Source organism: Methanobrevibacter sp. (assembly GCF_045220775.1).
Classification (GTDB): domain Archaea; phylum Methanobacteriota; class Methanobacteria; order Methanobacteriales; family Methanobacteriaceae; genus Methanocatella.
The window spans coordinates 1-41,231 of the sequence record NZ_JBGUWC010000012.1; the positions used below are offsets into that span (position 1 = coordinate 1).

The window sequence follows — 41,231 nt, forward strand, 5'->3', positions numbered from 1 at the left end:
CAACCTAATAGTCCAAACAACAGTATCATTAACGAAATGAACTTCCTTATCAACAGATTTAACAACAGCTAAATCCACACCTTGCACCTCAATAGTACAATTAACAGTAGCATTATGACCATCAGGATAAATAATAGTCTCATTATTCACTTGAGTACCAAACTCAGTAGCACGAGCCCTAACAATAATAACAGCAGTAGCACCTTTAGGAATATTAGTAATCACCCAAGTAATAGTCTTATTATTATTACTTAAAGTAGCATTTTGAACCATATCAGCATTGACATGACCAACAGTATCAATATACTCCACACCAGAAGGCAAACTATCAATAACAGTCAAATTCTGATCAAAGACATCTTCCCCAATATTAGTAACAGTTAAATTATAGAGAACTTCCTCATAACGGAACGGTTTAGTCTCATTAACCACCTTAAATGGAGGTGGGAGCAATGAAATAGTCACAGTAGCATTATCATAGTTGTTATCATAATCCCATTCAGGCTCATCACAAGTAACATTAGCCTCATTAGTGAAATTACCAGTAGCTGTTGCACGAGTAACAATAGTTAAAGTTTCCTCATCACCAACATCCATGGATTCAATAGTCCAAACAAAAGTATTAGAATCAAAAGTACCTTTAGTAACATTAGAACTTAAATAAGTAAACTCAGCAGGTAAAGTATCATTCAATCTAATATTAGTAGCAGTAGTACCATTACGGGCATTTGACACTTTAATTGTCCAAACAACAGTGTCATTAACGAAATGAACATATCTATCAACAGATTTATTAACAGATAAATCAACACCTTGTACTTCAATAGTACAATTTACGGTCTGATTATGACCATCAGGATAAAGAATAGTTTCATTGTTAACTTGAGTACCGAAAGCATTTGCGCGGGCTCTAACCATTATAACAGCAATTGAATTAGCTGGAATATCAGTAATCACCCATGTAATAGTCTTATTATTATTGCTTAAAGTAGCATTTGCAACCACTTTAGCATTTATTACTTCAATAGTTTCAAGATAATCTACACCATCAGGTAAATCATCAATAACTGTAAGATCCTTAGTAAAATTACGGTCCACATTATTAATAACAGTTAAATTATAAGTAACGTTCTCATAACGGAACGGCCTAGTATTATTAACTAATTTTTCAGGAGGCGGAAGTTGCACAACGACAACTGTTGCGTTATCCTCTACAACAGTATCATTTTCATTACATGTAGCATTTGCAACATTGGTCCAAGTACCAACCTCTAAAGCAACAGCAGTGATAGTGAATGCGTAAGAATCGCCAACATTCAACTGATCAATGACTAAAATACCAGAGTCCCTATTGTAAGCGGTATCATTAGAATCAGTTACTCTGAATTGAGAAGGAACAATATCCTTAATTATTACATCAGTAGCATTGAAAGGACCATTATTGGTTACATTAATAGTAAATACAACAGTATCATTGACATAAACAGGGCTTTGATCAACAGTTTTATTAATTGTTAGATTTAATCCTTCAACACCAAATAGTGCAGTGAAGTTATATGCTGCAGTATAATATGGAGTTTCAAGATAAGTTCCGATAACTTCATAGAATCCAACAGCCAATCCTGTTAAGTTAAGCTTAATTGTACCGTCAATGTCAGTTCTTATAAAACTTTCATTAAGAATTTCGCCTGTGAGAGTATTTCTAACAGTGTAATAAATTACTTGGTTGTTTTCCTTATCATCTTCATATAAGTCTTCCCCGTCGTTACTGTTTTCCCATCCGTAAACAGGAACCACATCATGATCATCAGGGGTTGTCTTAATATATTCTGTACCATTATGATAGAACAGATAGGAAATATTATTTACTGTAATATTACTGCTTCGTGCATGGTCATGAATAGCATTAGCAATATTGTCTCCTCCAATATGACTGATGGTAATGATCATTTCATCACCAGGCTCAAATTTGGTTTTATCCGGAGGATAAATATCTAACATATGAGTTGCAGCCTGATTGTCAAAGAAATCTGAATCTTCAATATGCAAGGATGAATTTTCTACATAAATAGCAGAACCGTTGATAGCTGTGTTATTTACGAAATAACCTTGAATATTCGCATTTTGAGAGTCGGATATATGGAAAGCTCCCCCTTCACCTATATTGTCCTCAAGACTATCACCAGTAGCATGGTTATTAGTGAAAGTAGAGTTTTGAACAATTAAATTGTTAGCTCCTAAGAGTTGAGCAAATCCACCGTTTAAAGCATTGTTATTGTCAGCGTATATGTCATCGAAATATGTATTTGTACCATCGACATATAAAGCTCCACCATTATCCTTAGCAAAGTTGTTTGAAATATTATTGCTGGTGAAATTTGTTCTGTCACCGGAAATATATATTGCACCACCTGAATTGTCAGTATCTCTTACCTCATTAGGAACAGCTGTGTTGTTTATGATAGTGTTATTGAAGAATTTTGCATCACTTCCATCAATGGACATAGCACCACCCACTGGAGCGGTATTGTATGCAAATAAACTGTCTTCAACAAGAGTGCGTTCACCAACAACATATATTGAACCACCCTCTGAATCAGCAGTGTTATTTTTTGAAGTAATATTACTAAATACAGCATTATCACCAATAATATGGAATCCGGCACCTAAACCTGAATGTTCAGGATCACCATTACATACTGCAGTGTTATAGCTAGCTTCTGAATCAGTAATCTGAGTATTTGCACCTTCTACATAAGCACCTGCACCATTTTCAGCAGTGTTATTGAAAAAGTTTGAATTGGTAATTTTTGTATTTGAACCTTCGATGTATACTGTACCATTGACTGCAGAGTTACCAGTTAAGGTTGAATTTTCAACAATAGTGCCTGAACCATGAATGTAAATAGCAGCACCATTATTTGCAGCAGTATTGTTCTCAAAGACTGTATTTATGATTTTGGTATTATTACCATACACAAAAACAGCACCTGCATTACCTGTAGGTTCAGAAGGGTCAGGGCCAGCATCGGTATAAGTACCTGTTTGACCATCAATTCTTGCATGATTATTTGTAAAGGTACAATTTTCAATGGTCATATTATTCCCTTCAATATTATAACCCCAGAAAGCATCATGCTTATACAAGATTCCACCAACCATAATAGCGGCACCTTCTCCACCGGTGTTGTTGGTGAATTCACAGTTTCTTATAATTACATCGTTGTGGCTTATTCCAAGTGCACCACCATATTCGCCTGATGATGTACAATTAATAAACTTACAGTTATCAAGCACTTGAGATTCTGTAATATAAGAATCCCCTTGGTGACTGCTTTCACCGGTGTAATTTCCATGTATATAAACTGCGAACCATCGAGAAGTAACATTGATAAAATTACAATCAGTTAAACTACTTGCAACGCGTCCGCCACCACCTTGATATTCGTCTGAAATACAGAAAGCACCACCGTGATTAGCAGAGCTTGTATTAATAAAGTTACATCCAACAAGTTTAGCACCGAAGAGTACACCTAACTGACCGGAACCGTCTCCCATTTGATGATTACCGCCACCGGTATAAGTTTGTTTACAGTTGGTAAAATTACAGTTAGTTAGAACTACTGGATTACCATGGTCATCAGAATTGCTCTCGTGACATCCATATATGAAAAAAAGGTGCTCACGGGACTCAAGATTATTAAAAACAACATTTGTCAAAGACCCACTGTTGAAACTAAACATTCTCCCATTAGGAGCCCTTAAGTTTTCAAAAGTAACGTCCACAAAATTATAACCAGAACTAATAGTATAATGTCCATCCTGGGTTTGAGTACCAGTGAAGGTCATTGAACCAACTGAAGCCATTTGAGGATCACCATCATAGCTTCCTCCAACAATCCTAATATTCTGAATAGTCAGATTTTGATTTCGACCGGCAGTTATAGTACCTGAACCACTATAGGTGTGACCGCCAAGATAGAGTACATCTCCAGGGCGAGCATTTTGGATTGCATTCATTACATCTTGCGTACTATGACCATACTGATTCCACACGTCTATATTAGCGCCCAGCACAGGCTCATCATTACTAGCACCAAGAACTTCTAAACCGTTCTCAGCACCAAGAAGTATTAAACCATTATCATCTATTTTTAAATCATTACTTGCACCAAGAACTTCTAAGTCTTCCCCAGCGTCAAGTACTTTATCATCATCAATTTCTACATTATTACTAGAACGCAATAATTTATTTTCATTATTATTACTATCATCAATTTCAATTTCATCTTCACTGGCCGTACCCAATGAATTGTCGCTTGCTTCATCTATAGAATCCACAGCCAAAGTGTTTGAAGTTCCCTCGATTGGACTTACATCAGACATCGATAGAGTATTAAGTTCGCCAGTGTTTTGATCGTATGTTACATTTTCACTTGCCGCCACAAATGAAATCGAAAATATCGTTAAAAATAGCATTAAAGTTAAAAAAATACATCGCTTAAAACGCATAGCATTCTCCTTTTTTAAACAATTAATACTGTTTAACTTTAATCTAATGAAAACTTTTTGCCGTTTAATAATAAGTAAATATAGAAAAAATTTGCGAAATTAAATACAATAAATACTAAAATTAGCACCATTGTTTTAATTATAAAACTAATGAAAACTCTTTGCCTTTTTATAACATCAAATACAATAGAAAAAATTTACGGAAACGATACTAAAAAATACTTAAATGAGTACTCTAAAGCATCAATAAATATGTTGATTTTCGACATATATAAATCTTTATATTACGTCCTGAAAGCTTTATATTACTATGGAAAATTTATTTTACATCTAAAAACAGATAAAAAAATTTTAGAAGTTGATTAAAAAAAGTAGAATAATAAATAAGCATTAAATAACTATCATCAACCATGTAGAAACCAAATGAATTGATTAAAAATAACTGATCTGACTATAAAAGCCAGTACTATACCGAAATATAGCAAATAGTTATTTAATAATATTTATTATGATTGAACCTTGTTAGGTTAAATCAGATTATTGTTCCTATTTAATTATACTTGGACCTGAATTAAATAGAAAGCATGGTTGATCTTTTTTAACAAGGTATATTTCCTTGAACTGAACCATTACAATGAATGGTTAAGGCATTGGTTGTAAGCCTTTTCGATAGTTAACTAATTTTGTTAGAAATCTATCTAATTCCGTTTTTTTTTCAAATATTTAATACTATTTTTTAACAAATTTTTCATTAACATACATGCTCTAATTATATCTGCTATAATCCAAACATATATGCAAATAAATATAATATTTTCATATAATATAAAGTTTATTATTTGTTTGTTAAGTTAATTTTACCTTATTTGTTCTATACTAAACAAACAATTATATAATTGAACAAACAAACATGTTTATCGTTATGAGTACCCTGGAAAAGATGAAAATCTTAACGGATTCGGCACAGTATGACCTATGTGATTATGTTAGCCACAACAAAAGTTCCCAAGTGAACCTGCCTGGCATTTATGAAGCAATAGGCCATAATGGGTGTAAGGTCCCTCTTTTCAAAACATTATTGACAAACAAGTGCAAAAACGATTGCAAATACTGCATCAACCAATCAAAAAGAGATTTCACAAGATTAGAACTGTCACCTGAAGATCTTGCAAAGGCATTTCTTGGATACTACAACAGAGGTTTGGTCAACGGACTATTTTTGAGTTCAGGCATTTCAGGCGATGTGGATTCTACAATGGAAAAGCAGATAGAAACAGTGCATCTGCTGAGAAACAAGTACGGTTATGATGACTACATCCATCTAAAAGTCGTGCCTGGAGCGAGCAAAGACTCCATTAAAAGGGCAATGGCACTAGCCAATAGGGTTAGCATCAATATTGAGGCTGCAACACCGTCCGGGCTTGCTGAACTGACATCTACAAAGGATTACAACAAGGACATATTGAAAAGGCTCTCTTGGATTAACAGTCTACAGAATAAAAGTACAACATATCCAAATTCTACCCATACAACACAATTAATTGTCGGTGCAAATGATGAAAGCGACAAGGAAATACTAAGTAGAATGGAAAAAATCTACAAAAAATCAGATTTGAAAAGGACATATTTCTCAGCATTCACCCCAATCGAAGAAACAGAATTTTCAAATAAGGAAGCTTGTTCAACAGATAGGACATCAAAATTGTATAATGCCGACAGTCTGCTCAATGATTATCATTTTAGCGTTAAGGAATTGGTATTCGATGAAAACGATAAGTTGTCACTAACTCAAGATCCGAAGATTTTGGCTGCGAAAAACATGGATATATTTCCTGTGGAAATAAACAGCGCACCATTTGTAGAACTTATAAGAGTACCTGGAATTGGTGTGAAATCCGCTCGTAAAATAATTTCTATTAGGAAAAAAATGCCATTCTCCAATAAGGAACAACTCAAAAAATTAGGGGTTGTAGTCGATAGAGCCGAACCATATATCAAAATAAGTGGCGAATATCAAACCACTTTTGATTTTTAGATTTTTTTGACAAATTATTTGCTAAATAAATGAATTATATTTAATTAAAATTGAGTTAAAAACAAGCATAATAATAGAAAATTTTTGTATACAATATATTATTTGTTAAATATACTGTCTACAATTTCAAGTGTAAATATATTAAAAAAATTTAGTAATCATCAAACAATGCCCATATTTCAGGGTATTTTTTAGCAACCGCTTCTTCAATTAAAAGAGATGCTTCCTTTGAAATACTAAATTCAGGTTCGGTTTTTCTTAAATATCTAAACACCGCTGAAGAACGTGACGACCATAACGTGATTCTTGGATTTTTGTCAACGATTTCTTTGACTTCAGCTATATGCGCTTCCTGGATTTTGATTTCTGGTAATGTTTGTAACCCTTCTCCAGTACCTTCATCGCTATGTAAGTCTTCGGATTCGCCCTTATCCACTTGTACTTCTTCACTGTCTGAACTGGTGTTAAGATTAGTTTCTTGATCATTTTCTTCCTCTAATTTTTCAAATATATTTTCTTGTTCAATTTGTTCATCATCACTAGATTCTTCAACATTATTAAGAGTATCTTCTTTTTCATTTAATAAATCTTCGAGAGATTGAGTGGAATTACTATCAAAATCTTCATTATAAAAATCAGGAATTAACGAATCCAATCCTTTTCCAAGACCTTTTCTAGCCATTATTTACCCCCATACTCCTTCTAAATTTCTTTTAACCATTTTAAATTGGCTTTTACCCTTTTTATCAATGTTATTTTTAGCAGCATTCAATTGAACATTTTCATCTCTTTGAATAATTTCTTTAGCTAACTTTAAATAAGCTTTTGTACCAGTACTATCCGGATCATAAATCAAACATGGTTTTCCAAAACTAGGAGCTTCGGCCAACCTAATGTTTCTTGGAATTACTGTTTTAAATAATAAATTGGTTTCACCAAAATAAGTTTTAAGTTCTCTGTGAACATCCCTACTAAGTCTAGTCCTTTTATCAAATAGAGTAAGGAGAATTCCTTTTATTGGAGTGGGACTTCTAAGTCTTTTTTCAACTAATTTTATTGTATTAATTAAATCAGCTACTCCTTCCAGGGCATAATACTCAGCTTGGATAGGTATCAATACGCTATCGGAAGCTACTAATGCATTGACTGTTATGACCCCTAATGAAGGAGGTAAATCGATGAATATGTAATCAAATAATGGTACAACATCTTTTAGAGTTTCCTTAAGGATAATATGATAATTTTCACGTCTGGAAAGCTCCATACCTGCACCACTTAGGGATATATTACTTGGGATAATAAATAAATTTTTAATAAACGTAGGAATTGTTGCTTTTTTAACATTAATATCCCCTATGATAGCATCATAGATTGTATTTTCTATCTTGGTTTTATCAATCCCGAAACTAGTTGTGGCATTAGCTTGGGGATCCATGTCAACGACCAAAACAGATTTTCCCATTACTGCTAGGGATGTTGCAGTATTGACAACGGTAGTTGTCTTTCCACAGCCCCCTTTTTGATTCATCACGGCAATTACTTCACTCATTTAAAGAATTCTCCTTTATCTGATAAGTTTTAAGTTATCAGTTATGAATTATAACTTAAAATTTAAAGGTTTTAAAGAATAACTTTTAAGTTATCCAGTATAAGTTAAAAGGATTAAGTTAAATCTTTTAAATTAAAACTTAAAGGAAATAACTTATCAGTTTTAACTTCTAAGGGATAGGAATTAAGTTTTAAGTTAAAACGTCTAAGTTATAAAAAATAAGTTTTAAGAAATAACTTATCATAACTAACTTTTAACAAATAAGTTATATTTTATAACTTCTCTCTTATAAAGTATTTGTTTTCACAAATAAGTTAATAGTTATAAGTTATAAGAAATAATGAAAAAATAATAAGTTATAAGTTATAAGTGACAAAAAATTAAAAAAATAAAAGAAGGAAATTATTTAGCATTTTGCATGGTTCCTGCAAAATAGCTAGCATATCCTTTCAAATCCAACATTCCATGTCCAGAGAAGTTCATGACAATTGTTTTTTCCTCTCCGGTTTCTTTGCATTTCAAGGCCTCATCTATTGTGGCCCTGATGGCGTGAGTGGTTTCAGGAGCCGGCAAGACGCCTTGACAACGGGCAAAGGTAATTCCAGCCTCGAAACAGTCCCTTTGGTGAACCGCCTTAGGTTCGATGTAGCCTTCTTTAGTTAAAAGGGAAACGATAGGGGACATTCCATGGTATCTCAAACCGCCTGCATGTACGGACGGTGCCACAAAGTCATGGCCAAGGGTGAACATCTTGAGCATCGGTGTAAATCCGTTGGAATCGCCAAAGTCATAGTCATAGCTTCCTTCGGTAAGTGTTGGACATGCTGTAGGCTCGACTGCAATGAATTGGGTTTCAGAGTTTCCATCGATCTTATCTTTAATGAAAGGGAATAAGGATCCTGCGAGGTTGCTTCCACCGCCGGCACATGCAATCATCACGTCCGGAGTCTCTTCAGCAATTTCCAATTGGGTTTTCAATTCCTGACCTATGACTGTCTGATGCAACATTACATGGTTTAAAACGCTTCCTAAGGAATATTTAACTTCATCGTTTTCCAATGCCTCTTCCATGGCTTCTGAAATGGCTACACCTAAGGAACCCGGGTGGTCAGGGTTATCAGCCAAGACCTCACGGCCGACCTTGGTGTTTTCGCTAGGGGAAGCATAAACGTTACCGTTGTAAATGTTCATGATGTTTTTCCTGTCAGGCTTTTGGTTAAATGAAACCTTTACCATGTAAACGGTACATTCCAAGTCAAGCATGTTACATGCAAGAGACAGTGCGGTACCCCATTGGCCTGCACCTGTTTCGGTAGTCAATCTTTCGACGCCTTCTTTTTTAGCAAAATATGCTTGAGGAATAGCGGAATTCAACTTATGGGAACCGGTTGGAGAGGTATCCTCCCTTTTGAAGTAGATTTTTGCGGGAGTATTAAGATACTCTTCAAGCTTGTTGGCCCTGACAAGAGGGGTTGGCCTGCCGATTTCCATATATAAGTCTCTAACCTCATCAGGAATTTTTATATAGCGGTCACTGGCAAATTCCTGTTCTAAAGCAGATTTTGTAAACGCGAGTTGTAATGCTGAGATTTGGTCCTTTCCTTCACTGTTCTTAGGAGCCGGAAGCTCTGAAGGCAAATCCGCTAGCATATTGTACCATTGCTTTGGCACTTCATCTGATGATAATTCAATTTTATAAGTCATAATAATAGGTAGTATAATGTACTATTTAAAGCTTTGTAGTACAAAAATGTACACTTTAATTATTAATATCATAAAAAACAATTTAAAATCATGAGAATATTAGCGATTGACGTGGGAACAGGAACCCAGGATATAATGATTTACGATACTGAAAAGGAACTGGAAAACTCAATCAAATTGGTTTTGCCGTCTCCGCACCTATACATCTCCCAGCAAATGAGGGAAATCGAAAATGACATCTACTTCAAAGGAGAAATAATGGGCGGAGGAAAGATCAAAAGAAGCATCCTTGAACATATGGAAAAGGGATACAAAGTCGTGATGGAGCCCCTTTGTGCAAAAACAATACGTGACGATATAGAACAGGTAAAGGCAATTGGAATCGAAATAGCTGACGAGTCCAAAGATTATAAAGATTACACAAAAATAACAATGGGCGACATCAACATCACAAAACTGTCCGAATTTCTGTTGGGATATGATTTGGAGTTCGACATCGACAAGATTGCCGTTGCGGTTCAGGACCACGGCTATAACGAAAACATGGGCGACAGGGACTTCAGGTTTGAAAAGATCAGGGAAAAGGTATCCGAACCGATTTCCCCATTGGAATTCGGCTTCAAAGGGGAAGTTCCCGAATACTTCACTAGGATGCAGGCCGTAAGAAGGCAAGTCAAGGGCGAAGGTATTGAAGAGCCGCCGCTGGTAATGGATACAAAATTCGCTTCAATAGCCGGAATGTGCTATGATGAAGTGGCAATGAAACTGGACAGCTTTGTCGTTATTGACATCGGAAACGGCCATACCACCGCAGCATCAATAGAAGACGGAAAGATTCAGGGCGTGTTTGAACATCACACCTCAAGCTTGACCGGCGAATCCCTTGAAAGATACATCAAAAGGCTTGCATCAGGCGAAATAACACACGAAGAGGTCCATGAAGACTTCGGACATGGCGCTCATGTATTGAATCCTATCTCAAAGATAGAAAAGGTAATCGTCAGCGGACCTAAAAGGGAACTGATAGAAAAGACAAATCTTGACTGGCATCATGCAGCTCCGGGAGGGGACGTTATGATGACCGGCACAATCGGCCTGATTAAAACAATATTGGGATAGATTACAATGCTTAAGATGGATTCTCACATTCACAGCGAATATTCTCCAGACTCAAATTCAAGAATCGATGATATTCTAAAGACTGCACAAAAAAGAGATCTCGACATAATTGCAATCAGCGACCACAATACGGTAGACGGAACCGGCGAAGTATTGCAAAAAACAAGAAACACAGATATATTGGCAATTCCATCCATAGAGATTTCTTCCACGCAAGGCCATATTCTTGGTTTTGGGTGTGAGGAAAACATACCTCGTGACCTATCGCCTCAGGATACGATTGACAGAATTCATGATTTGGGAGGGCTTGCAATCATACCACATCCGTACTGCTTTTACAGGCATGGCCTCTTATGCAAAAGCGACTATAAGGATTTGAAAATCGATGCAATCGAAACAAAAAATGCCAGATTCATAGTAGGATACTGCAACCACAAAGCAAAAAAGCTATCGGAAAAGGAAAATCTGCCTGGACTGGGTGCAAGCGATGCCCACTACTGGAAATTTGTCGGCGATTGCTACAGCATGATTGACTGCGAAAAAGATATCGACAGCGTATTGAAGGCAATAAAAAAAGGCAATGTGAAAGCCCAAGGAAAAGGAACTAATAATATTCTGCTTTCAAAATACTTGTTTGAGAAAAATTTTTTGAAAAAATTTGATTAAAAAGAGTTTAAGCACTCTTTTCAATTAAAATTTCTATAATAGATACATTTGTTTTTTCGTTGTTATAGTTTTCAATTTCTTCAGTAGAAATTTGAATGTCTGTAACATCGGAATCAGGAACAAACCTATTTCTTACGATTTCGGCAGCATCTACCGCACGGCTAATAGCTTTTCCTCTTGCACGAAGAACAACACTATCAGAACCTTCATTAAACTGGGTAACTACTGCTAAAACATAATTCATTACAGGTTTACTTCCAACAAAAATTGTATTATTCTCCATATTTAATTCACCATATAAATATTTGTGATTGATGTATATAAAATTTTACATTATGAAATCAATAATATTAAACAATAAATAGAAATTAATGAATATTATACAAATTGTATATAAATAAAAAAATAATTTTTTGAACAAAAGCCCTATATAAGCAAAATTAATAAAAAAATTATAAAAAAAATGAAAAAAATTAAAAAATTAATTAAATTGACCTTTTGATTATTAATAATTTGTTGATGGAATCTAAAACGGCCAATATACTTGCCATCACAATGTCCTGATTGATTGATCTTCCTGTGGATTTGTTGCCTTCAGGGTCTGAACAGATTACGAATACGTCAGCCAAAGCGTCAGTACCTCCGTTGATAGCTTCCAGATTATATTCCTCAAGCTCAATGTTAAGGGTGTCCTGAATCAAGGTGCCGATAGCCTTCAATGCAGCATCGACAGGTCCGACACCAGTGCTTGCAGTCTCCTTTTCAACACCGTCGATTGCCAGCTTTACAGTAGCGGTAGGTGAAACGTTAGCTCCCATGGAAATGCTCATTCCCTTAATCTCAATAGGAGTTTCACGGGCAGAGGCAAGCTCGGTAATCGCAATAGCTACCAAATCATCATCAGTGACACACTTGCCGCTGTCACCCAATGACTTGATTTCATCGAAAACCTTGCAGAATTGTTCATCATTCAAATCAATGTGATAATCCTTAAGTTTGGATTTCAAGGCGTTGGCTCCTGTGTGCTTTCCTAAAACTATGCGTCTGGAATGTCCTACCATTTCAGGAGACATCGGCTCATAGGTTGAAGCGTTGTTCAATATTCCATGAACATGAATACCTGATTCGTGAGCAAATGCATTATCACCGACAATCGGCTTATTTACAGGCATCTTTACCCCTGTCAGACGTCCAACCAGGTTTGAAAGACTGTATAGCCTTGTAGTATCAAGGCCCAAATCAACACCATAAGCAGTTTTAAGAGTCATGACAAGCTCTTCAAGGGAACAGTTACCTGTCCTTTCACCCAAACCGTTGACAGTGACATGAGCCTGATTTGCCCCGCATTCAATAGCTGTCAATGTGTTTGCAGTAGCCAGCCCGAAATCGTTGTGGAAATGAACGCTTATAGGGATTTTGAAATTGTTCTTAATGTCAGTGATTAATTCACGAGTCATTATTGGCGTCAATATGCCGACAGTGTCCGGAACATCCAAAAAGTCGGCTCCGGCACCGGCAACCTCATTGAATATTTCAAAGAGATACTCCCTTTCGGTTCTTGTTGCATCCTCTGCTGAAAACTCAACTGTCAGGCCATGGTCTTTGGCATACTCTACTGACTCAACAGCGCTTAGTATGATTTCCTCTTTAGACTTTTTAAGCTTATAATCGCGATGCAATGGGGAAGTTCCTATAAAGGTATGAATATATTCTAAATCAGCATCAAGAACTGCATCAATGTCCCTTTTTAATGAACGGGCCAAACCTACAAGTGTAGAATCCAAATCTCTATCTTTAATTTTTTTTGCAGATTCTATTTCACCTTTTGATGAAGCGGGAAAACCTACTTCAATCTTATCGACACCCAAATTGTTAAGCTTTTGAGCAATCTGAATTTTTTCATCTACTGTCAGAGCAACACCTGGAGTCTGTTCGCCGTCCCTTAATGTTGTGTCGAAAATATAAATTTTTTCAGCAAGATTCATATTTTCACTTTTTAAAATGTCAATGTCTGTAGTCATCGCAATACTCCCAATAATAATTAAAATATAAAGTTATAAGTATAATAAATTTATTGAAAAAAATAAGAAAAGTAGAAATTATTTTCTACCTTTCAGTTTTCTTACAGCAAAAATAGCCAGAATAACAACAACTATTAGAATAGCCAAGGAGTAGAAAAATTGAATTGGAGTAGGACCTTCATTCTTTTCTATATTCAAGGAATAAACTTGACCTGAATCATCTCCAAACAATAAGCTGTTTCCATTTATTGCAGGTGAAGATGTAATAGCTGAGTTAAACAATATTGTGCCCGGATTATAGACAAACTCTTCCAAACCTGTGTACTTATTCAGGACATATAAATTGCCGTTGTTGGATCCGAAAACAACGAGATTGTCTTTTAAGGCTGCAGTGGACTGAATCTTATCTCCTGTAGGATGGCTCCATTTGACGGTGCCGTCACGAACATCCAGACAGGTCATGTTTCCCTCATCTGAGCCAATATAAACGCTGTTGTCATGCTTATCAAGGGTCGGTGATGAAATTACCTTATCGTTCAAATCAACTTTCCATTTCAAATCGCCGTTTGACTTGTCAAGGCAGTATACATTGCCGTCAGTTGAACCTACAATAACACTTTTGTTGACATATGTCGGTGAGGATAATATTTCATCCCCTGTTGTAAATTCCCAATTTTTCTCCTTGTCTGTGCCTATAGAATAGATTTTGGAATTGGTTGAACCAATATAGATTGTATCATCCACTACAATAGGTGATGATTTGAGCTCGCCGTCCAGCTTTTTGTTGAAAGTGACCTTTCCATCATCATCAAGGCCATATAAATGTCCGTCATCGCTTCCAAAGTAAACAATATCGTCGTAGAAGAATGGAGTTGAAGCTACATTATTGCAGTCATAGTCCCATACAAGGTCATGGTTGTTGATATTGATTGCCTTAAGGCCATCTTCACATCCAATATACAGCCTGTTCTTATGAATTATCGGTGATGAATTTGTTGGTGACTTCAAATCAAAATCCCATTCTTCCTCACCTGTTTCCATGTCAATAGCTTTTAAAATTCCATCCTGTGAAACTACATAAACATGATCCTTGTAAATGGCTGGAGATGAGTGAACGGGAGACCCCATATTAAATGTCCATAAATTAGTTACAAAATCCGAACTTTCATCCCTATAAGCATTATGATTAACATCCCCTGCAAATGAATTCCAATTTTCAGCTGCAATCGGAGACAAACACAAAATAAAAATAATTAACCCTATCAATAATTTTTTATACATATTCATAACCTCCTACACATCCCTATTAAATCGTTTTACACCAATGATAAAGAACAATACAGTAAATCCTAATAAAATAACTAAATCAAACCATACATCTCCTAAAGTTTGACCTTTAAGCATTACTCCCCTCATAGCATCATTCAAATAAGTAAGCGGGAAAATGTAAGCTAATTTTTGTAAGATCCAAGGCATTGTTTCAATTGGATAAAATACTCCTGAAACAAACATCATAGGCATTGAAAACGGAAGTGATATTTGAGCATAATCCTCTTGAGTCTGTGTTCTTGCCGAAAGCATGATTCCAAAACCGACAAAGCACAATGCACCAATGACTAAAACTATGAATGTCTGTAGGAATCCACCTTTAATACTGACATTGAATAATAGAACCGCCATGAAAATCAGTATCAACGCTCTGACCAATTCGATTAGAAGTTTGGCTGCAATCTTACCGCCAATGACCGTTGAAACAGATGTAGGTGTCATGAATAATCTTGCAAGCTCACCGGTTTCCCTTTCTCCTGCAATAGTAGCGCCCATACCCATCATACAGCTCATCATGATGGTCATTCCTAAAATAGCCGGGACCAAAAAGTCAATGTATTTAATATTTCCATAAATTCTGTTTATATGCAAGCTTATGTCATCCTTAAAATTGCTTAAGGAATGTGAAATGCTTGGTTCAATATCAGCATCTTTTGTAGACACACTTGTCTGTGCCGCAACCATATTGGACAGCCTATAAAATATTCCTTGAGTTGAAGATTCAAGAATTTGTGCCGCCATTTGATCGGAAGAATCAAGGTAAAGGGTCACTCCCTTCTGATGAGAGGAATCGTCATCATAATCCGATGGGAGAATTATGGCTGCCTTAACTTCAGCATTGTCAACACGCTCTTTTCCCTCATCCAAATCATCAATGACTTCAACGACATGATAGGTTTCTGTTGATTTAATTGTATCAAGTGTTAAATCAGTCAAGTCACCATGAGACTGAGAAACAACGACAATCGGCAAATCTGTCATTTCACCACCCATACCATAACCGAAAAGTAAAATCATGATTATTGGAAATGCAAGAATGGAAACCAATCTTGCAGGGTGCCTTTTAAGGGAAATCAATTCCTTCTTAATCATCCACAAAAATTTTTTAGGCTCTATCATCTTCACTCACCTTTGAAGTTGATTTTATAAATACATCTTCCAGAGAAGGCTCTTCTGTATAAATTGATTTGATGATTCCTCCGGAAGAAATAATTTTATTCAAAACATTTTGAACAGCCATATCATCAAAACCATCAATTCTCAAATTAATACGACCATTGCGGGCAATTTCAATACTTTTAACATCACTAGACCTTTTTATGGAATCAATAATAGCTTCATCCTGATCTTTCAAAAGAATTGACATCTTTTTTAAACTTAGATTGCTAAAATCGTCATTAACCTGCATGGAATCTTCATTTTCATTTGAAATTGTACTTAAAGCCTCGCTAAATTCCTGTTTATTGCTTTCCAAGAGAGCATCCTTAAGGCCTTGAGGAGTATCATATGCAACCAAATTACCGGTATTAATGATTCCAACATTATCACAAAGCATATCCACTTCATGCATATCATGAGAACATAAAATGATAGTATGGCCATCATCATTCAGCTCCCTAATCAAATCCCACAGAGTGCGCTTTGTAGTTGGATCAAGACCTATGGTAGGCTCATCCAAAAACAAGATATCTGGCTTATGAACTAGGCTGGCTACAAGAGACGCCTTTTGCTTTTGACCGCCGGAAAGTTGCCCCACCCTTTTATCCTTAGCATATTTGATGTCAACAAGCTCCATCAAATCTTCAATTCTGGAATCTCTCTCTTCAACAGGAACACCGTAGTAGTCTGCACACAATTGTGAGTTTTCCATGACTGTCAAATCCTTATACAGGCTTACTTGCTGAGGAACCATTCCTAAAAGCTTTCGAACCTCATCGGGATTTTTTTGAACATCATATCCTCCAACGACAGCTTGACCAGAAGTAGGCTGTATCAAACAAGTGAGCATCTTAATGGTGGTTGTTTTGCCCGCTCCATTTGGGCCCAACATTCCAAAAATTGTTTTGCTTGGAATCTCCAAGTTAAGAGAATTGACGGCAGTAAAATTATTATTGTAAATTTTAGTCAGATTTTTCGTTTCTATCGCGTTTTTCATTGTTAATTTCAACTCCTGCCATGTCTTTGTAAAACATCAACCAAGAAGGATTATTCACTATATAATTCATCACACCACGAATATTATCCAATATTAACAATCCCTCATCCGTTATGGTATAATATTTCACCCTTTTGTTGTTTTCATTAATTTGCCATTCTCCAATGATTAACCCTTTATCTTCCATTTTTCTCAAAATCGGATAAACTTTGCTGGATGTGTTTTTTATTTCACAGTTAACATTATCAAAATCAAAAAACTCATCTAATTTTTTCATGATTCCATAACCATGAATTTTTTCTTTTGAAATAATCCATAGAATCAGATTTCGAGTTAAACCATTGAAAAAATGCTTTAAAATCTTTTTTTCATCTCCATCAAAAGTCATTTCATCAGTCATATTTCACCATATGTCAAAATTTGATATATATAAACATTTATTATATTAAGCATCCTAATATATAAACATGAAATTAGGTTTTACAACACTGGCTTTATTCATGCAACCCAACAATGACATCATCAATTTAGCTAAAAAACACGGATTTGAAATAATAGAGATTCTTGGTGAAGGCCCGTTCTTTGAAAAAGACAATATGGAATTCAAGGACTGCGGACTTGATATGAGAATTCATGCAGCAACAGTGGACATTAACATCGCAAGTTTAAACAAAGGAATAAGGGCTGAAAGTGTAAAACAGATGATTCAATGCGGTCAATATGCAGAAACAATAAATGCAAATACAATTACTGTGCATCCAGGAATCATTGGCCGAAATGAACCTCACCTTAGAAAATGGGCACTTGAAATAGCTGTTGAAAGCATTGGGGAAATAATTGACAATACCAATGTTGAAATTTCAGTTGAAAATATGCCTGTCAGGGGAAAATTTTTAGGAAATACAGTTGAAGAGATTGAAATGATTCAGGAGGCAACAGGCTGCAGCTTGACTATTGATACCGGCCATGGGAACACTTGCGGCAATTTAGAAGAAATGTTAAGCTTAAAAAACATCAGTTATTGTCATCTAAATGATAATGATGGTGTTAAAGATCAGCACATTACCTTAGGTGAAGGTACACTTGATTTAAACCTGTTAAAGAAGATTGATACAGCAATCATTGAATTAAACAACTTCGACAACATTCTAAAGAGTAAAGAGGTTATTGATAACTTATAATTTATTATTTTTTTATAAGTTATTAATTATAAGTTATAAGTTATAAGTTAAAACTTCAAAAAAAATAATTTAGAAGTCAATTTCAGTGACTTCAAAAATGTCTTCAATGATGTAATCTGTCTTATCCATCATTTTAGGAGATACCTCTTCCTGCTGTTCAATTGTCAGAACACTGATATCGGCTTTTTTGAATGCTAATATGTCATTTAATCCATCTCCAACCATCATGACCTTATAGCCGCCTTCCTTTAAAATGGAAACAACTTCGCATTTTCCTCTTGTAGAAACGGTTCCATAAGCATTGTCTTCAGGAACATCAAGCATATTGGCCAATCTATTGATTGCACCTTTCCTATCGCCTGATGCTATAAAAATTTCAATTCCTCGTGATTTTAATATTTCAACAGTTTCAAATACTTTAGGGAAGAATTTACCTGCTGATGTAATTGTGTATGCAACTACACCCAAATCCATATCCACAATTAAAGCAGATCCGTTGCACAATTCCATATGGGGAATCTTTTCCCTTAAAATATCAAATCCGTCAGTAATATCTGAAACTTTTGTATGTTTTTCAGAATTGAGAATATCCTTAACTTCAGCTTTTGAGACCTGTTTGGTTGAAAAGCTTATGTCAAAATCAATGTTATACTCTTTAATAACGTCTGAAATTAAAGTGTTTGGATCTAATTCCTGAAGTTTATTTGTATTGAATTGCAGAACTACCAAAGCAAGGGAATCAGCTGCTTCAATCAAATCCAGGGAGTTGATGTCTGTGAATATATTGCCATTAATAACATCTTTTATGACCCTAAATCTTTCTATTAATGTTCCAGAGTTATCAAATACAACAGCTTTTTTCATGATTAATTATTAGTAAAAAAATTATATTTAAAAGTATTTAAAAAAAACAACTTTATAAACCTTAAAAAATAGAATATTAATATTATAATTTACGAATAGAATTAGAAATATCTCATACTTACTCTCTCTAGAATTTTTATCTGTTGCTTATGGTATAAAAAACTTTTTTTTCAAAATATTTCTAACTTCAAAGATACATTTATTACTTATTTTATATAAAAAATATAATAAATAATATAATAAAATATTTGGAAATGATTGTTATGGGAATTACTGATTACATCAAAACAAGATTATTGAATAATCGTGTGGAGCAGTACAACACCAAGCGCAGCTATTGGGGTGAGGATGAAAGACAGCCTAGAACTGATGGAATAAACACTGGCCTTGATCTTGTCGATGCACTTCCGCCGGTAATCAACAAAACAATAGCCAATGCACGATATGCTGTAAAGCTTGATGGTTATACTTCAGGAATTTTGAAAAACAGAATTGATAAGGCAAATGTTAATATCGTTCTTGTGGATAAGGAAAACAAGCTGTCTCAGGAGCAAAAATTAACATTAATTCTTTGGGCCAGAAAAATTGACATCCGTCAGGTGGCTAAGGAAATCCTGCAGGGTGGAATGGTTGATGGTGAAGGACTAATCAAACCGGTGCAGCGCTGGGATAAATCCATAGGCAAATATATTAAACCTATCTTTTTAGAAATAGGTGCACACGGTTACGGATTGAAAAAGGAATTCAATGATGATAATGAAGTGCAGCTGTACCTTCATGAAATGCCGAAAGATATCGTTAACGGATCTCCCGAAGACTTTAACAACTATGTCAGTGTTGAGGAAGGAACATTAACGGTCAAGTATGAGGCTAATGAGGTCATTAACTTCATGTACAATGAAATCTACTCGGAAGCCCAAAGCATTATCCTAAATTGTCTTGATGACATTTACCACAAATGCAACCTGGAGAGAAATCAGGTTGAACGTATCAACAAGGACAACATCATTGAAGTCAAGCCTTCACTTGATTCTAACGGCCAGCCTATAATAACTGAGCTGTCATCAACCGCTAAAGAGAATCTTTATGCAGATTATGGCACAACTGCTAACAGTAATGTAGCTATTGTTCCTCCGGGAATAGAATCAAAAATATTGGGTGGTAACAACTACCAGTCAGACTATACAAGACAAACTGAAATCTTCAGGAACAATATTTTGAGAACTTTCGTTACTCCTCAGTCTCAGGCAGGTAACGAAAGGTCAAACCAGAACGTTGCAGAATACATTAACGACTCAGCCATTACCGGTTTTATCGTCAATGTGGCAAATGATCAGAAATGGGTGTTAAAGTATTGCAATCAGCTATTGAATATGCAATTGGAACTGATGGGTATTGACGAAACATTGAATATTTATTTCAGCTATTCAAGGGATGATGTGCTCCGATACATTATGGAACTGTCCTCTGAGGGTGATGAAATCTATAAGAACTACTTGTCTAACTTTGAGGAGGAACAGCCGGTAGGTGAGAGAATTTCATCTGAAAGCGGAAACGAAATATAATAAAAGTTTATATAAAATAAATAATAAAATATATAATAAATAATATAATAAAGTGATAATCATGAAACATGAACTTTTTGAAGTCGGATCATATGACTACTCCGATTTGGATAAACGTCTGACCAAACCTGTTGAATGGACAGCTGAAGATCTAAAGCAAATAGCTGAAAACTACCGTGGAGGAATCCCTTTAACCTCCGAGCACGATAGGGTTTATATCGGAATTGGAAACAACATCGTATTCGAAGAGGATAAGGGAAAGCTATTCATAGACCTTCCGGATGAACTTGACATGAAAGGAAAAGGACTGTCACCAAAAGTTGATGTTTTACTGAAAGACAATGGAGATTCATTTGGAATTGATACTATGAGCTTAATAGATGTAGGTGTAACCAAAAACCCGAGAAAGATAACTTTGTTGAATTCTGAAATAACTGGCGAGACTGGCAAGACCGGTGAAACAGGTGTGACCGGTGAAACTGGAAATCCTAAACCTGCTCCACAGCCTCCAGAACCACAAAACCAGGACGCTAATGTAGCTACTAATTTGCTTTTGGAAAAACTTCAGGGAAAAGATGCTGAAATCGGAAAACTTCAGGATGAAATAAACAACCTGAAAAAGGAATCCAAAAAGTATGATAAGATTAAAAAATCCATAGAGGAAAACAAGGAATTCATAGACAATAAGGAAGATATCCTAAAGGAATTGTCTGAACTTAGAAAACATGAAAACGAAAGGAAAATAAAAGAGTACGAAGCCAAGTACAACTTCAACTACAATGAAAACCCACAGGATAAGGAAATAATCGATAAGCTACTCACAGGTGATGTTGATATGGAGCTAATGGAAAAACTGGCTGAAAGAAGAATTAAAATTGAAGCTACAAATGACATTTCAGCTCCTGGAGGTCGCAACCCTCAAAACTCAGGTGAAGTCGGTGAAACAGAATCTGCCGGAAGCACTGGAGATGAAAATGCTCCGTCATTTACAACCCGTGAGGAATATAACAAGATTCTAAAGGACATGGGATTCAACCGAACCAGAATATAGCTATGATGGTGTTTTTTCTAACTTTTCCGCCGGAGCTATACTTTCATTGAATCGCTCGTTATTTATATTCGGGAAAGTGTTTTCACTTTCCCTATTAAATTTACAAAACTTAACCCCGAACCGACCGGTAAACGGTCGGTTCTTAAATCTGATAAGATTAATTATTTCTTCATATAGCTATTGCGACTCATTTCATTCGTCGCAACAGTCTATCACAGATGGACAGCTTATTTTTTATTAATGGCCTTCAGTGAAAATATCAAAAACAAATAAGTAATATTATTAAACAGTAATGTAATAAGTTATATCGAGGAATGAATAAAATGTTTTGTAAATGGTATTATCATGGCTGTTGTATACTATTTGCGTGTCCCTGTGATTTGACTGGGTCATGCGGACTCAAAGAATGAATCGAACTTAATATTAACTTTCAAGAATTATTTTTTACATTGATGCCTGCAGGCATTGATGATTAGTTTCTAGCTGGAAAAGAAATATTGTATACTATGCGGCTTTTGTAAAATTTTAGTATTGTTAATTAAGGATATGTTTTTGCACATAGTTACAGTTGGCAAGTATTTATTGAAATCGGACAATACTAAGATTCAGTTGGAAGGTCATACAATGGAATGTTTATATCAGTGAAAGTACTGCTTGACGAGACGGCTATGATATAAGTTCACATATGTCTTTGGAATTTTTGGAAGAGAATATGTTAATGGGACTTTAACAGTAATATTGCTCTATCAGAAACACAATCATTAAAGGACAATGCATATGATGGATTTGGCACCGTTTCCAAGAAATTGCACCAGAAAGAATGCTGAAAAATTCATAGCCGAAGCTGAAAAAACTGTTTTTAAAAAATAAGAAAATGTAAAATAGCAATTAAGCTATTTTACGACAATTTTACTTGTAGTGCTTTTTGCAGTGTAGAAATTGTCACCTGCAAACTTGGTTGTAGCCTTGAAAGTTCCTTTTTTAGTCAGTTTAACTTTAAAGGTTGCAACACCTTTGCTGTTTGTTTTTGCAGTATAGGTCTTGCCATTAACCTTCAATGTTACTTTTTTATTTTTAAGAACTTTACCTTTATTGTCTTTAAGTACTGCAGTAACCTTTTTGGTTGCTGACTTTTTAAAGGTCTTTTTAGCAACGGTCAGTTTGGTTGCCTGTTTTACAATATTGATTGTAGAAACGGCTACGCTTCCCTTATATGCTGAGTCTCCTGTAAATGCCATTGTAACAGCATACTTTCCTGCTGTGGCAGTAGGTATGCTGAAACTTACAATTCCATTGTTATCACTAGTGCCGGTATAGACTTTACCGTTAAATGCAATGCTAACACTTTTACCTTCAACTGCCTTTCCAGTGGAATCCTTGAGTGTGAAAGTGTATTTTGCACTTTTTGCATTAATTGCATTTACACTTAAATCAGATACCTGGATACTGGTTTGTGTCTGTGCATCGCCCATCTGCAGGTCACTTCCAAGTGTTGTTCTGTAGTACTTATCAGAACCTGCATAGGTTAAATCCAAATCGATGATTCCTTCAAGGTCGTTGATGTAGATGTGGCCGTAGACATCTGTAACGGCACTTTGGGTATTGCCGTGGTTTACAGTGTATGAAATCTTTTCACCAACGATTGCCTGTCCGCTCATGTCATTGAGCTCGACAACAACACGGCCGGATTTGGCATAAACGATAGACATGTAGGTTGATGATTTTGCCTTTGGAATGGTAATGTCGCCTGTTGTGTCGTTTACCTTAATGCTTTCAAACTCAAGTTTCAGTTTGTTTATTTTTGGAACGTCTGTGAAGTTGTTGTTTTTAAGCACGATATCGCCGGTCGGATCAATTGCAAGGCTTGTAACGATTTTCAAGTGGTAAAATATCACTGACTCGTCATTGACTGTATTGTCTGCCTTTTTGACAGTGTTGTCGGTAATGTTAATGTCTCCGATTACAGACGGGAACCCATGGGCAGTGTTTTCAGCTTCTGAATAGATTATTCTAGTGTTGTCCTTAACTGTAAATTCGTTTCCTATGATTTCAATGTAGCTTGATGCTTTCTGCAAGCCTATAATCGGCAGGTCTTCTATGTCAATGGTTGCATTTCCTGCATATGTTTTTCCTCCGACAGTGTAACTGTATGAGTAGGTTTCATTTATTATTCCGCAGGTAATGAAACGGTTGTTTTTGATTTTGTTTCCTTCAGTTGAAGCTCCTCCGTAGAAAATTGCGAAGGTGTTGTTTATGAAGGTGTTGTTTTCGATGTTGACATAACCTGAAGTTGCAGCAATGCTTAAGGAGTCATAAATCTGGCCATCGAAAGTATTGTTGGCTATATTGATATGTTCTGATCCCATAAGTTGGATTGCCTTTGTTCCGGAACCTGCCATTTGGCTGACGCTTGTGGTGGCTCCGTTGAACCAGCAGTTCTCGACAGTTGACTGGCTTGTGGTGTACATTTCAACGCCGTAGGCATAGTTTACGAACCTGCAGTTTTTGATTAATATGTTGCTTGATGACTGGGTGTAGATTGCCTTTCCCGAGAAGGAATTATTGCCGAATTTAGGCAGTTCAACCGGATTTATGAAGGTTATCCCTGTGACTTCAACGTTGCTTGTTCCCCTTATCTGAAATGCTCCGTTGGCGCTTCCTGCGGTAATGTTTACGTTTTCACCTTTTATGGTGATTTTCTTGTTGATTTCAATTGTAGTGTTCTGTATGTCGTATGCCTTATTTGTTCCAAGGTTTATTGTATCTCCGTCTTTGGCGTTATTGATTGCATCCTGGATATTGTCATTTACTTTGATTTCACTTGTTAAAGTGTTTGTATCATCAATTTGCAGTGTGTCTGTTGTGTTTGCAGCGGACACGCTGGTAATTGTCAGCACAATCAATACTGCCAATAGTATTGTTATTTTTTTGATTTTCACTTTTTAATCTCCAAAACAGTTTTATTTTTTTTGGAGAGCTTATTAATATAAATATTAGATAAAAAAACATTTTTCAAGAAAAAAGTGTTTATTGCCTTTTTCTTATATTAATTTTATAATGGCATTGTATTAATAAAATTTGTCATGATTTCATTTGATGAAATTGCATATGGATTGATAAAATAATCTTTTTGTTTGGGGGCATCATGCCTTTTTTTACTGTAATCTGGTGGGATATTCATTTATATTCTGTTATTCTGGTGTTTTGCTGGTATTTCAGTTTTTACACTTGAAATTTTACCTCATAAGTGGATTTTTTATGTTTGACAGATTTTGAACTGTGCTGTTTGGTCTCTTCAAGAGTTCATTAAAATGAATGTGAAAACTAATCATATGCTTTTAAATGTAGTATCTTTGGGTATATTAAACTGTCTTTAAATCACAGCATTATTTTTCACAATTGGATAATGCAACATATAAATTTTCTTCGTTTATTTTAAGTTTAAAGCATTATAGAAAGAGTTATATAAGGTTGGAGAGAAATTATTTAATAACGACAAAAAACAATGGCTCTCCAATTATTATTTTTGTAGAGTCATCATATATTAATATTTTGTTTTTTTGTAAGTAACATAATATGGGATTTGATTGTTTATGGTGGCTTGTGTTATTGGTATGCAACGTAGTGTGCAGACTAAATTTACTTTAGAGCGTCCAGGCGACAATCTGGACGACAATCATATGGCTAAGATTATTGTTTGGAGTGTTCAGGCTTTTAAGAAGAAATATCCTCTTCTTTTTGATCGTGAATACAGTGTTCGTGGACCTAAAGTCAAATATGAATGGGATGAACTGCTGGCCTATGACTATTATTGCGTTTATCACAATAAGAGATCTTGCCGCAAAAAGGCTGATTGGCTAGGAAATAATGATGAATCATGCAATTATATACTTAATAACAAGCGTCCGGGCAAATCCACTATTTCCGATTTTAAGCTGAAAAATCCGTTGCTCTTTTTGGAATTTTTCCAGTTCACTGTTGATTTGGGATTGGATTTTGGATTGGTTGGCGGCGAAGTAGTTACTTTAGACAGCACCAATGTTAAGGCATATGCCAACAGGTTCAGAACCCTATCCATTATTCAATTGGATTATCTGTTGGATTTAATTCATGATTTGTCTTTTGATACTTCTAAAAACTCTGAATGGTGTAAATTAAGAAAATATTTCTTTAAAGACAAATTGCCTGATGATCTGGTGGAATTGGTGGAGGAAATCCATAAGAACTTGAATGTCCATGGGATAAATCTTTTAAGGACTGCATTGCAATCATGCGAAAATCGTGATTGGGCCATTGACTTACTGGATGAGCTGGTTGATAATTATGACGGTTCCTGCCGTGTCAATTTAACTGATATCGACTCCAGAAGAATGAAAATGAAAGACGGCACATCAAAATATGCTTATACAGTACAGACAGTGCGTGACATTAAAACAGGTTTTGTTATATCTCAGGAAGTTTCACAGGAAAAGAACGATAAGCATGCCATGGTTCCTGCAATTGACAATGTTGTGTCTGCTTTGGGCAAATCACCCAGATTGATTTTGGCCGACCATGGTTACTGGACTTTTGAAGCATTGGAATATAGTTATATGCGCAACATCATTCCCCTGATTCCCGACAGGAATGACAGTATGAGGCGAAATGGTACAAATGCTGATGACCAGTATGATAAATGCAATATGCATTTTGATTGCGTGGAAGAGTGTTATATCTGCCCATATGGTGAGAAACTTCAAAAAGGCGAGATTAAAAATATTAAAAGCACCTTAAAGTTTCGTTTTAGAAGTGAAGCATGTCCTGATTGTCCATTTCATGATGAGTGTACTCCACGCAAGTATAGGGATTTGTATGAACCAATACATCCATTGGTTTTGGAGTCTAAGAAGAATTTCCTATCTGATGCCGGTCAATTCTATTATAAATTCAGGGGAATTTATAGTGAAGGGGGATTTGGAACAATGAAGGATGGACGTGACTATCCTGGCCTTCGAAGAAGGGGCAAACAAAAAGCAGATGTTGACTTGAAAATTGAAGCAACTGTGGATAACTTGATAAAAATAAGGGATCATCTAAAAGCAACGTTGATAATCTAGCGATATGCTTTTTATCATTTCGAAGAAATCTCTTGTTTCAATACCTGTTAATTTTTATTTGTTTAGTCATTATGCCATTTATATGTTCTAAATTCCTTTGTCCCCCCCCCCCCATAAGCCTTATTATAATTTCACTAATTTTAATCCCTCAAATCGCAAAATAAACCGAATAATATATATATTCACCTCGACAAAAATTAATATTGATGTGTATAAATCTACATATCTATGGAGATTATTTATACATATTAGATTTAAAAAACATTTTTAAAAAGAGTTTGTGAAAAATGTTTTTTTTACAGGCTTTAAATTAGAAATAAATTTATGAGGAATGTTTTCCATGAATTTAAAACAAATGATTCTAATATTTATGTTATGTGTAGTATTGTTATGTGGTGTTAGTGCTATTAGCGCTGCTCATGATAGTGCTATAGATAACAATTTGTCTGAAATGGATTCGGGATCGGATCTTGTTTCAGTAAGTAATGACGAAAAAGCGGCCGGTGTGGATGATGACTCTGCATTGAACGCTCAAGAAAATGAAATTATTGGACAGTCCCATATTACTTATTCTCAAAATAACTGTATTGATTTGGATTATACTGAATTAATTGCTGAAAACAGTGAAAATAATAAATTAATGATAGATTCAAATAGTAATATCTTGGATTCATCTGACAATTTGATTCAAAATCCTAATTTTGATGATGGTTTAGATGGTTGGAATGTTAGTGATTCTACTCAAGTGGTGATTAAAAATGATGCTGAACATGGAAATTATGTAGCATTATCTACTCCTGCAAAGACACCTGTATCATTAAGTCAATATATTGATTTGACAAATATAGACTCAATAACATATTATATTAGTGATAATGGTGCTTCAACTAAATATTGTGTTAATATTGATAATGATTTAGGAAATCTATATACTACTGGAAGCATAACCTTAAAAAAAGGTACTGGTTGGACAGAACATACTATTAATACGCAAGAATACAAAGGTTATGCAAATTTGTCTTTTTTAATAACTATTAAAGGCACATATTATATAGATTCCATTAGTTACGCTATTAAAAATAGTGCTGATTTTTATATTAATACTTATATTAACACTCCAATTAACTTCAACTATACAACAACAGAAAATATAACTAAATGGTATTGGAATTTTGGGGATGGGACATATAGTAACATCTCAAATCCAACACATTGTTATCCAGAAATTGGCACTAATGAGGTAATATTAACTATATCGAATGTAACAGATTCAAAAAATATTACTTATTCAGTTGATGTTATTGAAAAAGTCATTGCTAATTTTAATTTAATCAGAACCTCAAATAATTTTATTTATTTAAATGATACTTCTTCTGGAACACCTTACAGTTGGTTTTGGGACTGGGGAGATGGAAAAAATAATACCTATGTTGAATCCCTACCAACTAACGTATATCATAGTTATCCTAATTCATTTGGTAAGTATGATGTTACTTTAACTGTTACAGATAAGTTTGGAAATACAAGTTCCATTACTAAAAAAGAAATGGTTAAATATTATAATTCAGTGGCTTATCCTATTAATGTTGATACTTTTGAAAATAGTACTAATGGATGGAGCAATGCAACACTACACTATGGTCCATATCTTGGTCATAATAATAATACTGTTAATGCGGGTTATTATGTAACTGGTGAAATCGAAAAAGTTATTAATTTCGATGATGTTGATGTAATCTCTGCGCTTGTAGGAGGTAATGACGCAGCAGGATATCATCCTGGTGAATTTTACATTGATAATGTATTAGTTTATCGTAACGATGTTGTTGCCCAAGGTTTTAACGCTATGGGTATAATAAGTTATGATGTCAGTAAATTATATGGAAATCATACTTTAAAAATAACATCCGGTTATCGTATTGATAAAGTTACTTTTAGCAAATACATTTATTTAGCTAATTTCAGTATTGCTTCCTCAAGTGTAGTTGACGGTAATGTTTCAGTAACCTTTAAAGATGCTTCTTATGGTATAATTAGTGGATACTTATGGGAATTTGATGACGGAACCAATAGCACTAGTCAAAATCCAACACATACATTTACTCAAGGAGATCATTATGCTGTTTTACATATCTATCATGATGGTCTAGAAATGGATAAATACACTTACTATTTCTCATTAAGCCTACCAACTGTAAATGGCACTAGTTATGGCACTATCCAGGAGGCTATTGATAATGCTAGCGAAAATGATGTTATTGACATTACTCCGTTAACTGGCGGTGAATACAGTGAAAACTTCATATTTAACAAATCTTTAACCTTAAACTTTAATGGTGCAGTCTTATCTGCTAAAGATGTTTCAGCTCCATTATTCAACATCACTAACGGTGCAACCGTAACTGTAACCAACCTTGGTTTAAACAAAGACAGTACACTAGTAACTGATAGTGATTCCAGGTTAATCATTAAGGATTCTGATATTGGTGTTGATTTGGCTTTAAGTGAAGGTAACATTGATTTATTAGATGATTCATTTAATAATTCTGTTTTAACTATTGTTGCTAACACTAATATTGCTAATTCCACTATTTCTAAAGGTGGAGTTATTGTCAATGGAGGTAAATCAAAAATATTCAACACTACCTTAACTGGCTCAGATGTTGCTATTACTCAAACTGCAGGTGAACTGGACATCATAAGCAACTTAATCACCGATAACAATATTGGTGTTAATGTTACTGGCGGTAAAACCAACATGGAATATAACCTCATTTACGCTAACGCTAAATTTGGTTTGGTTTATGTTGGTGACAATGTAAGTATGGATAATAACTGGTGGGGTAACAACTTCCCTCAATATGAATCCGGTGCAAACTTATCTGACAACTATCTTGATATTTTCAGAAAAGAAGCAGACAGCGAAGTAGACCTCAGTTTATGGTTAGAGCTAAACGTAAACACAACCACTAGCATCATGGGTATTAACAAAGAATATCCGGTTACCATAGATTTAACCAAAAACAGTGAACCTGAAACTATCAATGGTTATCTAAAAACCATTACTTTAGACTTTGTAAGTGATGGTGGAGATGTTCTCAACTCAGCAACCCTAGAAAACGGTATAGGTCAAATAACATTATTAACAACCAATACTGATGTTAAAAATGTTAACATTACCCGTGAAGGTAAAAACTATGCTCTAAACACAGACATTGTCTCAAAAACCAACGTCAACATTGATGTAACCGGTGAGTTAGTGGAAGGTGCTACTGCAAATGTAGTAATTGAAGTTCCACAAGCAACAGGAAACATCACAATAATCATTGACGGTGTATCCTCAACAGTAGCTTTAGACAATAGTCAATATGCTTTAACTATGGATAATTTAACTGCAGGAAAACACACACTCTTTGTAGTCTATGAAGGAAACGACATATTCAACTCCCTCTATAACTCAACAAGCATTGATGTAACTGCAAAAGAAATAGTGACAAGCACTATTAAAATCACCAGTGTAGATGGAAACCTCACAGTTACCGGAATATTAAAAGATTCCAAAGACAGCGTCATCGCTAATGAAGTAATCAGCTATCAAATTGGTGAAGGGGACATACAAAACACAACCACCAATGCAGATGGAATATTTACTTTAACCGGTGTAAACGGAGCTACAATTACCGTATCATATTTCGGTAATGATAATGTTGTCGGATCTAGTGATTCCATTACTTTAAGTGATATTGCTTCTGATGATGAGAATAATAAAGCAGTTTCAGAGTTAGAAAATCAATTAAACGAAGCACAAGCTAACGCCACTAAATTAGCAGATAACCTCACTGATGCTAATAAGAAAGTTGAGGATTTAAAAGCTGAATTAGGTGAAGTTCAAGCTAACGCTTCTAAATTGAATAGTGATCTTGTTGATGCTAATAGTAAAGTTGAAAACTTGACTGCTGAATTGGGTGAAGCTCAAGCTAATGTTACTAAGCTAAATAGTGATTTGGCTGATGCTAATAGTAAAGTTGAAAATTTAACTGCTGAGTTAGGTGAAGCTCAGGCCAATGTTACCAAGTTAACAAATGACCTTGCCGATGCTAATGCAAAAGTAGATGACTTAACTTCTGAACTAAATCAAGCCAACATTACAAAGTTAACTAATGACCTTGCTGAAGCTACTCAAAAAGTAAGCAATTTAACTACTCAATTAGAAGAAGCTCAAGCTAATGCTACTAAGTTGAATAGTGATCTTGTTGATGCTAATAGTAAAGTTGTTAATTTAACTGAGGAATTGGGTGAAGCTCAAGCTAATGCTACTAAATTGCAAGGTGAACTTGAAGTTGCTAATGACAAAGCAGGTAACTTAACTGCACAATTAGGTGAAGCTCAAAAGCAAATCCAAACTTTATCTGCCGAGTTAATTTCCACAACAGTTGCTGCAAATAATTTAAATATTAAAGCATTAACCAGTGGAAACGTCCAAGTAACTCTCAAAGCTAACGGCACAGCTTTAGCAAACAAAACAGTCAATGTCATCATCAATGGAGTAACATATAATGGCACAACTGATGATAATGGTGTTGCTAAAATAGCAGTTAAATTTGCAAGTGCAGGCACATACTATGCTACAGTAACCTTTGCAGGCGATGACACATACAAATCATCAATCAGCACAAGCAAAGTTGTTGTAAGTAAAAAAGCTACCAAAATCACTGCTCCTAAGAAAACATTTAAAGCAAAAACAAAAACCAAAAAGGTTAAAATCACTTTAAAATCAGGCAGTACAATACTTAAAAGTAAAAAAATTACTTTAAAAGTTAATGGTAAAACTTACACAGCTAAAACCAACAGCAAAGGTGTAGCAACAATTAAAGTAACCAAATTAACCAAAAAAGGTACCTTTAAATACACTGTTAAATTCGCTGGTGATAAAGCATACAAAGCAATAAGCAAAAAAGGAAAAATTATAATTAAATAAAAGTGAGAGTACATTTTTTCTCACTTATTTTTTTATTTTTTTAAGAGGTTAAATTAATTATTTTTTTTAAGTATTTTGAGGGTCGTGTGGTGCTTATATTTAGGTTTAAATCCTATAGGCATCTAAGTTTTTGAATTTTTTAAAAAATTTAAATAAAAGGTAAAATGTGATTTTTTATGAATGCTGAAAAGTTTTTAATTATTCTATTTGTATTGATTACTTTTCTATTGTCTGTAGGTGGGGTTTTCGCTGAAGATACAATATGTAATGAAAGTGTCACTGATACTAGTTTAGATGATGCTTTATCTTCACAAGCAGTGCTTACAGATGAATCTTTGTATGCAAATCAAAATGATGAAATTAAAAGTAGCGAAGATAATCTTGTTGTTGTTAATTTCACAGCTGATGTAACAGAAGGCATAGGTTCTCCGGATGTCAGTTTAACTGATACCTTTAATGAAAGCCTTAGTGATTATTTAGGGGATTTTGATGATGGATCCAATTCAACAGAAAAAAATCCAAAACACACATATAATAACATTGTTGATTTTAATGTATCATTAAAAGTTTCCAATAATGACGCAACAGATGCTTTGGTGGAATCTGATTTGATTCCGGCGTATTATAGTCGTGATGTTATTGTTAATCTGGATTTTGACATTTCAACTAAATTAATTGGTTGGGATTATAAAGATGCTTCTGTTTATACTTATGGTAAATATGCTAAAAGCGGCAAACGTTTCTTAAGACTATCCGATGGGGGTTATGTCTCACAAGAGGTTAATCTGGGTACTGTTGATTATATTGGTTTTTGGTATATGTCTGAGCTTAAGAATTCCACTATTGAAGTTTTACTGGATGATATTTCAACTTTAAACTACACAATCAAAAACACTGGTTTAGGAAAATGGGAATATGTTCTACTGAATGTAACTAATTACACAGGTTTTCATACTCTAAAATTAGTTCAAAAGAACAATACTGCTTATGCGGATTGCTTTAATGTAGTTTATAATAGTGATATTGATGTTAATTTCACATTAATTTCTCATAGTCTTGTTGGAGATAATCTCACGTTAACGTTTAATGATTGTAGTTATGGTTTGATTAGTGGTTGGTTGTGGGATTTTGGAGATGGAAACACAAGTAATCTTCAAAATGTAACACATTCATATAAAGCAGGACATTATACTGTAAGTTTAACAGTTCATAATGAGAACACTACTCGAGTAATGTATTATGTTCTTCCGATTACTCTTCCAACTATTGAACGCACTGGAGCGGAGTATTCTAGCATTCAAAGTGCCATTAGTAACGCTGTTGATGGTGATGTAATTAATATTGATAATAATATTTTCTACAATAAGTTCCTAGAGAATATTGTTGTTGATAAAAATCTAACTTTAAACTTCTCCAATTGCACACTATTATCTGACAATAACAAACCAAGCATTAGTGTCATTAATGGTGCAAGTGTTACTGTAAGTAATGTGGTATTTGACAGTAATTCTTTAGTAACAGGTGTTGATTCTAGGTTAATTTTTACTCAAAGTATTTCAGGTGATGTAATTTTATCTAAGGGTAATTTTGAATTGGAAAACTGCAGTCTAGTTAATTCTAATGTTATTGTTGAGGGTGATTGTGAATTTAATAATTGTACGGCTAGCTCAAGCAGCATTATTATTAACAGTGGTAAATCCCTGATACATGATTGTAATTTCACTGGTTGTGATGTTGCATTAACACAAATAGGTGGTGAATTGGAATTAACCAGCAACATTATTTCAAATAATCGTATTGGTTTTAATTTCACTGGCGGAATCAGTAATGCATCTTTTAATGCATTTTTCCAGAACAATATCAGTTTAGTCTATAATTCTACCAATATTGTTTATGATAATAATTGGTGGGGTAAAAATCAGCCGGTTTACAATTATTCTTCAGAATTGGTGGATAGTGATGTTTTACAATTGGGTGGAGTTAAATCTCCTTTGTATTTCTGGTTGGTTTTAAATATCACTCAATCAGATTATTTGGATTATGATTATTTGATTGCAGGAATCACCTATTATAATCTAACAGTGGATTTAACTCATAATAATCTTGGTGAAGACACATCTAACCAGGGTCATTTACAAGATAATATTTGTATTGAGTTAACAAATATTGAAAATTATACTTATTATGAACGCCATCAGTTTGAGAATATTCAGATTATTGAAAAAAATTTAACTACTATTGTGTCTGAGGATGTTTTGATTATTGGTGGTCGTGGAGAGTGTATTTTCTCATTAGGTTACCTAACCAGCGATTTATCTGAATTAGAAATTATTGTTTCAGGTGAAAAATATACTGTTCCTCTTTCAAGCAATACTGTTGCACCGAGTATAACTTATATTACTCCCTATTCTATGTTTGATGATAATATGACTGTTGAGATTGAGTGCAATGGTTTGGATGCAGTTATTTTTTATACTTTGGATGGTACAAATCCAGGTTATAGTCCAACTCGTTCAGTTTACACTGAACCTTTTGTTGTAAATGAATCATGCACTGTTCATTATTCGGTTATTGATAAATGGGGTAATTTCCATAAAACATTTTTAGATACAATTAATAATGTTTATGGCGATGGGTTGCCTTGTTTTATAAAACAGGACGTTTTTGTTGAATTTGGTAGTAATTATAAGGATAAATTTGTTAATTTTTATTATACGCTAAATGGTACTAAATGGTATCCTCAAATGGAAAATTTTGATGGATTTATACTTTATACTCATCCATTAGTTGTTCAAGATTCTGTTGAAATACAATTCTGTGCCGAATATGATTATATTGAGTATTATCGGTTTTATTTGGCAAATGTTCCTTTGTTTATGACTTGTTATTCATTTGATTTCAGTGTGAACTATTTGAAAAATTCTAGTTTTAGTAGTTCTGATGCTATTTGGAGTCAATATCAAGGAGATATTAATAATACTGGTGTTACTAATTATACTGGGCCTTTGATGAATCAGTCTTCTTGGATTAATAATAATGTTATTAGTTCTGGTTCAGTTGTTGTGGATAGTAAAGGCCATATCATAGTAGGTGGTAGTGATGGTTATCTTTATTATTTAAATAATCAAGGATTAATCATCTGGAGGTTCGGTACTACAAGTAGAATTATTTGTACTCCTACAATTGGTGCTGATGGTAATATTTATTTCAGCAATTGGATGAACAGTACAGTCTATCGTGTTTCACCTAATGGTCAATTGATTTGGAAATATAATCTTGGAGATTATAATACTGGAACCAGTCCAGTATTTGGATTAGATAATCGACTATATGTCATTACTTCAAATAGTCTTAACAGCAATGTTTATGTTTTTAGAGATGGTGTTTTGATAGCTAATCAGACTATTCCCTTTATTTCCGGTTCTACTCCTGTAGTTTCTAATGAGGGGTACTTGTATTTGGTTTCAGCAAATCATGAATTTGTAATTTTAAATCATGATGGTTCTTTAAATCAAGCAGCATTTATTGATAATGGTGCAATTGTAACATCTAATGCTCAAAATACTCAAATTTCAGTCAGCATTGGTTCAGATAACACTATTTACGTTTTAAATTATTTTAGGTCATTTAATTTAGTTCAAAGTGGAAATCATTATGTTAATGATGATATTTATCATAATTATGTTTTGAATGCATATTATCAGAATGGAACTAAAAAATGGACTCGTAGTTTTTTACTTGGTTTAACTATAAATGAGGAATATGTGTCAGGAACTCCTACTTACTATAACGGAGCAATATATGTCACGGGTAATGATAATTTATTTGCATTTAATGCAAGTAATGGTGATATTTTATGGCAAACTCCTATTTCACATTCGGGTCTTACCGCATCATCTCCTCTAGTCAGTGGGGATGAAATTTTATATGTTACCAGTAATAATATGGTTTATGCGTTTAATTTGTCTGGTGAGTTGATTTGGCAGTATGAAATGACTGGAAAGTATGGAAATCCGATTTCATACTCAAGTCCCACTTTAACTGCTGATGGTACATTACTCGTAACAACTAATCAGGGAATCTATGCTTTCCGTGATATTGCTGCTGATTTCACATACCAGCATGTTAATGGAACTGAAACAACAATACAGTTCACTGACTTGTCAACCAACGGTACCAACAGGTATTTCTGGCTCTTTGGAGATAATTCTACTTCATTTGACCAAAATCCAATACATACTTACAATCAGAGTGGTAAGTATCGTGTGACTTTGTTTGTTGAATACAATAGCAATATCACTCTTGCTCGTAACACTACAATTGAAGTTATATTCCATGATATCACTCCGCCAAGCAACGTAACAGTTTATATCAACAGCACTTCAACAGAGGGGGGTATTTTCAATCAAACACAGTTAATTTCACTCAATGCAACTGATGAATATGGTAATGTGACTATTTTTTACACTGTTGACGGTTCCAGTCCGTTAAGTAGTTCCACTCGAAGGATTTACACCAATCCATTCGAGATTGAAGTTGACACAATTTTAAACATGGTTGCAAGAGACTGTGCAGGCAATTACGGTAATGTAACTAATGTTACATTTAAGATTACTGATGTTGTCAATATTCAGGATCAAGTAAACTCTACATTAATTGATGAGATTCAGGAAATTCTGGACAATGCCGAACCTGGCAGTAAAGTGTTGTTTGATTATCGTGTTTTGGAAAATGCAACTTTCACAGTAAACAAGCCACTAAACATCATTTCAAACAACAATACAGTATTATCAGGAAGCGGCAAACCTGTGTTCATTTTCACTGCAAACGCTACCGGTTCTATTTTAAACGGATTTACCATAAATGGAACTGGAATTTTAATTGATAATGCAGATAATGTTCTAATAATCAATGATAGGATTGATGTAAATGATGGTATCGGCATCAATATCTTTAAGAGCAATGGTACGGTCATTAAATCGAGCAGTGTTTGCAATGCTGATGAAGGAATTCTTGTTAATCAGTCAAGCAATACATTATTGGAGAGCATTAATGTCAGTGACTGTTACAGTGATGGAATTTGGGTTTACCAGTCCAAAAATACATCAATAATCAACTCTGTTGTAGAAGACAATGGTAAAGACCCGTATAAACTCAATAATGGTGGCAATAGTCTTGAACCTGATGCTAATGGTCGCTTGAAGTTTGTAGTTAATGTTCCAGCTTCTGAAAGCAGAGCAAATAACATCTTAATCGATGATTCCAGTGACAATTATATCTACAATAACACTATCAATTATGGGTATTTTGGTATTCGCCTATATCATACTACTGAAAATACTGTCATTGATAAAAATACCATTTATGAAACTGTCGGAGATGCAATACTTTTGTCTAATGAGTATTTCAATGTGAATATTACTCATAACCTGATTGACGGCTGTTATAATGGGGTTGACTTTATGGGTTACAGTGAAAACGTAACTATTAAGCAGAATACCATTAAATTGCTGCATGGTCATGAAGGTGACTTGTATAGTTCGGATTATGTAATTTTAACCGAGCAGTTGGCGGCTTATATTTATGAGTCTTATTTCCCTCCGGACATGTTCTTTATGCATTGCTATAATGGTATTCAGGTGTCTCATCCTGCAAGCAACTTCCATGAAGGAAACACAGTCATCATTGATAATGTGGTTATCCGCTTGTCTCACCGTTCATGGGAGGCAAGAAAATATGTGCACTACATTGAGGGGGGTTGTGACAGTTATGGCTATAACTTGATGGACGGTTCATCCAGTTACAGCTTGACTAATTATGGGGGAGCTACCAGTTATCGTGAAGGTAAGGTTGATCTTGTTGTTGACCGTATTGGTGATGCTACTTTCCGTTTGAGATTAATCAACCGTTTGGATGGTCACTACTTGTCTGAGATTCCTGAGTTTGATGTGATTTTCAATACTGGTGGATTTAGCCAGACTGTTAAGTTCATTAATGATTCTGCTATTGCAGAGTTTGATGTGTCTATGGCAGTCAGTGATATTGAAGTTATTATTTCTGGTGAAATCCGTAAATCCGCTCACTTTGATATTGAAATTACAGAAGGTTATAATTCCACCAACAGGGAATATGATCCTGGTTTTGAAGAGGGCGAAGCGATTAACAATCCAGACCCGGTTATACCATCTTTTGATGAGGCAGTAAAACGTTACACTAATCCGGTAACTCCAAGTGAACCTACAGAACCTGAAGAACCAACCCCTGGCTACGGTAACGGTACTGGTGACGGTAACGGTCAGGGCACAGGTTCAGGTACTGGAACTGGTTCAGGCAATGGAAGTTCAGGAACCTTCGGCAACGGCAAGAATAACATCTTCGGTAAAGTTGGTGAAGCGTCAGGAATCATGAGTAACATCACAGGTATCGGTGATATTTCAACTTCTGAAAGTCCGAGCACTGATAAAACTGACGGTATGGACCGTTCCAGTGAGGGCGGCTCTGATGCAGGTTCTGGTGAAACTGTTAATGCATACGAAGTAAGTAAAGTAATTGATATTGAAAAGAGCAATTTGAATTTTGTGGCAGCTGTCATTTTATTCGCTGTTATCATAGTTTTAGGTTATGGTTATAGGCGGACTAAAAAGGATGGTGATGAATTTTAAGGTAAAGAGAAAGTAATTTTTACTTTCCCAGATTCTCCCCATAGTGGGTGAATCTGACTGTTGAATTTTCATGGTTTTTTCTCCTTTAAAAGGGATTTAAAGTAAAGCTGGTATCTTACTGGTTTTACTTTAAAAAACACATTTATTTAAAAGAGGTGTATATTTTTGGTTTCATTTCCGGGTGATGCATTCATATCCGCAGCAATGGATACTATTTCACAAAGCCTAACCATTCCGGTTTTAATAATTCTTTTAATCATTGTGGTTGCTTCACTTTTTTTATTGGGCGAAATCATTGCAGAATACTTTAAAAACAAACCGGTCAAGGTTTCTGAAATCTATGATTTAATATTCCAAATCAGCAATGCTTCTTCTATCGAGCATCTTCAAATCATTGTAAACCAGTCTGGAATACCTGATACTCAAAAGAGAATTTTAACAAAAATCTCAGACACACATTCAATGAAAAAGTCTTCACGTGAAGCTGCCGCTAGAAGATTGGTTGAAATGGAAGAGGAAAAAATCGACAAGAACCTGAACAAAACTGATATCATTACAAGAATCGGTCCGACATTAGGTTTGATGGGAACATTGATACCTATGGGTCCGGGACTTGCTGCACTAGGAGCAGGTGATATCAACACTCTTGCAACTTCACTGACTTTAGCGTTCAACACAACAATTGTAGGTATCGGTTCAGGTGCATTGTGCTACGTTTTGGGAAAAATCAGAAAATCCAGATACGACAGATACCTGGCTGATTTGGATGCACTTACTGATGCTGTTCTTGACTATATGGATTGATTGTTATGGTTCGAAGAAAAAGTGCAAGAAGACAAAGGGTTGAGGAAGACCCGATGGCCGGAACATCAAATCTTGTTGATGCAATGCTTGTAATTGCAGTGGGCTTTCTTGTCTTTGTGATTATTTCATGGAATATGCAGGCGATGATTGACCCTGATACCACTGTTCAGCAGCAGATGCAGAAAACCACAACAGAAATCGACCAGGGCCAACAGCTGGATCAAGCACCGGATACCAGTAACTCTTCAGGTCAGGGTTACACTGAAATGGGTAAGGTGTATAAGGATCCGACAACGGGAAAATTAATTATGGTGGAGGGTTGATGCGCAACCCTTATTTATTTTATTTTATTTTCATGATTAATTATTCATATACTTTAATGAATAACTTATTTTTTAATCAACTGTTTTTATAATTATTTTAATACTATTTTTAAAGTGTAGCTTTTTTTATAAGTCAATGTAATGATTAGTCATGCTAAGTTTAAATCTTAATCTAAATATTACTTTTTTTATTATATTATTTATATAAAATAAATAATAAAATATTGATTATGACTTTGCAGGAAGAATTACAAATCAATATTGTTATGAGTAATTACATCGAGAGAAGCGGCAGTTATTCCGGAAACTATGATTATATCTATTTGGATAATCTATCTGACAGTTCCTATTCTAATCTTTTCAGAGATGATTTGAAAAATCTTAAAATCAAAACAAAGGACAAAACGGAATGCAAGGTTCTATACATTCCAGCATATGGATCTCAACCGGCAGCAATACTTGTAAGAATCCCAACTAACAAAATCTCACAAACAACAAATCTGCTCTTGGATGTCTATGACAAATCAACAGCATTCTCAAGCACTTTAACGACTGGCGGTGAGGTACTGATGTTTGATGCAAACTCTGATACATTCTCACAATTTTTCATGAACTACTCAGGATTATCATCAAACAATGACTCAACAGACGGAGGAAAATATCTAAGAGCGAGATTTGTTCCAAACATTGAAGGAACTTCTCCAACAGGTTTATACACTACCTTTGCTTCTGGTCAACCTTTAGCCAATAATCGTGTTGTTGCTGCGAGATTCAAAAGAATCGGCGGTAATGTTGTTGTTAATGATAATGCAACATATCATGGTTCAACAAGTGGAAGTATCATGATGCAGTCCGATTTCAATCTCACAATGTATCAGGTAGACAGGAAAGACACGGTCTTAACATGGTCTGATGATGTGAAGTCATATTGCATGTTTGACGGAGCCAAAACGTTAGTTCAACTTTCATCATGGGACGCTTACGCTTCAGGAAGTGATGATGATGGAAATTATAATCAATACCATCTTCATGCACGTGTAGGAACTGGAACATCAGATAGTGCAGATTATATTGAAGGATTCATGAGAAACAATCCAACCAAAATCTATCAAACGGAATATAATGAGGTTTCCATTTCTCCGGAATGGTATTTGACGGAAGAATTTGAGGAATACAATTACGTTGACCTGAAATGGATGTTAATCTTCCCGTCTCCATTGTTTGCAGCCAATGGAATTCCACAGATAACAGTAACGCAAAGGCAGACAAAAACCGGAATCAGATTATACAAAGGTGAACACGAATATCCGAAAGCCTACAAAGACAGTACGTTATTGTGGGATGCCAATGATGAGTCAATGGAAAATACTGGCCTTTACATACCGGATAAAATAATCAATCATGATTGGGATTGGGTGTTTTAGAATGATTATTGATTATGATGAAACTGTTGGCCATGGCAGAGGATATCCAACAGGATTGAGCCATGAAGAGAAAATGGACGTTATTGCATGTCTTCTGGATGAAGGTGAAAAGAGGTATGTTAATGAGGAGCATACTGCATGGATTTCAGCCAACCCGTGTCGTGTTGGTGAAATGGTAACGCTGGATGAGTCA

Annotated in this window: 24 protein-coding genes and 1 pseudogene; 13 read left to right on the plus strand and 12 right to left on the minus strand. The window is 34.9% G+C overall.

From position 1 onward, the window contains the following. Window positions 1-4,512, minus strand: a 4,512-nt coding sequence (locus tag ACJROP_RS00445) for a right-handed parallel beta-helix repeat-containing protein (protein ID WP_406533552.1), incomplete at its 3' end; no start/stop codon positions are given. A gap of 922 nt (window positions 4,513-5,434) precedes the next feature. Between ACJROP_RS00445 and ACJROP_RS00450 the strand changes: the two genes are divergently transcribed. Continuing rightward, complete coding sequence (locus ACJROP_RS00450) at window positions 5,435-6,547, plus strand: radical SAM protein (RefSeq protein ID WP_406533553.1); 1,113 nt, start codon at window positions 5,435-5,437, stop codon at window positions 6,545-6,547. Window positions 6,548-6,698: 151 nt separating this feature from the next. Here the strand turns inward: ACJROP_RS00450 and ACJROP_RS00455 are convergent, their stop codons facing one another. The 3 genes and pseudogenes from ACJROP_RS00455 to ACJROP_RS00465 form a co-directional block, all read right to left on the minus strand. Further along, window positions 6,699-7,229, minus strand: coding sequence for an AAA family ATPase (locus ACJROP_RS00455; protein ID WP_406533554.1), 531 nt, complete (start codon window positions 7,227-7,229; stop codon window positions 6,699-6,701). A gap of 102 nt (window positions 7,230-7,331) precedes the next feature. Next, window positions 7,332-8,096, minus strand: a pseudogene (locus tag ACJROP_RS00460) (ParA family protein); the annotation flags it as partial. Between the two features lie 402 nt (window positions 8,097-8,498). After that, window positions 8,499-9,800 (minus strand): TrpB-like pyridoxal phosphate-dependent enzyme, encoded by a 1,302-nt coding sequence (locus ACJROP_RS00465; RefSeq protein WP_406533555.1) that lies wholly within the window; start codon window positions 9,798-9,800, stop codon window positions 8,499-8,501. Window positions 9,801-9,890: 90 nt separating this feature from the next. Between ACJROP_RS00465 and ACJROP_RS00470 the strand changes: the two genes are divergently transcribed. Continuing rightward, complete coding sequence (locus ACJROP_RS00470; protein WP_406533556.1) at window positions 9,891-10,919, plus strand: DUF1786 domain-containing protein; 1,029 nt, start codon at window positions 9,891-9,893, stop codon at window positions 10,917-10,919. 6 nt (window positions 10,920-10,925) lie between these two features. Next, a complete protein-coding gene (locus ACJROP_RS00475) occupies window positions 10,926-11,585 on the plus strand; it encodes a CehA/McbA family metallohydrolase (RefSeq protein ID WP_406533557.1) in 660 nt (219 codons plus the stop codon). A 7-nt stretch (window positions 11,586-11,592) separates the two neighbouring features. Here the strand turns inward: ACJROP_RS00475 and albA are convergent, their stop codons facing one another. The 6 genes from albA to ACJROP_RS00505 all read right to left on the minus strand — a co-directional run bounded on the left by albA (window position 11,593) and on the right by ACJROP_RS00505 (window position 17,490). Beyond that, window positions 11,593-11,868 (minus strand): DNA-binding protein Alba, encoded by a 276-nt coding sequence (gene albA / locus ACJROP_RS00480; protein ID WP_406533558.1) that lies wholly within the window; start codon window positions 11,866-11,868, stop codon window positions 11,593-11,595. 202 nt (window positions 11,869-12,070) lie between these two features. Then, window positions 12,071-13,606, minus strand: a complete 1,536-nt coding sequence (locus ACJROP_RS00485) for a 2-isopropylmalate synthase (RefSeq protein WP_406533559.1) — start codon at window positions 13,604-13,606, stop codon at window positions 12,071-12,073. A 78-nt stretch (window positions 13,607-13,684) separates the two neighbouring features. Further along, entirely contained in the window at window positions 13,685-14,887 is a 1,203-nt protein-coding gene (locus tag ACJROP_RS00490; RefSeq protein ID WP_406533560.1) for a PQQ-binding-like beta-propeller repeat protein, read from the minus strand. A 12-nt stretch (window positions 14,888-14,899) separates the two neighbouring features. After that, window positions 14,900-16,054 carry an ABC transporter permease gene (locus ACJROP_RS00495; RefSeq protein WP_406533561.1) on the minus strand — a complete coding sequence of 385 codons (1,155 nt, stop codon included), beginning with the start codon at window positions 16,052-16,054 and terminating at the stop codon, window positions 14,900-14,902. Beyond that, window positions 16,041-17,090 carry an ATP-binding cassette domain-containing protein gene (locus ACJROP_RS00500; protein ID WP_406533562.1) on the minus strand — a complete coding sequence of 350 codons (1,050 nt, stop codon included), beginning with the start codon at window positions 17,088-17,090 and terminating at the stop codon, window positions 16,041-16,043. Before ACJROP_RS00500 ends, ACJROP_RS00495 begins: the two co-directional genes overlap by 14 nt. Further along, window positions 17,056-17,490: a PadR family transcriptional regulator gene (locus ACJROP_RS00505; protein ID WP_406533563.1), complete on the minus strand. Its 435-nt coding sequence runs from the start codon at window positions 17,488-17,490 to the stop codon at window positions 17,056-17,058. The genes ACJROP_RS00500 and ACJROP_RS00505 overlap by 35 nt, the downstream gene beginning before the upstream one ends. A gap of 67 nt (window positions 17,491-17,557) precedes the next feature. Between ACJROP_RS00505 and ACJROP_RS00510 the strand changes: the two genes are divergently transcribed. Next, window positions 17,558-18,271: a sugar phosphate isomerase/epimerase family protein gene (locus ACJROP_RS00510; RefSeq protein WP_406533564.1), complete on the plus strand. Its 714-nt coding sequence runs from the start codon at window positions 17,558-17,560 to the stop codon at window positions 18,269-18,271. 69 nt (window positions 18,272-18,340) lie between these two features. Here the strand turns inward: ACJROP_RS00510 and ACJROP_RS00515 are convergent, their stop codons facing one another. After that, entirely contained in the window at window positions 18,341-19,135 is a 795-nt protein-coding gene (locus tag ACJROP_RS00515; RefSeq protein WP_406533565.1) for an HAD family hydrolase, read from the minus strand. A gap of 263 nt (window positions 19,136-19,398) precedes the next feature. Between ACJROP_RS00515 and ACJROP_RS00520 the strand changes: the two genes are divergently transcribed. Together ACJROP_RS00520 and ACJROP_RS00525 are read left to right on the plus strand one after the other, a co-directional pair. Continuing rightward, a complete protein-coding gene (locus ACJROP_RS00520) occupies window positions 19,399-20,700 on the plus strand; it encodes a hypothetical protein (RefSeq protein WP_406533566.1) in 1,302 nt (433 codons plus the stop codon). Window positions 20,701-20,761: 61 nt separating this feature from the next. Continuing rightward, a complete protein-coding gene (locus ACJROP_RS00525) occupies window positions 20,762-21,751 on the plus strand; it encodes a hypothetical protein (RefSeq protein WP_406533567.1) in 990 nt (329 codons plus the stop codon). 893 nt (window positions 21,752-22,644) lie between these two features. On the opposite strand, the gene ACJROP_RS00530 is transcribed toward ACJROP_RS00525, so the two are convergent. Beyond that, window positions 22,645-24,690: a right-handed parallel beta-helix repeat-containing protein gene (locus tag ACJROP_RS00530; RefSeq protein WP_406533568.1), complete on the minus strand. Its 2,046-nt coding sequence runs from the start codon at window positions 24,688-24,690 to the stop codon at window positions 22,645-22,647. Between the two features lie 654 nt (window positions 24,691-25,344). Here ACJROP_RS00530 and ACJROP_RS00535 point away from each other — a divergent pair. From ACJROP_RS00535 to ACJROP_RS00565, 7 genes are all read left to right on the plus strand, one after another. Further along, complete coding sequence (locus ACJROP_RS00535) at window positions 25,345-26,847, plus strand: transposase (protein ID WP_406533569.1); 1,503 nt, start codon at window positions 25,345-25,347, stop codon at window positions 26,845-26,847. Between the two features lie 370 nt (window positions 26,848-27,217). Further along, a complete protein-coding gene (locus ACJROP_RS00540) occupies window positions 27,218-31,825 on the plus strand; it encodes a PKD domain-containing protein (RefSeq protein ID WP_406533570.1) in 4,608 nt (1,535 codons plus the stop codon). A 176-nt stretch (window positions 31,826-32,001) separates the two neighbouring features. Next, window positions 32,002-38,487, plus strand: a complete 6,486-nt coding sequence (locus tag ACJROP_RS00545) for a PKD domain-containing protein (protein ID WP_406533571.1) — start codon at window positions 32,002-32,004, stop codon at window positions 38,485-38,487. 165 nt (window positions 38,488-38,652) lie between these two features. Then, window positions 38,653-39,291: a MotA/TolQ/ExbB proton channel family protein gene (locus tag ACJROP_RS00550; protein ID WP_406533572.1), complete on the plus strand. Its 639-nt coding sequence runs from the start codon at window positions 38,653-38,655 to the stop codon at window positions 39,289-39,291. Window positions 39,292-39,296: 5 nt separating this feature from the next. Beyond that, window positions 39,297-39,614 (plus strand): DUF2149 domain-containing protein, encoded by a 318-nt coding sequence (locus tag ACJROP_RS00555; RefSeq protein WP_406533573.1) that lies wholly within the window; start codon window positions 39,297-39,299, stop codon window positions 39,612-39,614. Between the two features lie 230 nt (window positions 39,615-39,844). Next, window positions 39,845-41,038 carry a hypothetical protein gene (locus ACJROP_RS00560; protein WP_406533574.1) on the plus strand — a complete coding sequence of 398 codons (1,194 nt, stop codon included), beginning with the start codon at window positions 39,845-39,847 and terminating at the stop codon, window positions 41,036-41,038. 1 nt (window position 41,039) lies between these two features. After that, on the plus strand, window positions 41,040-41,231 hold a 192-nt coding region (locus tag ACJROP_RS00565; RefSeq protein ID WP_406533575.1), incomplete at its 3' end, for a hypothetical protein.

Bases quoted from the DNA above. Each gene is read 5' to 3' on its own strand.
- ACJROP_RS00535 (WP_406533569.1), top strand. From the start codon at position 25,345: ATGGTGGCTTGTGTTATTGGTATGCAACGTAGTGTGCAGACTAAATTT.
- albA (WP_406533558.1), bottom strand. From the start codon at position 11,868: ATGGAGAATAATACAATTTTTGTTGGAAGTAAACCTGTAATGAATTAT.
- ACJROP_RS00475 (WP_406533557.1), top strand. From the start codon at position 10,926: ATGCTTAAGATGGATTCTCACATTCACAGCGAATATTCTCCAGACTCA.
- ACJROP_RS00470 (WP_406533556.1), top strand. From the start codon at position 9,891: ATGAGAATATTAGCGATTGACGTGGGAACAGGAACCCAGGATATAATG.
- ACJROP_RS00450 (WP_406533553.1), top strand. From the start codon at position 5,435: ATGAGTACCCTGGAAAAGATGAAAATCTTAACGGATTCGGCACAGTAT.
- ACJROP_RS00505 (WP_406533563.1), bottom strand. From the start codon at position 17,490: ATGACTGATGAAATGACTTTTGATGGAGATGAAAAAAAGATTTTAAAG.
- ACJROP_RS00490 (WP_406533560.1), bottom strand. From the start codon at position 14,887: ATGTATAAAAAATTATTGATAGGGTTAATTATTTTTATTTTGTGTTTG.
- ACJROP_RS00540 (WP_406533570.1), top strand. From the start codon at position 27,218: ATGTTATGTGTAGTATTGTTATGTGGTGTTAGTGCTATTAGCGCTGCT.
- ACJROP_RS00515 (WP_406533565.1), bottom strand. From the start codon at position 19,135: ATGAAAAAAGCTGTTGTATTTGATAACTCTGGAACATTAATAGAAAGA.
- ACJROP_RS00555 (WP_406533573.1), top strand. From the start codon at position 39,297: ATGGTTCGAAGAAAAAGTGCAAGAAGACAAAGGGTTGAGGAAGACCCG.
- ACJROP_RS00525 (WP_406533567.1), top strand. From the start codon at position 20,762: ATGAAACATGAACTTTTTGAAGTCGGATCATATGACTACTCCGATTTG.
- ACJROP_RS00500 (WP_406533562.1), bottom strand. From the start codon at position 17,090: ATGAAAAACGCGATAGAAACGAAAAATCTGACTAAAATTTACAATAAT.
- ACJROP_RS00510 (WP_406533564.1), top strand. From the start codon at position 17,558: ATGAAATTAGGTTTTACAACACTGGCTTTATTCATGCAACCCAACAAT.
- ACJROP_RS00455 (WP_406533554.1), bottom strand. From the start codon at position 7,229: ATGGCTAGAAAAGGTCTTGGAAAAGGATTGGATTCGTTAATTCCTGAT.
- ACJROP_RS00545 (WP_406533571.1), top strand. From the start codon at position 32,002: ATGAATGCTGAAAAGTTTTTAATTATTCTATTTGTATTGATTACTTTT.
- ACJROP_RS00465 (WP_406533555.1), bottom strand. From the start codon at position 9,800: ATGACTTATAAAATTGAATTATCATCAGATGAAGTGCCAAAGCAATGG.
- ACJROP_RS00560 (WP_406533574.1), top strand. From the start codon at position 39,845: ATGACTTTGCAGGAAGAATTACAAATCAATATTGTTATGAGTAATTAC.
- ACJROP_RS00495 (WP_406533561.1), bottom strand. From the start codon at position 16,054: ATGATAGAGCCTAAAAAATTTTTGTGGATGATTAAGAAGGAATTGATT.
- ACJROP_RS00485 (WP_406533559.1), bottom strand. From the start codon at position 13,606: ATGACTACAGACATTGACATTTTAAAAAGTGAAAATATGAATCTTGCT.
- ACJROP_RS00520 (WP_406533566.1), top strand. From the start codon at position 19,399: ATGGGAATTACTGATTACATCAAAACAAGATTATTGAATAATCGTGTG.